This is a genomic window from Agrobacterium sp. Azo12 (assembly GCF_029193765.2).
GTDB lineage: Bacteria > Pseudomonadota > Alphaproteobacteria > Rhizobiales > Rhizobiaceae > Agrobacterium.
Genome location: NZ_JARFYO020000001.1, coordinates 2558867 through 2613365, shown reverse-complemented (window position 1 = coordinate 2613365; position 54499 = coordinate 2558867). Strand labels below are relative to the sequence as shown.

Sequence of the window (54499 nt, the reverse complement as noted above, 5' to 3'; positions counted from 1 at the left end):
GCCCAGATTTTTCGAAGCGGCGCGCCGAGGCGTTCGGCAAGCTGCTGATCCTGCTCGTGCGTTGTGTCATCCATATTGGGATTGAGCGCCTCGAGCGCAAAACGCCCAAAGCCAGCGGGCCAGACATAGTCCAACCCATTCAAATTCACGGTCGTGCTACAGCAGGGAGCTTCGGCGGAAAGATTTTTGAATTCGCTGGCAAAGGCCGTGTCCATGGCTTCGCCCCACCAGCCCTCGACATCCGCCTTGCAGTTGGGGCATTTTACACCCGACCAGTTCTCGCCGGGATCATAAAAGCGCACATCGTCCTCAAAATGGCCCGAGACATTTTCGGCCAGCGGCGCCATGGCTTTCAACAATGACACCGCTTGCCCTGACTGTTCGTCCGATGGCTGCCAGTTGGGATCAAGCGGCGCGTAGCGTAAAATTGTTTCGGACATTTTCCTCCTCCGGTCAGGCGGCGTCGGCCTTCGCGGCAATGGCTAGTCTTCGTGGGAATCGATCCAGGAAAGTCTCATTCGTATTCCTATATTGAATCCGCTGAACCAAATATCACGTTGATAGATAGAGGTAATTTGCCGCGGTAAATCAATGTGACTGGCCTTTCCTCTCGATTGCTGCTCATATTCTGGCATCCAGTTATGAAGGCGGTATGATGAAAACCAGACCTGCAATGTCAGATGATGCCGAGGGCATGGCAGCCGTGCAAAACGAAATTTTCGCAGCCGGTTTGCGCAAGATGCCCACCGACAAGACGACTATTCTGGCCGCCTATATCGATCCGGAAGACCGCATCCAGTGCATAGTGGCGGAAGACGACGATGGGCGTATTCTCGGGTTTCAATCGCTGCGTCTTGCGAAGGTGGGGAACCCTTGGGATGTGGCTGAAGGTTGGGGCATAATCGGCACCCATGTCAGCCCGCTTGCCGCGCGCAGAGGTGTCGGATCTGCCTTGTTCAGGGATACGCTGCGTGCCGCGAGAGAATTTGGCTTGCGCAGCATCGATGCCAGCATTGGCGCGGACAATATGTTGGGGCAGGCCTATTATGAGGCCATGGGTTTTCAGACGTACCGCACGCCGGATGGTCTTGTCTGTAAAGCATTTTATCTCTAGGGGCAGAAGAGGCCGGGATGGCTCCCGGCCGCTGTTTTCGTGTTCTTCTGTTCAGGCAGCTTTGGTTTTGCCGATTTTCTGAACTGCAAAATCCAGCACCAGCATGACCAGCAGGCTTAACCCCACCAGCGGGTAGAAAATTCCGCCAATCGCCAGCATCGCAATCAGGCCACGCATGACTCGCTTTTCCTGCGGCATTGGCGGAATGCCAAGCGAGCCCTTGGGGCGACGTTTCCACCACATGACACCACCGGAGACTGCCAATAGCACGGTGGCGAGGCAGGCCAGGGTCAGCACGATCTGGTTTGCCAGACCAAATTGCTGGCCCATATGGGTGTTGATGCTCCATTCGAGAGCCTTGCCCATCGGACCGTAATCCGCATAGCTCATGTCGATCAGTGCTTCGCCGCTATATTGATCGAGGTGGATGACCCGCTGTTTGGACAGGTCGTCGGGATAGATCGAGCCACTATAGACACCGGATGGATTCGTCGGCAGGGCCACGGCGTAACCCGGTGTCAGGCCAAGCTGCTCGAAACGGGCAATGGCTCCGTTTATGCCAATCGTATCGCTCATTGTTGGCGTCTGTTGCGTGGCAGGCATGGTGGCGTGGCCAGCATGACCTTCATGGCCGCTATCACCCTGTCCATGATCATGGCCCTGTGACAGCGGTATCTGTGCTTGCTCCAGCGACCATGAGGTTTTCGAGATGTCATCAAGCTTCTGTCTCGACATAGGCACATCAACGCGCACACCGGATGGATAACCGAAATTGCTGCCATTGGCCCATTCATTGACCTTACCGCCCCACACACCCGACCATGGCATGCCCGTGGCCGCCAGAAAAACGATGAAGAAGCCGACAAAAATTCCGGTGACAGCATGGGTGTCGCGCCAGAATACCCGTTTTTTCGGTGTGCCGCGGACAGTGAGTACGCCGCCGGTCTGGTTGCGTGGCCACCACAGATATATGCCGGTTGCCACCAGCAGCATGGACCAGCCTGCGGCGATTTCAATGAAATAACGGGCGTAGGTGCCGAAGTATTTCAGGCTGTGCAGATACCGCACGGTCCACATGACGGTGCCGCGATCAGGCAGCGAACCCAACACCTCGCCTGTATAAGTGTTGACGTAAACGGCACGTTTTCCCTGTGACGTGCTGACGGTGATTTCGGTCGATGCAGCGGGGTTGTCAGGTGTGGTGTATTTGACCGCCGTGCCAGGAACCGCAGCCAGAGCGGCCGCGACAATCTCGGATGGATTGGCATTGTGCGCATTCTGCGAGATGTCGATGCGCTTGAGATCGGAATGAATGACATTGTCGATCTCGTCCTTGAACAGATAGAGCGCGCCAGTGATGGCAAGCGTGATCATGAAAGGCAGGATGAACAGACCTGCATAAAAATGCCAGCGCCAGACGGCGCGATAGAGATTGATCGAAGAGGATTGCGCAGGCGCGCGCGGCCCCTCGAAAGAGGTGGTAACGGACATGGATGTCTCCGCAAAATGAAAGGATGACCGGCAGGGCCGGTGTGTTGTTCTTTCAGACTTGCTTGGAAACGGGTGGTCCGCGAGGCTGCGATTCCCGATTGGGTGGCGTGGCCGGCTGGTCAGCCTGCGGCTGCACATAGGTAATATCCACCTTTGGCAGAAGGGCTGTTGCCAGTTCGTTTGGCGTGACCAGAAGCGCGGCAGCGGAAACCGATGCCAGGCGACAGAGCGTGCCACAGCAATTATTGGCAAGTTTGCCAGCCGGGTCCTGTTTTTCTGTCGCGCCAGCAGGGGAATGGCTGGAGCAGATAATCTCATCTGCAGCCAGCGCCATGGTGGCCATGTTGCCATGGGCAACGCCATTGGCCAGCCCCTGCAGCAAAAACAGCAGCAGCGCCAGCATGGCGACAGCGCCAGCCGAACTGCGATCCTGCATGATTTTGCGAATGAGCTTCATCGCACCTGACTGGCACAGTTTTTTTGACTTGTCACTGTGACGCTCTGTCCCGTGATCTGCCTTTTTAATCAGTTCTGCTAGGGTGCGGCGGCGCAACTGATGCGCCGCCGGTTGCTTGGTCATTATCTGTTCATACGGATCGTGGGAAAGGGCAGACCCTCGTCATCGACTGGACTGCAGGAAATTTCCCGAAACCCGTTCCTCAGATAGAACTGCCGTGCATTTCGATTGGCGGCGTAAACATCCAGAGAAAGTCCGCCTTTCAATGTGAGCGCATGTGAGAGCAATGCCTTGCCTATGCCATTGCCCTGGTAGGACGTAGACACGAACAGACCGCCAATAAAGTTATCAATAAGCCCGATGAACCCGATAGGTTCATCCTTCATACAAGCTACCCATGTATCGGCTTGCGGCAGATAAAGTTCCTCGATCAACTGACGCTGCTGTCGCAGCCGTTGTTCTCCCAGAAATGCATGGGCAGTTATCGATGCTTCAAACCAGATGGACGAAAGCAACTGTTGATCCGAAGGCCCGTAAGCTCGGATGGTAATGTCTGTGTTCGACATGATTTTTCCGTAGTGAGTATGCGTAAAAACAGGCCGGCTCAAATTTGAACCAGCTGTGAAACCGCCTGAAGCGGTGCTCATCTAGCTTCTGCGCATAAAACTCCTTCTACAGATTGCCCCCAAAAACTACCTTGTCGGGATTTCGATGGCAAGCCCATGGTGATAAGGACGCTTTGGATTACAAATTATCCATGTCTGAAAAAGGCCGCAGTTTCGCTCGATTGCCGCCCGCTTTGCTTGAGAGCCTGTCACTTCCCGAATGTTGGCAGGAGTGGCAGATATGGTTTCCTACTCTCCGACTATGGCTGCGATCCGCTTTGGTTACGGCCTGTCACCTCACGAAAAACACGGCGAGCGGCTGGATGATCTGCTGGGCCAACTGGCCGATGGCAGTCGGTCAGAACCGATGTTTCCCAGAGGTGGCATAGATGAAGCGCGGCAACGCGCCGATGACCTTGCCGAAGGGTTGAAGGAAATCCGTGCCATTAACAACGGTGGTGAGCGGGATCGTGAAGGGCGAAAGCTTTTGCAACAAAAGGCCAATCAGGCCTTCCAGCGCGATGCCGTGGCACGGGTGACACAGGCGGTGTTTTCGCCCTACGGTTTTTACGAGCGCCTGTCCGGCTTCTGGTTCGACCATTTTTCTGTCAATGCCTATAAAGCCCTGCCAATGCGGTTGCTGACGCCGCTTTATGAAAGCGAAGCTATTCGCCCGCATCTGGCCGGCTCCTTCCGTGATCTGTTGCAGGCGGCAATCCTCCACCCAGCCATGTTGATCTACCTCGATCAAGACCGGTCAGCTGGCCCGGATTCAGCCGCGGCGCAGAACCGCAGACGCGGGCTCAATGAAAATCTCGGTCGAGAATTGCTGGAACTGCACACGATGGGTGCGGGCAGCGGCTACACCCAGACGGATGTTAGATCCGCCGCACTGGTGCTGACCGGTATGACTGTCAATGACCAGTATGAGATGCTGTTTCGCCCGCGTCTGGCAGAGCCGGGGCAGATCGATGTGCTCGGCGTTTCCTATGGGGGCCGCAAACGGTCGGTCGATGATTGCCTGTCGATGCTGGATGATCTCGCCGCGCGACATGAAACTGCTGAACATATCTGTCGCAAGCTGGTAGTGCATTTCATCGCCGATGAGCCTCCAACTGACATGATCAAGGCCATGATCGATGCCTGGCGGGCGAGCGATGGCAATCTGGCCAAGGTTTATGAGGTGATGGTGTCGCAGCCACGGGCGTGGAGCGACCCCGGCCGCAAGATGAAGCTGCCGTTCGATTATGTGGTGTCCGGTTTACGCGCGCTTGGCATAGACCGCAAAAGTTGGCGTGATATAATGTCTCCCGACGGTGACACTGCCGATATGGCTGACAATACCACTGCTCCGGCGATGTCGAATGCTGCGCAAAATCCGGGATCTGCATCTGGGATGGATAGCGGACCGGATATGTCTGGCGACATGGCAAAACCTGCGCCTTTGGCAAAAGGTCAGGCGGTGCCGGGCGCCACCGGCAATGTCCGTAAACCCGGACTTGCCCGTAGCATGACGATTGCTGCCCTGAAGCGTATGGGCCAGCCGGTGTGGCAGCCGCCAAGCCCGGCCGGATTTGAAGAGGGGGTAACGACATGGCTTTCCCCCAGCCAGATCAGCGAACGCATTTTATGGGCGCGAAAAGCCGCCAACAGTCTTGGCCGCAACATCGAGCCGAAAACTCTTTTGCAAACCGCGCTGGCAGATATGGCGCGAGACGACACGATTAAAGTTGTGCAGCAGGCCCCAAACCGGGCCAGCGGCATAACGCTTGTTCTTTCATCACCGGAATTCAACAGGAGATAGATTATGACTTTCTCTGAAGACATGCTTTTGAGCCGCCGCAGTTTTCTGGCAACGGCCTGCTGTGCCGCTGCCGTGCCGGCTTTTTCGCCGGTCAGTTTTGCAGCCATGCCGGGCGACAACCGTTTCGTGACCATTGTATTGCGTGGTGCGATGGACGGGCTGGACATGGTGCAGCCATTTGGTGATCCGCTGTTTGCCGCCATGCGGCCGAGTTTGGCGATGACGCCCGACAACGGACTGCTCGATCTCGATGGATTTTTTGGCCTGAACCCGGCCGCCGAAGCTCTGATGCCGCTGTGGCAGGGCAAGGAACTTGCCTTCGTGCATGCGGTTTCGACGCCATATCGTGATGCTCGCAGCCATTTTGACGGACAGGACATGCTGGAAAGCGGTGGCCAGGCCGTGCATGACGAACGATCCGGCTGGCTGAACCGCGCGCTGTCGACCATTCCGCGCTCTGCCGACCGCAAGGCCATCGACATCAACACTTCAATGGAGCTGATCCTGTCCGGACCCAATGAGGTCGATGTCTGGTCATCGGTGTCCGACATTACCATGCCGGAAGACGAGATCGGTTTTCTGAAGCGGCTTTATGCCAATGATCCCGATTTTTCGCGTGTTCTCGGCGAAGCACTGAAAACCGACATGTCGGCCGACATCCTGTTTGAAGATGAAAAACGCGGGCAGGGTATTCGGGATGTCGCCAATCTGACGGCAGGTCTGCTGCGTGAGGATTATCGCATTGCCAGTTTCTCGATTGATGGCTGGGACACCCATGCGGGACAGAAGGCCCAATTTGCTCGCACGGTGAAAGACCTGATGATTGCCATCAACACGCTGAAAGACCAGTTGGGTGATGATGTCTGGAAAAAGACGGTTGTCCTTGCCGTGACCGAGTTTGGCCGTACAGTGCGTGAAAATGGGACTGGCGGCACCGACCATGGCACTGGCAGTGTGGCGCTGGTGGCTGGCGGCGACATTGCCGGCGGGCAGGTGCTAGGAAAATGGCCGGGTCTTGATGAAAGCAATCTGCTTGATGACCGTGATCTGATGCCAACCGGTGATGTGCGCGAGGTGGCGGCGGCAATGTTGCAGCGACAATTCGGTGTCAACGTGAATGATCTGACCGCGGGCATTTTTCCTGGCCTGAGCTTCGACAGGGCCTCACCGTATCTGCGAATGTGATCGGTCTCCTGTCGACCTATGAAGCAAGGGGCTTTCGCTAGTCGAAGGCCACTTTCGGAACATGCCTTAATCCACTCTGGCGCAAGTTTGGCTGCGTAAAGCACTTGTATTTGCTGGTGTCCAGATGGAGCGTTGATAGGCATGAATATACAGGTGCATGATAGCCTTGCGAATAATCCGGTAGCACCGGCCAAAGGCCGTCTTTTATCTGTTGTGCGCCCTTCGCGGTCGACAAACCTGATCGTCTGTTTCAACGGTTACGGCAACAAGGCCTACTCCAATCCGGGTGTGCCGTTCGACACCAATCTCGATGGGTACACGGTCATTCCGCAGTACCATGCGCATGTCATCTGGTTTGTCGAAGAAAAGACCTCCTGGTATCTCGAGCATGAAGACGAGATCCTTGATCGGCTGATCAAATATGTTGTCGAGAACGGCATTACCCACGTCAAGTTCGTCGGGTGCAGTGCTGGTGCCTATGCTTCGCTTCGATTCGGTATTCTGCTGGACAAGCGACTGGCGATGATCGGCAACAATGCGATGCTGGTCTCTTTCGCGGTAAACCCGCAGACTGGTTTCCGCCCAGAACTTCTGGCCAAGGTCAAGCAGTCCATCGCGACGCATAATTGGAACCCGAATTCCTACGGCACCGATCCGATCCTGTTGCCGCAGGCCTATTACGACGCCTATGCCCATCGCAAGATCGATATTTCGCAGCTGTTGGCATTGCACAGGCCACGCAACCTTGCGGCCGTTGTCATGCATGATGCGCGCAACCCGATCGAAATGGTGTTCAGTGGCGATATCTTCACCGCCAATTACGTTTTGAACTTCCCGCAGAGCTTTGGTCTTGACCATGGCTCCGGTTGCGCCCGCCTGTGGCGCGAGTTCCTCTGGGAACCGTTTGACAAGGTCGCGCCATTTGGCAAGGCGATGTCAGGCGAAGCAATGCGATTGCTCTGAAAAACAAAACCCTTCCGGTCTGGCTTAGACGGAAGGGTTTTCTCATGTCTGCAACATTCCCTTGGGGGGGGAATGCGATTATGCTTCGGCAGGGACCGGTGTCGGCTGGCCGTCATCATCAAGCGCAACCATGATGAAGGTTGCCGCAGTGACCTTTTCCAGCTTGTTATAGCGCGAACGGTGTGCCCAGGCCTCAATGCTGAGCGTAATGGATGTCCGGCCGACGCGAACGATATCGGTATAGATGCTCAGCGTGTCACCGATCTTGACCGGCAGCTCAAAGGCCATTTCCTTCACCGATGCGGTGACGACGCGACAGCGAGCACGTTCTGCAGCGCGAATGCCGCTTGCCAAGTCCATTTGTGACATAACCCAGCCACCGAAAATATCTCCGGCCGGATTGGCATCGGCTGGCATGGCGAGAGTGCGAAGTGTCAACTCTCCGGTTGGCTTGGGGGTGTCGGTCATTGCTGCGCTGTCTCCATTCGGCTGGTTATTTTTGCGATTCCGCAAGTCGGTGAAGTTTATGGGATATGTTGGCGACCTGCAATCAATGCCGCACTGGACAATCCGTATTTGCAACCGTTAAGCCGTGCGTCTGGACAAAGCAATTTACGCGATTGGAATGATCATGGATGTGAGAGATTCGAACGGCGCGATCCTGCAGGATGGCGACAATGTTACGCTGATCAAGGACCTGAAGGTCAAGGGTACCTCGGAAACGCTGAAGCGTGGCACAATGATCAAGGGTATCCAGCTAACCGACAATCCGGACGAGGTAAATTGCCGCCACGCCAAGATCAAGGGGCTGGTGCTGCGCACCGAGTTTCTGAAAAAGGCCTGATACTTTTTTCGGACGAGGGGTTTGAAAACAAAAGTCGCGCATCGGGTTCCGCTGCGCGACTTTTTTATAGGCGATGTTTTGATGGCGTAGACGTCAAATCCAGATGTCGTTGACAGCGGTGCGTTCTCCACCGCTTTCACCGGTGTTGAGAACATCACGCGGCTCGATGAGCAGCAGTTTCACTTCATTTTCCGCGAAAGGTTTATGTTCGACGCCCTTTGGCACGACAAACATCTCGCCAGCCTTCAAAGTGACGGCGCCGTCACGGAAGTCGATGCGCAGCTCTCCATCCATCACGATAAAGGTTTCGTCGGTCTGTGCGTGCTCATGCCAGATGAAGTCACCGAGAATACGCACGATCTTAAACTGGTAATCGTTCATCTCCGCGACAACGCGTGGCTGCCAGTGCTCGGTCAGCAGCGGGAATTTTTCGTCAAAACGCACGGGTGTATAGGTTTTCTGCATGTCAGGCATCCTGTTGGAAAGCCCTGAGCATTAGGCGTGATGACAACCGGCGTCTTGAACGATCGTGCAGCGTTTCAGCTGGTTATCTTGTTGTCACCTGTCGGTGATGTAACAGCCCTAGCCAGCGAGCCGGGCTGATGCCAAAGGCTTTTGAGAACTGCCGTGTCATGTGGCTCTGGTCGGCAAAACCTGAGGAAAAGGCGGTTTCTGCCAATGTTTGCCCGGTGCGTAGTGCAGTTTTGACCGCATCGAGGCGGCGCATCGTCAGGTAACGATAGGGACTTGTGCCAAAGAGGGTGCGGAAATCGCGCGACAGGCTCCAGCGGTCTCGCCCGCACAGTTGCTCCAGATATTCCATCGTCGCTGTTTGCGGTAGCTCATGCAAATATTGCCGTGCCATTTCAGCGGAATGGTAATCGATCAGTTTTTTGCCGCTGGCCGGCGCCGTGCCCGCTGCAGCCTCCAGGGCGTGCGCCAGATCATAAAGGGCATCATCATATTCGAAGGTCTCGATACGGTCCTCTACGCTGCGCAGAATACGGTCGGTGGCCGCAAACAGTCGTGGGTCGTCGGAAATGCCACCATGCACATAGGGCAGGGGGCGGCCGCGCAACACAGCCTGGATCGCGGCCGGTTCGATATAGGCAATACGGTAATGGAAACCATCTTCGGCACCTGCCTGTCCGTCATGTTTTTCGTCCGGATGCAGGACCATGGTACCGCCGGGACGACTGTTACGCAGAGCGCCACGGTAATTGAAGCTTTGGATGCCGGAGAGGGTTCGCCCTATGGCGTAGGTATCGTGGCGGTGCATTTCATAACCGCGCGCCGCAAAGAAGGCTTCGATGCGTTCCATGCCGACGGGATCGTTGGCGTGGCTGATCCAGCCGTTTTTCCTCTTTTCACCCTGCGCAAGCACAGAGCCGTGGCCGACATCCTTCATGGCCAGAGGACCTTTCCCGAATGTGTTTTCGTATATTCGGGAAAGGAAGATGTCATGTCGGCGATCTCGAAAATCGTGGGTTACTTACGAGATGTCGCGCCAGCCAGGAACTGCTGCGTTGCGTAAAGTGCAATGGCGGCTGCGTTGGAAACGTTGAGCGACTTGATTTCGCCCGGCATATCCAGTCGTGCCAGTGCGCTGACGGTTTCGCGGGTCTTCTGGCGAAGGCCTTTGCCTTCCGCGCCCAGAACAAGGGCGACCTTTTCGCCGCTGAATGTCTGTTCGATCGGGGCTGGACCTTCCGAATCAAGACCAACCGAGAAAAAGCCGAGCTTGTGCAGTTCACCCAGCGCATCGGCCAGATTGGTGATCTGGATATAAGGGATCATTTCCAGCGCGCCGGAGGCAGATTTCGCCATGACGCCCGATTCTGTGGGGCTGTGACGCATGGTGGTGATGATGGCGCCAGCCTTGAAGGCCACGGCAGAGCGCATGATGGCACCGACATTGTGCGGGTCTGTGACCTGATCCAGCACCAGAATAAGCGGGCTGTCCTTCAGGGCAGACAATTTACGCACTGGCAGCGGCCGGGTTTCCAGCATCACGCCCTGATGGATGGCTTCTGGTCCCAGAACCTTGTCGATATCCTGCGGCGATACCATTTCCACCGGGAACTTCTGTTCTTCGGCGGTGCCGATTTCCAGACGTGCCAGCGCATTTTGCGTGACCGACAGCTTGATAATCTGCCGCTCCGGGTTGGAAAGTGCCGCGCGGACTGTGTGCAGGCCATACAGATAGACCTGATCGGCATTCAGTTGCGGTGGCTTCCAATCATCAGCGCCCTGGCGCTTGCGTTTCTGGAAGGCGGGGGTGGGAATCTCACCCCGTTCGCGTTTTGCATCGCGTACGGCACGACGCAGGTTAGCGTAGTGCGTGTCACGGGTGGATTTGTCATTTTGATCGTCGTTGCTCATAGCGCCTTATATCTCCGGCGATCTCATCACACCAGCCCCCGCGCTATCCACAGCCTGTGTAAGGCAATTGAATTTTTTTCGAAAAATTCGTGACAGGGCGTGTTGACAGATGAAGATCGGGCAGTCATATACCCGGCCACAGACGACGAACGGCGACGCGCCGGACACGGAAATCTGGACTAAAGCTTGGTAGCTTGATCCTCGCAGAATACTGGAGGAATGCCCGAGTGGTTAAAGGGGACGGACTGTAAATCCGTTGGCTCAGCCTACGTTGGTTCAAATCCAACTTCCTCCACCATTCTGCACGGATCGAAATCACCGCCGCGGGTATAGCTCAATGGTAGAGCAGCAGCCTTCCAAGCTGAATACGCGGGTTCGATTCCCGCTACCCGCTCCAATCAATTCAATCACTTACATCTTTTATTTCTTGGCTCGTGTCACTTCGTGTCAGTCAACGCGCTTCAATTGTGGTTGCGTGTTTTTTTCGATTCGACAGCGGAAAAATGCACCAGGCTTCGCAAGCTCCGTAAAAAAGCAGAGCGATTCAGACCGTTTTTTCAACATGAAAATCGCAGTTTTTTAGCGACTAGCGTGTGCCAAAGAAGGTCGCCAATCAGTCGCCGTCCAGATCGGCAATTTCGCCGTGAGACGCGATCAGGATGGGTGACGCCATGTCGCCGCTTTCATCGTCAACCATCACCTTGTAAGCCGCCACGCCAACGTGACGCGGAGCCATCGCGGCAGCGATTTTTTCCGCTGCTACTGGGTTGGACGCTGTCCGCATTTCACCGGGCACGATGCCGCCGCGGTTCTTCTTGAACGTCATTACAATGATTTTTTCAGCCTGAGCCATGATGTCCCTCAAATCTGTTCTATAAATGTTCTCATTTGGAGCAAGAGTCAATCTGGCGTTTCGATCGACCGAAACAAAAGAGGCTGGAACCACAGGCGCAGTTGTTTTCGCGTTCAAGAGATCAGGACGCTAGCCGCCGTCACCTATTCCTGAGGCGCGAGGGGTCGTGCTCCAGGGTGGGGAGCGGCAGGACAGGAGCTACGGCTGTCGCACCCATGTTTGCAGGCCGTTTGTCTCGATGTGTATGGTCACAGATGATGTGAGGTCGGCTTGCGCTGCATTCAGTTCTGGCTGAGGCGCATTCTGCCTACAAAGACAGAAATGAGTGCCATGACAACCAGTGCCGGCCAGAGGGTGCACAGGCTAATTCCAATCCAGTGAGCGAAGCGCGGCTTTGTATTGTCGCGCAGGATTTCAATGCCGGTATAGGCAATGAAAATGCCTGTAATCAGCACATAGGCGGTGATCAGGACTGGTGTGTGCATGAACTCTTTCATGGTTTTTGCAGCCGCGCCTGCACGATACGGGCGCGGAAGCAGGTAGCTTATGGTGAACGAGATGTTAATTCAACACCAGAATGGGCTGTTGTAATGCCCCATTTGGGTGATGTGCATCGCATTTCTACGGTACGGAACCGTAAGAGCAAAAGCGGATCACAAGCTATGAAAGAGAATTTGAAAGCCGGGAGGGGCGGAGCGGTTTATCGCCGCGTGCTGTCGGTGCTGCTGTCTTTATCGAAAGGAAGCAGATCCGTTTGATGTGGGCTTGTCTTGTCTTTCCGAATCCGCCTGAACCCAGCGGAAGAAAAGATAGAGAGGCGCAATAATCAAAGTAAGGGTAACGATAGCGTCGATAAACATATGGTACATCCCATGCAAGACACCTCATCATGAGGCGTTCCGGGCTCATATTGTCGAAGATCTGTTGAGGCTTGCTGAACAAGTTCAGTTAACGACTTATTCTTTTGTCGTTAAAATGCGGAACAAAAATTGACGAAATGCACGTCGCGTCCCGTTTTGTTTCGAAACCACAGCCATAAATGACTGAGACATGTCTCCGGCAAACCAGTTGTTTACTGTTTGGTTTGCCGGAAACGAGGCATTTATTGCTGATTACTGGCCAAGATATGGCTGGACGTAAGGCCAGACTTCGATGCCGCCATGATAGAGCATGTTGAGGGCAACATAGATGATGACCATCAGGCCGAGATAGGAAATCCAGCGGTAGCGGTGCAAAAGCTTCGCAACGAAGTTTGCGGCCAGACCCATCAGGGCGATGGAAACGACGAGGCCGATCACCAGAACCGTCAGGTGTTCCTGTGCCGCACCAGCCACAGCCAGCACATTGTCCAACGACATGGAAACGTCGGCAATGACGATCTGCATGGCTGCCTGGAAGAACGTCTTGTGTCCCTTGGTCAGGTCGGCTTCATCGTCCGTGACCTCGTCTTCCATTGAACCGTTCTGCTCGCGCAGTTCGACCCACATCTTCCAACATACCCAAGCCAGCAACAGACCGCCGACGAGACGAAGGCCAACAATGTCGAGGAGTTGTACGGTTACGGCGGCAAAACCGATACGCAGCACGGTTGCGGCGATAATGCCGATCAGAATGGCTTTACGGCGCAGATGTGCGGGAAGGCCGGCTGCAGCAAGGCCGATAACGATAGCGTTGTCGCCGGCGAGCACGAGATCGATGGCGATAACCTGAATGAATGCCGTAAATCCGGCGGCGGTGAAAATTTCCATGGATATATCCTGAAGCGGATGATGGGGCGGCGCAGGAGAAAGCGTCTAACAATGTCAGTGAAGGCAGGAAATGTGATTTCGGGCTTGGCCCGTCGCCTTTCTCCCCAAGGCGATTAACAGGCGTCATATGACATCGGAAACTTGCCGTAAACCATATCTTGCATAGCAAATCACAATAAAGTCATTTTGTGGCAGGGAATCATCTGGCCGGTCGGGGGGCACTAAAGTCGCCGCTCCCTTGTGCTTGCACCGCGCACTCTTCTTCTTATATAGGGCCCTTAACGGCACGTAAGCACGCTTATATCGCGCATTGAGGGTCGAACGGTATTTCTGTTTGACAATTAAGTCTTGCGCATTCGCTTACAAAGCCTTAAACGGCGACACCAAACCGGTTCGCCGGGGAAACTACTTCACGTTCACAGGAAGCAATTCACATGGCAAAGAGCAAGTTTGAGCGGAACAAGCCACACGTTAACATTGGCACGATCGGTCACGTTGACCACGGCAAGACATCGTTGACGGCCGCAATCACCAAGTACTTCGGCGAGTTCAAGGCGTATGACCAAATCGACGCTGCTCCTGAAGAAAAGGCTCGTGGTATCACCATTTCGACAGCCCACGTTGAGTATGAGACGCCTAACCGTCACTACGCACACGTTGACTGCCCCGGCCACGCCGACTACGTGAAGAACATGATCACCGGTGCTGCCCAGATGGACGGCGCGATCCTGGTTTGCTCGGCTGCTGACGGCCCAATGCCACAGACCCGCGAGCACATCCTGCTTGCTCGTCAGGTTGGCGTTCCTGCTCTGGTCGTGTTCCTCAACAAGGTTGACCAGGTCGACGACGAAGAACTGCTCGAGCTCGTAGAAATGGAAGTTCGTGAACTTCTTTCTTCCTACGACTTCCCAGGCGACGACGTTCCTGTTGTTAAGGGTTCGGCTCTTGCTGCTCTTAACGATTCTGACAAGAAGATCGGTGAAGACGCTATTCGTGAGCTGATGGCTCAGGTTGACGCCTACATCCCAACACCAGAGCGTCCAATCGACCAGCCGTTCCTGATGCCAATCGAAGACGTGTTCTCGATCTCTGGCCGTGGTACTGTTGTTACCGGTCGCGTTGAGCGCGGTATCGTCAAGGTTGGTGAAGAAGTTGAAATCGTCGGCATCAAGGCGACGTCTAAGACGACTGTTACCGGCGTTGAAATGTTCCGCAAGCTGCTCGATCAGGGCCAGGCTGGCGACAACATCGGTGCACTGGTTCGCGGCGTTACCCGTGACGGCGTTGAGCGTGGTCAGATCCTTTGCAAGCCAGGTTCTGTTAAGCCTCACAAGAAGTTCATGGCAGAAGCCTACATCCTGACGAAGGAAGAAGGCGGCCGTCATACACCGTTCTTCACGAACTACCGTCCTCAGTTCTACTTCCGTACAACTGACGTTACCGGTATCGTTTCGCTGCCAGAAGGCACGGAAATGGTTATGCCAGGCGACAACGTTACCGTTGAAGTCGAACTGATCGTTCCAATCGCGATGGAAGAAAAGCTGCGCTTCGCTATCCGCGAAGGCGGCCGTACCGTCGGCGCTGGCATCGTTGCCTCGATCATCGAATAATTCTTTCCGGTAAGGGATGGATTGAGAGCCCCGCTGGAAACAGCGGGGCTTTTCTGTTTTGGGCATAACAGGGGAGCTGCACGATGCAATTTGTCGAAATCAGCGCATTTGCACCAACGGAGCGTGATGCGGTAACGGCGCTTATCGTCAAGATCCAGCAAGACGAGTTTGGTATTGCGATCACGGCGCAAGACCAGCCTGATCTCAGTGATATCCCTGGCTTCTATCAGTCCGGTGCGGGCGGTTTCTGGGTGGCGAAGCTCGACGGCGACATCGTCGGTACGGTTGCACTCAAGGATATTGGTGAGGGGCAGGGCGCCCTGCGCAAGATGTTCGTGGCGGAGCAGGCGCGCGGCAGGGAATTGGGTGTTGCGGCGAAGCTGCTCGGTCGCCTGCTTGAGGAGGCAAGGCGCAGCGGCATTACACAAATCTACCTCGGCACGACGGACAAGTTTCTGGCCGCGCATCGATTCTATGAAAAGAATGGCTTTGCCGAAGTGGAAAAAGAGACGCTGCCAAAGCGCTTCCCTGTGATGGCTGTTGATACAAAGTTCTATTGCATCTCCTTGAAATGATGTGTCTATCCGTGGTGACACGGGGTTTTGGGGTGCGAATCATTTGCTGGGAATGCTGAAGACTGTGATTCTGGCCGGGTTTCTGGTGGGGCCGGCCTTTGCGTCGCCAGTTGGTGCGCAAAGTTGCCCGGATCGACCAGCCTGCAAGGGCTGTGGTTGTAAAGGTGGTCCGGGTTATCGCGGGGCCGGGCGGCAGATGCGCTTGTTTCAAGGTGCTTCACAAGGTGTGCGGCACTCCACCGAAGACGCGCTGCACATTTGAAAATGCGCCGGGCACTGGAGAGAACCGGGAATGCGCCCCGAAATCGGAACGAAAAAATAAGGGCTAGAGAGTTTTCCCGTTACTCTTTGCAGGAAAAAGAAAAAACACCCTTGCCATTCGTTTCAGGGCGTCTTAAAGAGCCGCATACCGATTACGGAGATGGAAACATCCACGGTTGATCGGACTGAAGGGGTATAGCTCAGTTGGTAGAGCGGCGGTCTCCAAAACCGCAGGTCATCGGTTCAAGCCCGGTTGCCCCTGCCATTTTTCAGCAATGACAAGCGCGTTTAATTTGCGGCATGTTGGCTGGAAGGGCCGGATGGGATTTCCGGTGGAGTTCATTGAATGTCGATTTCCTCTTGTTAAATTGAGAATCGGCGTTTATGTAGGGTAAAACAGACACGCGGTGCGTGGGGCTGATTTATCGGCTTTACGTGCCGTAATTGCGTGGGCAGTCAATGGCATCCAAAACCAATCCATTTGCGTTTCTTCAGCAGGTTCGCTCGGAAGCGTCAAAAATTACCTGGCCATCGCGCCGCGAGACCATGATTTCGACGGCCATGGTGCTCGTCATGGTTATTGTGGCTGCGCTTTTCTTTTTCGCAGCTGACCAACTCATCGGCTGGTTGCTTCGCCTTGTGCTGAGCGTCGGTCAGTAACGGATTTCCGGAGATAAAGATGGCAGCGCGCTGGTATATAGTTCACGCATATTCAAATTTTGAAAAGAAGGTCGCTGAGTCGATCGAGGAGAAGGCTCGCCAGAAGGGGCTTGAGCATCTCTTTGAAAAGATTCTCGTTCCGACTGAAAAGGTTGTTGAGGTTCGTCGCGGTCGCAAGGTCGATAGCGAACGCAAGTTCTTCCCAGGTTACGTGATGGTTCGCGCAAACCTGACGGATGAAGCTTACCACCTCATCAAGAATACCCCGAAGGTTACGGGTTTCCTGGGTTCGGACAACAAGCCTGTTCCTATCCCTGATTCTGAAGCTGATCGTATTCTCGGCCAGGTTCAGGAGGGTGTGGAGCGTCCGAAGTCCTCGATCTCTTACGAGATTGGTGAGCAGGTTCGCGTCTCCGACGGTCCGTTCGCATCGTTTAACGGTGTTGTTCAGGATGTCGACGAAGAGCGTTCGCGCCTCAAGGTGGAAGTTTCGATTTTCGGCCGCGCTACGCCGGTCGAGCTGGAATACAGTCAGGTCGAGAAGGTCTGATTGGAAGAGCGAAAGCTCTAATCGCGTGGAAGACCTGCTGGCTCTAGCCGGGTCAGCATCGTACCACGCAACCGCAGCCGCCGGAGTTTCCGGCATATGAGCCGGGCAACCGGTTCGATTTGAAAGGCAGAGAGATATGGCTAAGAAAGTTGCAGGCCAGCTCAAGCTTCAGGTCAAGGCAGGATCGGCTAACCCGTCCCCGCCAATTGGTCCTGCGCTTGGTCAGCGTGGCATTAACATTATGGAATTCTGCAAGGCGTTCAACGCTGCTACGCAGGAAATGGAAAAGGGTATGCCGATTCCGGTCGTCATCACCTACTACCAGGACAAGTCCTTCACATTCGTGATGAAGCAGCCTCCTGTAACTTACTTCCTCAAGAAGGAAGCTAAGATTCAGTCCGGTTCCAAGACTCCGGGTAAGGGCGCAAAGGCTGGTTCCATCACCAAGGCTCAGGTCAAGACGATCGCAGAAGCCAAGATGAAGGATCTCAATGCTGCCGATATCGAAGGCGCAATGGCAATGGTTGAGGGCTCTGCCCGCGCCATGGGCCTGGAAGTGGTAGGTTGATCATGGCAAAGCTTGCAAAGCGCGTACAGAAGACACGCGAAGGCGTTGATGCTAACAAGCTCTACGTCCTCACCGACGCCATCTCGATGGTTAAGGAACGGGCTGTAGCCAAGTTCGACGAGACCGTTGAAGTTGCGATGAACCTCGGCGTTGACCCACGTCACGCTGACCAGATGGTTCGTGGCGTTGTCAACTTGCCAAACGGCACAGGCCGTGACGTTCGCGTTGCTGTTTTTGCTCGTGGTGCCAAGGCTGATGAAGCCAAGGCTGCTGGCGCTGACATCGTTGGTGCAGAAGACCTGCTCGAAATCGTTCAGGGCGGCAAGATCGACTTCGATCGTTGCATTGCCACTCCGGACATGATGCCGCTGGTCGGTCGCCTCGGTAAGGTTCTCGGCCCACGTGGCATGATGCCTAACCCGAAGGTTGGTACGGTTACGATGGATGTTGCTGGTGCCGTTAAGGCTTCCAAGGGCGGCGCTGTCGAGTTCCGTGTTGAGAAGGCTGGTATCGTCCATGCTGGTATCGGCAAGGCCTCCTTCGACGCCAAGGCTCTTGAAGAAAACATCAAGGCATTTGCTGACGCCGTCATCAAGGCCAAGCCTGCTGGTGCAAAGGGTAACTACGTCAAGCGCGTAGCGATCTCCTCGACCATGGGTCCTGGCGTTCGCATCGACCCGTCGTCGGTTACTGCATAATTTCGACAATCCCCGCATGGGGTTGTTATACAAGAATTTCCGGCCTCACCGGCCGGAAGTTTCCGGAGAAATCCGGAATTCCTGTCCGAGATTGTAGGTGGCCTTTTTCCTTTTCAGGAATTTGGCCTTAATCACGTTAACCTACATGAGACGGGTACGAGCCCGATTTTCGCATCCCTGTGGTGCTTAATAATCTGGTTTGAACCTGGTGTGCCTTGTGCCTTCAGCCTTCGGGTGAGAGAGCAGGGGGACAGGATCCTCGAGCGTCACTCGGGACTTTGATTTATCAAGGTTTCTTGGGGCAAAGGCAAACCCGATGGGGCCTGCATGATTGCGGTCCTGTCAACTGGAGACAGACAGTGGAAAGAGCGGAAAAACGCGAATTCGTCACGGAGCTGAACGAAGTCTTTAAGGCTTCCGGTTCGGTTGTCGTGGCCCACTATGCTGGCGTCACCGTTGCGCAGATGAACGACTTCCGTTCAAAAATGCGTGCTGCGGGCGGCACAGTTAAAGTCGCGAAGAACCGTCTGGCCAAGATCGCTCTTCAGGGTACGGAGTCAGAAGAGATCACTGATCTTTTCAAAGGACAGACGCTGATTGCATACAGCACTGATCCAATGATCGCTCCGAAAGTCGTCATGGACTTCGCAAAGACTAACGACAAGCTCGTTATTCTCGGCGGCGCCATGGGTGCAACCGCGCTCAACGCGGACGCAGTAAAGTCGCTTGCGACCCTGCCTTCGCTGGACGAGCTGCGCGCAAAGCTGCTGGGCCTTCTCAATGCCCCGGCAACTCGCGTCGCTACGGTTGTTGCAGCACCGGCAAGCCAGCTTGCCCGCGTGTTCTCGGCTTACTCAAAGAAGGACGAAGCCGCTTAAGGCGGTTTTTCGCTGTAAATATTCAAACCGGTTCAAACCGAATTAAAGGAACTAAAAAATGGCTGATCTCGCAAAGATCGTTGACGACCTCTCCGCATTGACTGTTCTGGAAGCTGCAGAACTGTCTAAGCTTCTCGAAGAAAAGTGGGGCGTTTCTGCTGCTGCTCCTGTAGCAGTTGCTGCTGCTGGCGGCGGTGCTGCTGCTGCTGCTCCTGAAGAAGAAAAGACAGAATTCGACGTTATCCTGGTTGACGCTGGCGCCAACAAGATCAACGTCATCAAGGAAGTCCGCGCTATCACAGGTCTTGGCCTGAAGGAAGCTAAGGACCTCGTTGAAGGTGCTCCTAAGGCTGTTAAGGAAGCTGTTTCCAAGGCAGAAGCTGCTGACCTCAAGAAGAAACTTGAGGATGCTGGCGCCAAGGTTGACGTTAAGTAATATCGGTACTACTTACGGGAGATGGCAAAAGCCGTCTCCCGTTTGCTGTTCCGCTGAAACCAATTACCCAAAAGCCGCGTGAAAATGGCTTTTGGGTAATGGGTTCTTCAAGAGAATAGTTTCGAACCGCGCTGTACAGGCAATCCGGCCTTACCGTTCGGGACGTGAAACGAGATTGATTATACCCATTAATTGACGGGATCGACTGGCCAGCGAACCCCGTCCGTTGCAGGCCCGGATGCAATTATTAAAGGAGCGACGATGGCTCAGACCCTTTCGTTTAACGGTCGCAGGCGCGTACGCAAGTTTTTCGGCAAAATTCCAGAAGTAGCGGAAATGCCAAACCTCATTGAGGTTCAGAAGGCTTCGTATGACCAATTTCTCATGGTTGACGAGCCTAAGGGCGGTCGTCCCGACGAGGGATTGAATGCTGTTTTCAAGTCTGTATTCCCAATCACAGACTTCTCAGGCGCATCCATGCTTGAATTCGTATCCTACGAATTCGAACAGCCAAAATTCGACACTGAAGAGTGCCGTCAGCGCGACCTGACCTACGCAGCGCCACTGAAGGTGACGCTGCGCCTCATCGTGTTCGATATTGACGAGGATACAGGCGCGAAGTCCATCAAGGACATCAAGGAACAGTCGGTTTACATGGGCGACATGCCGCTCATGACCAACAACGGTACGTTTATCGTCAACGGTACCGAGCGCGTTATCGTGTCTCAGATGCACCGTTCGCCGGGCGTCTTCTTCGATCACGACAAGGGCAAGAGCCACTCTTCCGGCAAGCTGTTGTTCGCTGCTCGCGTTATTCCTTACCGCGGTTCCTGGCTCGACATCGAATTCGATGCCAAGGATGTCGTTTACGCGCGTATCGACCGTCGCCGCAAGCTGCCTGTCACCTCGCTGCTGATGGCGCTCGGTATGGACGGCGAAGAAATTCTGTCGACGTTCTACACAAGCTCTGATTACAAGCGTGCAGGCGATGGCTGGCGTATTCCGTTCCAGCCTGAAGTGCTGAAGAACGCCAAGGTCATCACCGAAATGGTTGATGCCGACACGGGCGAAGTTGTTGTTGAAGCCGGCAAGAAGCTGACCCCGCGTCTGCTGCGTCAGCTGTCCGAGAAGGGCCTCAAGGCTCTCAAGGCAACCGACGAAGACCTGTACGGTAACTTCCTGGCCGAAGACATCGTCAACTACGCAACGGGTGAAATCTACCTCGAAGCTGGTGATGAAATCGACGAGAAGACCCTCGGCGTTATTCTGAACGCTGGCCTGGAAGAAATTGCGGTTCTCAACATCGACCACGTCAATGTTGGCGCCTACATCCGCAACACGCTTTCTGCCGACAAGAACGAGAACCGTCAGGACGCTCTGTTCGATATCTACCGCGTCATGCGTCCGGGCGAGCCGCCGACCATGGATTCGGCTGAAGCGATGTTCAACTCGCTGTTCTTCGATGCTGAGCGTTATGATCTTTCCGCAGTTGGCCGCGTGAAGATGAACATGCGTCTCGACCTCGATGCAGAAGACACCGTGCGTACACTGCGCAAGGAAGACATCCTGGCCGTGGTCAAGATGCTGGTTGAACTGCGCGACGGCAAGGGCGAAATCGACGACATCGACAACCTCGGCAACCGCCGTGTTCGTTCGGTCGGTGAGTTGATGGAGAACCAGTACCGTCTGGGTCTGCTGCGCATGGAACGTGCGATCAAGGAACGTATGTCCTCGATCGAAATCGACACCGTGATGCCGCAGGATCTCATCAACGCAAAGCCAGCCGCTGCTGCCGTTCGCGAGTTCTTCGGTTCTTCGCAGCTGTCGCAGTTCATGGACCAGGTGAACCCGCTTTCGGAAATCACCCACAAGCGCCGCCTTTCGGCTCTTGGACCTGGTGGTCTGACCCGCGAGCGCGCAGGCTTTGAAGTCCGTGACGTTCACCCGACCCACTACGGTCGTATTTGCCCGATTGAAACGCCGGAAGGCCCGAACATCGGTCTGATCAACTCGCTGGCCACCTTTGCCCGCGTCAACAAGTACGGCTTCATCGAAAGCCCGTACCGCAAGATCGTTGACGGCAAGGTGACAACAGACGTGATCTACCTCTCCGCTATGGAAGAGGCCAAGTATTACGTTGCACAGGCTAACTCGTCGCTTGAAACTGATGGTTCGTTCTCGGAAGAGTTCGTTGTTTGCCGTCACTCGGGCGAAGTTATGCTCGCGCCACGCGACAACATCAACCTGATGGACGTTTCGCCGAAGCAGCTCGTTTCGGTCGCTGCGGCTCTTATCCCGTTCCTGGAAAACGACGACGCCAACCGCGCTCTGATGGGCTCGAACATGCAGCGTCAGGCCGTTCCGCTCGTCCGTGCCGAGGCTCCGTTCGTCGGAACCGGTATGGAGCCGATCGTTGCGCGTGACTCCGGCGCTGCTATCGCAGCCCGTCGTGGCGGTGTAGTCGATCAGGTCGACGCGACCCGTATCGTTATCCGTGCAACGGAAGATCTCGATGCTGGCAAGTCCGGCGTTGACATCTATCGTCTGCAGAAGTTCCAGCGTTCGAACCAGAATACCTGCATCAACCAGCGTCCGCTGGTGACTGTCGGTGACGTTCTGAACAAGGGTGACATCATCGCTGACGGTCCATCGACCGATCTCGGTGACCTGGCACTTGGCCGCAACGCGCTCGTCGCGTTCATGCCTTGGAACGGCTACAACTACGAAGACTCCATCCTGATGTCCGAACGCATCGTTTCCGACGACGTGTTCACCTCCATCCACATCGAAGAGTTCGAAGTGATGGCCCGCGACACCAAGCTTGGTCCTGAAGAAATCACGCGCGATATTCCGAACGTTTCGGAAGAAGCCCTGAAGAACCTCGACGAAGCCGGTATCGTATACATCGGTGCGGAAGTTCAGCCTGGCGATATCCTGGTTGGCAAGATCACGCCGAAGGGTGAAAGCCCGATGACGCCGGAAGAAAAGCTTCTGCGCGCCATCTTCGGTGAAAAGGCGTCCGACGTTCGCGACACCTCCATGCGCATGCCTCCTGGCACGTTTGGTACGGTCGTTGAAGTCCGCGTGTTCAACCGTCACGGCGTTGAAAAAGACGAACGTGCAATGGCTATCGAACGCGAAGAAATCGAACGTCTGGCCAAGGACCGTGACGACGAACAGGCTATCCTGGACCGTAACGTCTATGGCCGTCTGATCGACATGTTGCGTGGTCAGGTTTCGATCGCTGGACCGAAGGGCTTCAAGAAGGGCACCGAGCTTTCAAACCTCGTTGTTTCTGAATACCCGCGTTCGCAGTGGTGGATGTTTGCCGTTGAGGACGAGAAGGCCCAGGCCGAACTCGAAGCTCTGCGTGGCCAGTACGACGAATCCAAGTCGCGCCTTGAACAGCGCTTCATGGACAAGGTCGAAAAGGTTCAGCGTGGCGACGAAATGCCTCCAGGCGTCATGAAGATGGTCAAGGTCTTCGTTGCTGTTAAGCGCAAGATCCAGCCAGGCGACAAGATGGCCGGCCGTCACGGTAACAAGGGCGTTGTCTCGCGTATCGTGCCTGTTGAAGATATGCCGTTCCTGGAAGACGGTACGCATGTCGACATCTGCTTGAACCCGCTGGGCGTGCCATCGCGCATGAACGTCGGCCAGATTCTCGAAACGCACCTTGCATGGGCTTGCGCCGGTATGGGCAAGAAAATCGGCGAGATGCTGGATGAGTATCACAAGACGCTTGATATCACTGACCTGAAGCGCGAGCTGACGGAAGTGTATGCTTCTGATGCCAAGGATGAAGTCGCTTACTTCGACGACGAGTCCCTGCTCAGACTTGCCGAGCAGTCCAAGAAGGGCGTTTCGATTGCGACGCCGGTCTTCGACGGTGCGCATGAGCCTGACGTTGCTGAGATGCTGACCAGAGCTGGTCTGCACGACTCTGGCCAGTCGGTTCTCTATGATGGCCGTACAGGTGAGACGTTCGACCGTAAGGTGACCGTCGGCTACATGTACATGATCAAGCTGAACCACCTTGTCGACGACAAGATCCACGCTCGCTCGATCGGTCCATACTCGCTCGTCACCCAGCAGCCGCTCGGTGGTAAGGCGCAGTTCGGCGGACAGCGCTTCGGGGAAATGGAAGTCTGGGCACTGGAAGCTTACGGCGCAGCATACACCTTGCAGGAAATGCTCACCGTCAAGTCGGACGACGTGGCCGGCCGTACCAAGGTTTACGAAGCGATCGTCCGCGGCGACGACACCTTCGAAGCCGGTATTCCTGAGAGCTTCAACGTTCTCGTCAAGGAAATGCGGTCGCTCGGTCTTTCCGTTGAGCTGGAGAACTCCAAGCTCGAGGCCCAGGAAAGCTCCGAACTGCCTGACGCGGCGGAATAAAGATGACCAAGGCAGGCGCCGAAAGCGGCGCCTGCCGGTTTCTTCCAAAAGGGCATTGCCCTTAGGCGGATAGTTTCGCCGCATTTCGCGGTTAATCGTGTTTTAGGCACTGACCAGTTATCCCGGGAACGACTGGTCCAGATGCAAACAGAGGCGACAACAAGCCTCTCAAGGAGACAAGGCATGAACCAAGAGGTCATGAATCTGTTCAATCCTCAGGTGCCAGCGCAGCATTTCGATTCCATCCGGATTTCGATTGCGTCGCCTGAGAAGATCCTCTCCTGGTCCTATGGCGAAATCAAAAAGCCAGAGACCATCAACTATCGTACCTTCAAGCCGGAACGCGACGGTCTTTTCTGCGCGCGTATTTTCGGACCGATCAAGGACTACGAATGCTTGTGCGGCAAGTACAAGCGTATGAAGTACAAGGGCATCATCTGCGAAAAGTGCGGCGTTGAAGTTACGCTGTCGCGCGTTCGCCGTGAGCGCATGGGCCATATCGAACTGGCAGCACCTGTTGCCCACATCTGGTTCCTGAAGTCGCTTCCTTCGCGTATCTCGACATTGCTCGACATGACGCTGAAAGATGTTGAGCGCGTTCTGTACTTCGAAAACTACATCGTGACCGAGCCAGGCCTGACTTCTCTGAAGCAGAACCAGCTTCTGTCCGAAGAAGAGTACATGATTGCCGTCGACGAGTTCGGCGAAGATCAGTTCACCGCCATGATCGGCGCTGAAGCCATCTATGAAATGCTGGCTTCGATGAACCTCGAGAAGATCGCTGGCGATCTGCGCGTTGAGCTTGCCGAAACGACTTCGGACCTCAAGCAGAAGAAGCTGATGAAGCGTCTCAAGATCGTTGAGAACTTCATGGAGTCAGGCAATCGTCCCGAGTGGATGATCATGAAGGTTGTTCCAGTTATTCCTCCGGACCTGCGTCCGCTGGTTCCGCTGGATGGTGGCCGCTTTGCGACCTCCGACCTGAACGACCTGTATCGCCGCGTTATCAACCGTAACAACCGTCTGAAGCGCCTGATCGAGCTTCGTGCGCCGGGTATCATTATCCGTAACGAAAAGCGCATGTTGCAGGAATCCGTCGATGCGTTGTTCGACAACGGTCGTCGCGGTCGCGTCATCACCGGCGCCAACAAGCGTCCGCTGAAGTCGCTGTCCGACATGCTCAAGGGCAAGCAGGGCCGCTTCCGTCAGAACCTTCTCGGTAAGCGCGTCGACTATTCCGGTCGTTCGGTTATCGTGACCGGTCCTGAACTGAAGCTGCACCAGTGCGGCCTGCCGAAGAAGATGGCGCTCGAGCTGTTCAAGCCGTTCATCTACGCCCGTCTCGACGCAAAGGGTTACTCCTCGACCGTCAAGCAGGCCAAGAAGCTGGTTGAAAAGGAAAAGCCAGAAGTTTGGGATATCCTCGACGAGGTTATCCGCGAGCATCCGGTTCTCCTGAACCGCGCACCGACGCTGCACCGTCTGGGTATCCAGGCCTTCGAACCAATGCTGGTTGAAGGCAAGGCCATTCAGCTGCACCCGCTCGTCTGCACGGCCTTCAACGCCGACTTCGACGGTGACCAGATGGCTGTTCACGTTCCGCTTTCTCTGGAAGCGCAGCTTGAAGCCCGCGTTCTGATGATGTCGACCAACAACATTCTGCATCCGGCAAACGGTCACCCGATTATCGTTCCTTCGCAGGACATGGTTCTCGGCCTGTACTACCTGTCGATCATGAACCAGAACGAGCCGGGCGAAGGCATGGCCTTCTCCGACATCGGCGAACTGCATCACGCCCTTGAAAACAAGGTTGTGACGCTGCACTCGAAAATTCGCGGTCGCTTCAAGACCGTTGATGCCGATGGCAAGCCGGTTTCGAAGATCCATGAAACAACGCCTGGCCGTATGTTGATTGGTGAATTGCTGCCGAAGAATGTCAACGTGCCATTCGACACCTGCAACCAGGAAATGACCAAGAAGAACATCTCCAAGATGATCGACACGGTCTACCGTCATTGCGGTCAGAAAGACACAGTCATTTTCTGCGACCGCATCATGCAGCTCGGCTTCTCCCATGCTTGCCGCGCTGGCATTTCGTTCGGCAAGGACGACATGGTCATCCCGGACACCAAGGTGAAAATCGTTGGTGAAACGGAAGCCTTGGTGAAGGAATACGAACAGCAGTACAATGATGGTCTCATCACCCAGGGCGAAAAGTACAACAAGGTTGTTGACGCTTGGGGCAAGGCTACCGAAAAGGTTGCCGAAGAGATGATGGCTCGCATTAAGGCTGTGGAGTTCGATCCGGAAACTGGTCGCCAGAAGCCAATGAACTCCATCTATATGATGTCGCACTCCGGCGCCCGTGGTTCGCCAAGCCAGATGCGTCAGCTCGGTGGTATGCGCGGTCTGATGGCCAAGCCTTCGGGCGAAATCATCGAAACGCCGATCATTTCGAACTTTAAGGAAGGCCTGACCGTGAACGAGTACTTCAACTCGACACACGGTGCCCGTAAGGGTCTTGCAGATACGGCCTTGAAGACGGCTAACTCCGGTTACCTGACACGTCGTCTCGTTGACGTCGCGCAGGACTGCATCGTCAACTCCAACGATTGCGGCACCGACAAGGGCCTGACAATGACTGCCATCGTCGATGCCGGTCAGATTGTTGCCTCGCTCGGTGCACGTATTCTTGGTCGTACGGCTCTCGACGACATCGACAACCCGGTCACTGGCGAGAACATCGTCAAGGCTGGCAAGCTGATCGACGAAGCTGAAGTGGCAATCATCGAAAAGGCTGGCATCCAGTCCGTTCGTATCCGTTCGGCTCTGACCTGCGAAATCCAGGTTGGCGTTTGCGGCGTTTGCTACGGTCGTGACCTTGCACGCGGTACTCCTGTTAACATGGGTGAAGCAGTGGGTGTTATCGCTGCTCAGTCCATCGGTGAGCCGGGCACCCAGCTGACCATGCGTACGTTCCACCTTGGTGGTACTGCGAACGTGGTTGACCAGTCGTTCCTTGAAGCGTCGTACGAAGGTACGATCCAGATCAAGAACCGCAACATGCTGCGCAACTCTGAAGGCGTCCTCATCGCGATGGGCCGTAACATGGCCATCACCATTCTCGATGAGCGTGGCGTTGAGCGTTCTTCGCAGCGCGTTGCATACGGTTCGAAGATCTTCGTGGATGACGGTGACAAGGTTAAGCGCGGTCAGCGTTTCGCCGAGTGGGACCCGTACACACGCCCAATGATGACGGAAGTCGAAGGTACTGTTCAGTTCGAAGACCTGGTCGATGGTCTTTCGGTTCTGGAAGCAACCGACGAATCCACCGGTATCACCAAGCGTCAGGTTATTGACTGGCGTTCGACACCTCGCGGTTCGGACCTCAAGCCTGCCATCGTTATCAAGGATGCTTCCGGCAACATTGCCAAGCTTTCTCGTGGTGGTGAAGCCCGCTTCCTGCTGTCGGTTGACGCAATTCTGTCCGTAGAACCGGGCACGAAGGTTTCCCAGGGTGATGTGCTTGCACGTTCGCCAATGGAAAGCGCCAAGACCAAGGACATCACGGGTGGTCTGCCACGCGTTGCTGAACTGTTCGAAGCCCGTCGTCCAAAGGACCACGCTATCATCGCCGAAATCGATGGTACGATCCGTCTGGGCCGCGACTACAAGAACAAGCGTCGCGTCATCATCGAGCCTGCTGAAGATGGTGTTGAGCCAGTCGAATACCTGATCCCGAAGGGCAAGCCCTTCCACCTTCAGGAAGGCGACTATATCGAAAAGGGTGACTACATCCTCGACGGTAACCCAGCTCCGCACGACATTCTGGCGATCAAGGGTGTAGAGGCTCTGGCTTCCTACCTCGTGAACGAAATCCAGGAAGTCTATCGTCTGCAGGGCGTTGTCATCAACGACAAGCACATCGAAGTGATCGTTCGCCAGATGCTGCAGAAGGTTGAAATCACGGATGCTGGTGACAGCCAGTACATCGTGGGTGACAATGTCGACCGCATCGAAATGGACGACATGAATGATCGTCTGATCGAGGAAGGCAAGAAGCCTGCCTACGGCGAACCAGTTCTTCTGGGTATCACCAAGGCATCGCTGCAGACGCCGTCCTTCATCTCGGCTGCTTCGTTCCAGGAAACCACAAAGGTTCTCACGGAAGCTGCAATCGCAGGCAAGATGGACACGCTGCAGGGTCTGAAGGAAAACGTTATCGTCGGTCGCCTTATCCCGGCCGGTACGGGCGGTACCATGACCCAGATCCGCCGCATCGCGACGACACGCGACGAGCTGATCATCGAAGAGCGCAAGAAGTCCACTGGTTCGGACTCCGCAACGCAGATGTTGCGCGACATGACCAAGGACGAAACGGTTCCTGCCGGCGAGTAATTCGATCCGGTGTCGTGCATCATGTCGGTGCACGATACCTGCTTCGGATAGATGGTCTAATGGGTGCCAATTTGCCGCACCCTCCAGAATTGACAAACCTAAACGCCCGACGCAATTCGGGCGTTTTTGCGTTTGGTGGCCTGTCGCCGTTGATCCATCGCAAAGGACCAGTTTTTATTTATTCTAATTTTAATCCGTTCACAGGACGCAGATCTTCCCAATCAGGAGCCCGCAAGGGCAGGGGATTTGCCTCCCAACTGAAGGGCCGACCCTGTTGCTTAAAACCAGGAAGGCAGGGTCGGCGAACGGAGGCTGTTATGAGAAAATTTCTATACACATTGGCTGCCGGAGTTTTGGCAACCACGGCTGTTTATGCGGCGGACCCGGTTCCGGCCGAGTTGCGGCAAAGCGCACTTGCGATATTTAGGCCGCTGCCCTCAACCATTCCATCGGTCAAGGACAACCCGATCACAGCACAGAAGATAGCGCTCGGCAAGGCACTGTTCTTTGATCCGCGCATGTCGGCCTCGGGGGTGTTTTCATGCAACTCATGCCACAATGTCGGAACCGGTGGTGACGACAACCTCGAGACGTCGATCGGCCACGGATGGCAGAAGGGACCGCGCAATTCACCGACCGTGTTCAATGCGGTGTTCAACGTTGCACAGTTCTGGGATGGTCGTGCGGATGACCTGAAGGCACAGGCGAAAGGCCCGGTACAGGCCGGTGTGGAGATGGCCAATACGCCGGTGCAGGTGGTCGCGACGCTCAATTCGATGCCGCAATATGTCGAGTGGTTCAAGGCGGCTTTCCCCGGTGAAGACGACCCGGTTACCTTCGATAATTTCGCCAAGGCTATTGAAGCCTTTGAAGCCACGCTGATCACGCCGGCACCCTTCGATGCCTATCTGAATGGGGATGAGAACGCACTGGCGCTTGAGGCAAAACAGGGCCTGCAGCTGTTCATGGACAAGGGCTGTGCCTCGTGCCACGGCGGCATTAATGTCGGCGGGGAAGGGTACTATCCATTCGGTCTGGTGGAGAAGCCAGGTGCCGATGTTTTGCCTGAAAATGACAAGGGTCGCTTTGCGGTGACAAACACGGCTGACGACTCATATGTGTTCCGTGCTGCACCACTTCGCAATGTGGCGCTGACCGCGCCTTACTTCCATTCGGGCAAGGTCTGGGACCTGAAACAGGCGGTGGCGGTGATGGGCACTGCGCAGCTGGGCGAGGAGCTGAATGATCAGGATGTCGATCTGATCGTGGCGTTTCTGGGATCGCTGACCGGCAAGGCTCCCGACATCATCTATCCGATCTTGCCGGCTGAAACGGCCACTACACCGAAGCCAACGGCCAATATCAACAACTGATACGATCTGTTTACTGTTTAAAAAAGAAAACCGCCTGGTGACAGGCGGTTTGTCTGTTTTGGCTATAAGGGTTATGCGAAGCGGATAATGGCGACTTCGCCTTCCAGCGCGCCCTGATAGGCCGAGGCATGCGGCTCTTCGTCGGGGATCTCCGTCAGCATGCCGATCTGGTCGAGGTCGGCCTCGAGGAAACCTTCCTCCGAAAGTGCATTCAGCGTGTCGCGGACGGCTGTGTCATCATCGGGTGCACGCAGGATCACGTGGATGTCGATGCCTTCGTCGCCATCCCGTTCATAAGCCTTGCCTATGACGATGAATACCATGGGGTCAACCGATCCGTTGTCGTTATCATTATGGGGGAGGGTCATGGTGTTCTCCTTGCTCCTGAAGGCAGTTTTTTTGCTGTGTGCTGACGAACAGCCACGGTGATGGTGTCACCAAGCGTCGTTTGAAGAATCAATAGACGGCTTTGGTATAAAGCCCAATACGGAATACGTGTTTTGGCCGATATATTGATGAAACAGATTAACAGCAGCGGTAAATATGCTAAACGAAGGCCCGAGAAGGCCGGTGCTGCGGGACAAAATGTGGATTCACCCTTGACGAAGTAGGGGTAAAACAGTAGTACGCCGCCCATCGGAACCTGTATGAGGTTTGGCCGTTCGGAATGACTCGTTCCGGATATCTGCTCAAACTGGGTCCAACGCACGTTGAAGACACGAATGCTGCACGCACGACGTAGTGATACGTCCTCTGCCTTTGTGGTCCATCCGATCATTCGGATTGGGCCACGTTTTGCGCATGAAGTATAGCGTGTGCCACCGCCGGAAACGGCATAACGTCGGCCCGAGAGGGCGATAGATACTAAGGGATGGTTGTATGCCTACCGTAAACCAGCTTATCCGCAAGCCACGCCAGGCACAGGTAAAGCGTAATAAGGTTCCTGCTCTGCAGGAAAACCCACAGAAGCGCGGCGTTTGCACACGCGTTTACACGACGACCCCTAAGAAGCCTAACTCGGCTCTTCGTAAGGTTGCCAAGATCCGTCTGACGAATGGCTTCGAAGTCATCGGCTACATTCCTGGTGAAGGCCACAACCTTCAGGAACACTCTGTAGTCATGATCCGCGGCGGCCGCGTAAAGGACTTGCCAGGTGTTCGTTACCACATCATCCGCGGCGTTCTCGATACGCAGGGTGTAAAGAACCGTAAGCAGCGCCGCTCCAAGTATGGTGCGAAGCGTCCGAAGTAATTCGGCAATTAACAAATTCGGCGCTGCGCGAGGTTCTCCGCGTGGTTGAGCGTCAATAACATTTGAGAGACAAACAGTATGTCCCGTCGCCATAGTGCAGAAAAGCGTGAGATCAACCCGGATCCAAAGTTCGGCGATCTGATCGTCACCAAGTTCATGAATGCTATCATGCTTCATGGCAAGAAGTCCGTTGCTGAAAGCATCGTTTACGGCGCATTCGACGCCGTTCAGGGCAAGACGAAGCAGGAGCCGCTCGGCGTGTTCCATTCGGCCCTCGATAACGTTGCTCCGCACGTTGAAGTTCGTTCTCGCCGCGTTGGTGGTGCGACATACCAGGTTCCTGTTGATGTTCGTCCTGAGCGTCGCCAGGCCCTCGCAATCCGCTGGCTGATCGCTGCTGCTCGTAAGCGCAACGAAACAACCATGGTCGATCGCCTGTCCGGCGAACTCATGGATGCTGCGAACAACCGCGGTTCGGCTGTCAAGAAGCGTGAAGACACGCACAAGATGGCTGACGCTAACCGCGCATTCTCGCATTACCGTTGGTAATCTAACCGATCCGAAAGGCAGTCCGTTATGGCTCGCGAATATAAAATCGAAGACTACCGCAATTTCGGTATCATGGCGCACATCGACGCCGGCAAGACGACCACAACCGAGCGTATTCTTTACTACACCGGTAAGTCGCACAAGATCGGCGAAGTTCATGATGGCGCTGCCACGATGGACTGGATGGAACAGGAGCAGGAGCGTGGTATCACCATCACTTCTGCTGCTACCACGACCTTCTGGAAGGGTCGCGATGGCAAGATGCGTCGTTTCAACATCATCGACACCCCCGGCCACGTTGACTTCACGATTGAAGTTGAGCGTTCGCTGCGTGTACTCGACGGTGCTATTGCTCTGCTCGACGCCAACGCTGGTGTAGAGCCGCAGACTGAAACCGTATGGCGTCAGGCTGAGAAGTACAACGTTCCGCGTATGATCTTCTGCAACAAGATGGACAAGACCGGTGCTGACTTCTACCGCTCGGTAGAAATGATCAAGACCCGTCTCGGCGCGACAGCTGTTGTCATGCAGTTGCCAATCGGTGCAGAAACCGAATTCAAGGGCGTGATCGATCTCATCGAAATGAACGCTCTCGTATGGCGCGACGAATCGCTCGGCGCTCAGTGGGACGTTGTTGAGATCCCAGAAGATATGAAGGCTAAGGCTGAAGAATATCGCGAGAAGCTGATCGAGACTGTTGTCGAGATCGACGAAGAAGCAATGGAAGCTTACCTCGAAGGTAACTACCCAGACAACGACAAGATTCGTGCTCTCGTTCGTCGCGGCACCATCGACGTGAAGTTCCACCCGATGTTCTGCGGTACTGCGTTCAAGAACAAGGGCGTTCAGCCGCTTCTCGACGCTGTTGTTGAATACCTGCCTTCTCCGCTGGACATTCCTGCGATCAAGGGCATCGACTTCAAGACCGAAGCTGAAATCGAGCGTCACGCTGATGATTCCGAGCCGCTTTCCATGCTCGCGTTCAAGATCATGAACGACCCATTCGTTGGTTCGCTCACCTTCGCACGTATCTACTCGGGCAAGCTCGAAAAGGGCACATCTGTAATCAACACGGTCAAGGACAAGCGTGAGCGCGTCGGCCGTATGCTTCAGATGCACTCCAACAGCCGTGAAGACATCGAAGAAGCCTTTGCTGGCGACATCGTTGCTCTGGCTGGCCTCAAGGAAACCACAACGGGCGACACGCTTTGCGATCCGTTGAAGCCGGTTATCCTCGAGCGCATGGAATTCCCTGAGCCGGTTATCCAGATCGCGATCGAACCGAAGACCAAGGGCGACCAGGAAAAGATGGGCCTCGCGCTCAACCGCCTGGCTGCTGAAGATCCTTCGTTCCGCGTCAAGACTGACGAAGAATCCGGTCAGACAATCATCGCTGGCATGGGCGAACTTCACCTCGACATTCTCGTTGACCGTATGCGTCGCGAGTTCAAGGTTGAAGCGACCGTTGGTGCTCCGCAGGTTGCTTACCGTGAAACGATCACGAAGCTGCACGAAGAAGATTACACACACAAGAAGCAGTCCGGTGGTACCGGTCAGTTCGCTCGTGTGAAGATCATCTTCGAACCGAACCCAGAAGGCGAAGACTTCAAGTTCGAGTCCAAGATCGTTGGTGGTGCTGTTCCTAAGGAATACATCCCAGGCGTTCAGAAGGGTATCGAAAGCGTTCTGTCTTCCGGTCCTCTGGCTGGCTTCCCGATGCTGGGTGTCAAGGCAACTCTCATCGATGGTGCATACCACGATGTTGACTCGTCTGTTCTGGCGTTCGAAATCGCATCGCGTGCTTGCTTCCGTGAAGCAGCAAAGAAGGCTGGTGCACAGCTTCTCGAGCCGATGATGAAGGTCGAAGTTGTTACCCCAGAAGATTACGTCGGTGACGTTATCGGCGATCTGAACTCGCGTCGCGGTCAGATCCAGGGTCAGGAATCGCGTGGCATCACGATCGTGATCAGCGCGCATGTTCCTCTTGCGAACATGTTCAAGTACGTCGACAACCTTCGCTCCATGTCGCAGGGTCGCGCACAGTACTCGATGACGTTCGATCACTATTCGCCTGTTCCAAGCAACGTAGCTGCTGAAATCCAGGCAAAGTATTCCGGTCAGAAGTGACCGGAATACCCACACAAAAATTTTAAGGTTTATTCCCTTTCAGGGATAAGAATGGAGAGCCAATAATGGCAAAGAGCAAGTTTGAGCGCAATAAGCCTCACGTTAACATCGGCACGATCGGTCACGTTGACCACGGCAAGACATCGTTGACGGCCGCAATCACCAAGTACTTCGGCGAGTTCAAGGCGTATGACCAAATCGACGCTGCTCCTGAAGAAAAGGCTCGTGGTATCACCATTTCGACAGCCCACGTTGAGTATGAGACGCCTAACCGTCACTACGCACACGTTGACTGCCCCGGCCACGCCGACTACGTGAAGAACATGATCACCGGTGCTGCCCAGATGGACGGCGCGATCCTGGTTTGCTCGGCTGCTGACGGCCCAATGCCACAGACCCGCGAGCACATCCTGCTTGCTCGTCAGGTTGGCGTTCCTGCTCTGGTCGTGTTCCTCAACAAGGTTGACCAGGTCGACGACGAAGAACTGCTCGAGCTCGTAGAAATGGAAGTTCGTGAACTTCTTTCTTCCTACGACTTCCCAGGCGACGACGTTCCTGTTGTTAAGGGTTCGGCTCTTGCTGCTCTTAACGATTCTGACAAGAAGATCGGTGAAGACGCTATTCGTGAGCTGATGGCTCAGGTTGACGCCTACATCCCAACACCAGAGCGTCCAATCGACCAGCCGTTCCTGATGCCAATCGAAGACGTGTTCTCGATCTCTGGCCGTGGTACTGTTGTTACCGGTCGCGTTGAGCGCGGTATCGTCAAGGTTGGTGAAGAAGTTGAAATCGTCGGCATCAAGGCGACGTCTAAGACGACTGTTACCGGCGTTGAAATGTTCCGCAAGCTGCTCGATCAGGGCCAGGCTGGCGACAACATCGGTGCACTGGTTCGCGGCGTTACCCGTGACGGCGTTGAGCGTGGTCAGATCCTTTGCAAGCCAGGTTCTGTTAAGCCTCACAAGAAGTTCATGGCAGAAGCCTACATCCTGACGAAGGAAGAAGGCGGCCGTCATACACCGTTCTTCACGAACTACCGTCCTCAGTTCTACTTCCGTACAACTGACGTTACCGGTATCGTTTCGCTGCCAGAAGGCACGGAAATGGTTATGCCAGGCGACAACGTTACCGTTGAAGTCGAACTGATCGTTCCAATCGCGATGGAAGAAAAGCTGCGCTTCGCTATCCGCGAAGGCGGCCGTACCGTCGGCGCTGGCATCGTTGCCTCGATCATCGAATAATTAATGTGGGCTTCGGCCCTCATTGAAGACATTGAATTGGCGACCTCTCGGGGTCGCCAATTTGTCTATCGGTAAAAACCGTGACGACGAGGCATTTTTAATGCTTGATAATTACAGTGAAAGCGCGTAAACGCGCAGTCAGAGCTGTTATGAGATTCGCAGGTGTTTGCGAACCATGGCGTTCAAGTAATCCAGACTAACGAAATGATTGGGATGCGCCTTGCATTCCTCTCGATTTTTGAAAATCTGCGGCGCCACGATCAACATAGGTTCATGTATTTCCGCGTGCGGAAATTGAATAACTAAGAACAAGGACAAGTCGAATGAACGGCCAGAATATCCGTATCCGCCTCAAGGCGTTCGATCACCGGATCCTCGATGCCTCTACTCGCGAAATCGTGTCGACCGCCAAGCGCACCGGCGCCAGCGTTCGCGGCCCGGTTCCGCTCCCAACACGCATCGAAAAGTTTACCGTTAACCGCTCTCCTCACGTAGATAAGAAGAGCCGTGAGCAGTTCGAAATGCGTACGCACAAGCGTCTTCTCGATATCGTTGATCCTACTCCGCAGACTGTTGATGCTTTGATGAAGCTCGACCTTGCGGCTGGCGTTGACGTCGAAATCAAGCTCTAAGGCCCCGGCGAAAGCCGGATATAACAAGGAAGGTACGTGGAGTAATCCAACGACTTCTAAACCGGAGACCGGACGCGTCGTGAGACGTCTACGGGAACTCCCAAACAAAGGGCGGAGAGGGGTTTCCCTTCAAGGCTCGCAAGAGGATTGAACCAATGCGTTCAGGTGTGATTGCACAGAAAGTGGGAATGACCCGCGTCTATAATGACGCTGGTGAGCACATCCCAGTTACAGTGTTGCGGTTGGACAACGTTCAGGTTGTTTCGCAGCGCACTGAAGAAAAGAATGGCTATATCGCAGTTCAGCTCGGTGCTGGCCAGTCGAAGGTCAAGAATACATCGAAGGCTCTTCGTGGTCACTTTGCAACTGCAAGCGTTGAGCCTAAGGCTAAGCTTGTTGAGTTTCGTGTTTCCGAAGAAAACCTCATCGATGTTGGCGCGACTTTGACGCCAAGCCATTTTGCCGCTGGTCAGCTGGTTGACGTAACCGGCACCACGATCGGTAAGGGTTTTGCCGGTGCTATGAAGCGTCACAACTTCGGTGGTGGTCGCGCTTCGCACGGTAACTCGGTTTCGCACCGTGCGCATGGTTCGACTGGTTCGAACCAGGATCCTGGTAAGGTTTGGAAGGGCAAGCGCATGGCTGGTCATATGGGCCAGACACGCGTAACGACCCAGAATCTGGAAGTGGTTTCGACCGATGAGGATCGCGGTTTGATCCTCGTGAAGGGCGCCGTTCCTGGTTCCAAAGGTTCCTGGATCATCGTCCGTGATGCCGTCAAGTCGGCTGCGAAGTAAGGGAGCCTTATTATGGAATTGAACGTCACGACCCTCGAGGGAAAAGACGCCGGCAAGGTATCCCTGTCGGACGAAATTTTCGGCCTCGACCCACGCCAGGACATTCTGGCGCGTATGGTTCGCTACCAGCTTGCTAAGAAGCAGCAGGGTACGCACAAGACCAAGAACCGTTCGGAAGTTTCCCGCACCGGTGCGAAGATGTACAAGCAGAAGGGTACGGGCCGCGCTCGTCACCATTCGGCTCGCGCTCCGCAGTTCCGTGGTGGTGGTAAGGCTCATGGCCCGGTTGTTCGCAGCCACGCTCATGACCTGCCGAAGAAGGTTCGCGCTCTCGCTCTGCGTCACGCGCTTTCTGCAAAGCTGAAGGCTGAAGACCTGATCATCGTTGATCAGCTCGTTGCATCTGAAGCAAAGACAAAGGCTCTGCTGGGCAATTTCGCCTCGCTCGGCCTGACCAACGCTCTTGTTATCGGCGGCGCCGAGCTTGATGGCAACTTCAAGCTTGCTGCTCAGAACATTCCAAATGTGGACGTTCTGCCGGTTCAGGGCATCAATGTTTACGACATCCTGCGTCGTGGCAAGCTGGTGCTTTCCAAGGCTGCTGTAGAGGCTCTGGAGGAGCGGTTCAAATGACGGATCTTCGCCACTACGATGTGATCGTATCTCCTTCGATCACGGAAAAGTCGACGCTGGTATCCGAACAGAACCAGGTCGTATTCAACGTCGCCAAAGACGCTTCTAAGCCTGAAATCAAGGCTGCTATCGAAGCTCTCTTCGGCGTCAAAGTCACGGCTGTGAACACGCTTATCCGCAAGGGTAAGACCCGTCGTTTCCGTGGGTTCGCTGGTAAGCAGAAGGACGTCAAAAAAGCCGTCGTCACGCTCGCCGAAGGTCAATCCATCGACGTGTCCACCGGACTCTAAAGGTTAGGCCCACGCGGGCAAAGACCCAAAAGGGAACAATAAAATGGCATTGAAAAGTTTCAATCCAACCACTCCGAGCCAGCGCCAGCTGGTCATTGTCGACCGTTCTTCGCTCTACAAGGGCAAGCCGGTTAAGGCGCTGACCCAAGGTCTCAGCTCGAAGGGTGGCCGTAACAACCAGGGCCGGATCACTGTCCGTTTCCAGGGTGGCGGTCACAAGCGCACATACCGTCTCATTGACTTCAAGCGTCGCAAGTTTGACGTTGAGGGTACGGTTGAGCGTCTGGAATACGATCCAAACCGCACTGCATTCATCGCGCTCGTAACTTACGCTGACGGTGAACAGGCTTACATTCTCGCGCCACAGCGTCTTGCTGCTGGTGACAAGGTGATCGCCTCCGACAAGGCTGTTGACGTGAAGCCAGGCAACACAATGCCGCTTCAGTACATCCCAGTTGGTTCGATCATCCATAACGTCGAGATGAAGCCTGGTAAGGGTGGTCAGATCGCTCGCTCGGCAGGTACATATGTGCAGCTCGTCGGTCGTGACCAGGGTATGGCGATCCTTCGTCTGAACTCTGGTGAACAGCGTCTCGTGCACGGCTCTTGCCTTGCATCCATCGGTGCTGTTTCCAACGCCGACCACGGCAACACCAACGACGGTAAAGCCGGTCGTTCGCGTTGGCGCGGTAAGCGTCCACACGTTCGCGGTGTCGTTATGAACCCTGTCGATCACCCGCACGGCGGTGGTGAAGGTCGTACGTCTGGTGGTCGCCATCCGGTGACTCCGTGGGGCAAGCCTACAAAGGGCAAGCGTACACGCTCCAACAAGTCGACCGACAAGTTCATCATGCGTTCGCGCCATCAGCGTAAGAAGTAAGAGAGGTAGTCCAAGTGGCTCGTTCAGTATGGAAAGGTCCGTTTATTGACGGCTATCTTCTCAAAAAGGCTGAGAAGGTACGCGAAAGCGGACGTAATGAAGTAATCAAGATCTGGAGCCGTCGCTCCACGATCCTGCCGCAGTTCGTAGGCTTGACCTTCGGCGTTTACAACGGCAGCAAGCATGTGCCGGTCAATGTCAATGAAGACATGGTCGGTCACAAGTTCGGTGAATTCTCTCCGACCCGGACCTACTACGGTCATGGCGCGGACAAGAAGGCAAAGAGGAAGTAATCATGGCGAAGGCTAAGACCGAACGCCGGCTGAAGGACAACGAGGCTCAGGCTATTGCCCGTACGCTTCGCGTCAGCCCACAGAAACTGAACCTGGTTGCCGCTCTTATCCGTGGCAAGAAGGTTGATCGCGCTCTCGCCGAGCTCGAATTCTCCCGCAAGCGTATCGCTTCCACCGTCAAGAAGACGCTGGAATCGGCTATTGCGAACGCAGAAAACAACCATGACCTCGACGTCGACGCTCTCGTCGTCGCCGAGGCCTACGTTGGCAAGTCCATCACCATGAAGCGTTTCCACGCTCGTGGCCGTGGTCGCGCCTCGCGTATCGAAAAGCCGTTTGCACACTTGACTATCGTTGTTCGCGAAGTCGAGGAAAAAGGGGAGGCCGCATAATGGGTCAGAAGATTAATCCAATCGGCTTCCGCCTCGGTATCAACCGTACTTGGGATAGCCGCTGGTATGCAGACACTGCCGAATACGGCAAGCTGCTCCACGAAGATCTCAAGATCCGTGCTTACCTGATCAAGGAATTGAAGCAGGCAGGCATCGCCAAGGTTGTCATCGAACGTCCGCACAAGAAGTGCCGCGTGACCATCCACTCGGCTCGTCCGGGTCTGATCATCGGCAAGAAGGGTGCAGACATCGAGAAGCTTCGCAAGAAGATCTCGGAGATGACCGACAGCGAAACGCACCTCAACATCGTTGAAGTGCGCAAGCCGGAAGTCGACGCTACACTCGTAGCACAGTCGATTGCCCAGCAGCTCGAACGCCGCGTGGCTTTCCGCCGTGCGATGAAGCGTGCTGTTCAGTCCGCTATGCGTCTTGGCGCCGAAGGCATCAAGATCACCTGCGGCGGCCGCCTTGGCGGCGCGGAAATCGCTCGTACCGAATGGTACCGCGAAGGTCGCGTGCCACTTCACACCCTGCGTGCAGACATCGACTACGGTACAGCTGAAGCTGAAACCGCATTCGGTATTTGCGGCATCAAGGTCTGGATCTTCAAGGGCGAAATCCTTGAGCACGATCCGATGGCTTCCGAGCGTCGTGCGCTCGAAGGCGATGCCCAGGGTCCGGCAAGCCGTGAGCGCGGTGATCGTGGCGATCGTCGTCGCGAAAACGCTTGATTGACGCTGGCGAAAGATAAGCTCGGAGAAGTAAGAAAATGTTGCAGCCAAAGCGTACTAAGTACCGCAAGCAGTTCAAGGGTCGCATCAAAGGTGTGGCCAAGGGCGGCTTTGACCTTGCATTCGGTGAATACGGCTTGAAGTCGCAGGAACCGAACCGCGTTAATGCACGCGAGATCGAAGCGGCCCGCCGCGCGATCACGCGTTACATGAAGCGCGCAGGTCGTGTGTGGATCCGCGTATTCCCAGACACTCCGGTTACGGCCAAGCCGACCGAAGTTCGTATGGGTAAGGGTAAGGGTTCGGTCGAATACTGGGCTTGCAAGGTCAAGCCTGGTCGTATGATGTTCGAGATCGACGGTGTTTCCGAGGAGATCGCCCGTGAGGCGCTTCGTCTCGGCGCTGCCAAGCTCTCGGTTAAGACGCGCTTCGTACAGCGCATCGCAGAGTAAGGAGCAGGCACAATGAAAGCCGAAGATGTTCGCGGCCTCAGCGCCGATCAGCTCAAGGACAAGCTTGCCGACCTGAAGAAAGAGCAGTTCAACCTGCGCTTCCAGAAGGCTACCGGTCAGTTGGAAAAGTCCTCGCGCATCAACGAAGTCCGTAAGGACATCGCCCGCGTGAAAACCATTGCCCGCCAGAAGGCGGCAGAAGCCAAGGCCTAAAGGAAGAATAATATGCCGAAACGCATTCTGCAGGGCGTCGTAGTTTCCGACAAGAACGAGAAGACCGTTGTAGTCAAGGTCGAGCGTCGATTCGCTCACCCACTGCTTCAGAAGACCGTTCGTCGTTCGAAGAAGTACAAGGCCCACGACGAAAACAACCAGTACAAGGTTGGTGATGTGGTTTCCATTGAGGAATGCGCACCAATCTCCAAGGATAAGCGCTGGACGGTTGTTTCCGCACAGGCTTAATTCAAACAGTTTCGCGCCGGGCTCTTGCTATCGGCGCGAAAACCTGTATGAAGCAGCGCAAGGACGCTCGTCACCGGGCGTCTTTTGCTTTGATGCGCACGGAAGGTCCGTTATGGAAACCACCCTGGCAAGATTTCTTCCGCGCGAAAACAGAGACTTTTCATAAGCTGGAGCAGGGGGCTTTCTCTTTGAGGCTGCCCAACCGGTCCAGTAACAACAAGAAGGCGACCTGACATGATTCAGATGCAAACAAACCTCGACGTGGCGGATAATTCCGGCGCACGTCGTGTCATGTGCATCAAGGTGCTGGGCGGCTCGAAGCGTAAGTATGCTTCCGTTGGCGACATTATTGTCGTTTCGATCAAGGAAGCTATTCCGCGCGGCCGCGTCAAGAAGGGCGACGTGATGAAGGCGGTTGTAGTGCGTACCGCCAAGGACATTCGTCGCGCTGACGGCAGCGTCATCCGTTTCGATAACAACGCAGCTGTTCTTATCGATAACAAGAAAGAGCCTATCGGCACCCGTATCTTCGGACCGGTTCCACGCGAACTTCGCGCAAAGAACCATATGAAGATCATCTCGCTGGCTCCAGAAGTACTGTAAGGAGCGATAGCGATGCAGAAAATTCGCAAAGGCGACAAAGTTGTCGTATTGACCGGTAAGGACAAGGGCCGTACCGGCGAAGTAACTCAGGTCTTGCCAAAAGAAGATCGGGCTTTCGTGAGTGGCGTAAACATGGTGAAGCGTCACCAGCGCCAGACCCAGGGCCAAGAAGCTGGCATCATCAACAAGGAAGCATCCTTGCACATCTCTAACCTTGCTATCGTCGACAAGGACGGTAAGGCGACCCGCGTTGGGTTCAAGGTTGTAGACGGCAAGAAGGTCCGCGTGGCCAAGCGTTCGGGAGAAGTGATCGATGGCTGAGTCCAAGTACGAGCCGCGTCTCAAGGCTGAATACGTTTCCCGTATTCGCGGCGCTATGCAGGAGAAGTTCTCCTACTCTAACGTGATGATGATCCCGAAGCTCGACAAGATCGTTATCAACATGGGTGTTGGTGAAGCAACGGCTGATTCGAAGAAGCCAACAGTTGCTGCAGCCGATCTGGCCGCTATTGCTGGTCAGAAGCCGGTTGTTACCAAGGCTCGCAATTCCATTGCTGGCTTCAAGGTTCGTGAAGGCATGCCAATCGGTGCGAAGGTTACTCTTCGTGGCGCTCGCATGTATGAGTTCCTTGACCGTCTGATCAACATCGCGCTTCCGCGCGTTCGCGACTTCCGGGGCCTGAACCCGAAAAGCTTTGACGGCCGTGGCAACTTCGCCATGGGCATCAAGGAGCACATTGTGTTCCCAGAAATCAACTACGATAAGGTTGATCAGATGTGGGGCATGGACATCATCGTTTGCACGACGGCGACTTCGGACGACGAAGCTCGGGCTCTTTTGACAGAGTTCAACTTCCCTTTCCGTCAGTAACCGTAACGACGAGCGTAGAAAAGGAACTCTGATATGGCGAAAACAAGCGCAGTTGAAAAGAACAAGCGCCGCCGCAAGACAGTTGCACAGCATGCTTCCAAGCGTGCCGCGCTCAAAGCTGTCGTCATGAACCAGTCCCTTCCGATCGAAGAGCGGTTCCAGGCAACACTGAAGCTCGCTTCGCTGCCGCGTGACGGCTCGAAGACACGTATCCGCAACCGCTGCGAAGTAACGGGCCGTCCGCGCGCGTTCTATCGTAAACTCAAGATGTCGCGTATTGCGCTTCGCGAGTTGGGCAATTCCGGCAAGGTGCCGGGTATTGTCAAGTCGAGCTGGTAAGGAGACGGGCACATGACAATGACTGATCCGTTGGGTGATATGCTCACCCGCATCCGCAATGGTGCTGCTCGTCGCAAGTCGTCGGTTAGCACTCCTGCTTCCAGCCTCCGTGCGCGCGTTCTCGACGTGCTGCAGGCTGAAGGCTACATTCGCGGTTATTCCAAGTCCGATTTTGAAAACGGCAAGGCCGAGTTCACGATCGAACTGAAGTACTACGAAGGCGCGTCCGTGATCCGTGAGATCGGCCGCGTATCCAAGCCGGGCCGCCGGGTTTATGTCTCGGTAAAGTCCATTCCGCAGGTCGCGAACGGTCTCGGCATCACTATCCTTTCGACTCCGAAGGGTGTGATGGCTGATCACCAGGCTCGTGAACAGAACGTTGGTGGCGAGGTTCTTTGCTCGGTCTTCTAAGATCGGGCAGGGGTCTCCTGGCGAAACAGGCAGGATAAAAATATGTCTCGTATCGGTAAAAAGCCCGTTCAGGTACCAGCAGGGATCACGGCCACGGTTGATGGCCAGAAGATCACTGCAAAGGGTCCGAAGGGTGAACTGTTTTTCGTCGCTAATGACGACATTCAGTTGAAGCTGGAAGAAAACTCGGTTTCGGTTCAGCCGGCCAACAACACCAAGGAAGCTCGTTCGAAGTGGGGCATGTCCCGCACAATGATCGAGAACATCTTCAAGGGTGTTAAGGACGGTTACGAACGTAAGCTCGAAATCAACGGCGTTGGTTATCGTGCAGCCATGCAGGGCCAGAACCTGCAGCTGGCGCTCGGTTTCTCTCACGACGTTGTTTATGAGCCTCCGGTCGGTATCACCATTGCCGTTCCTAAGCCGACGGAAATCATCGTTTCCGGCATTAACAAGCAGCAGGTCGGTCAGGTTGCCGCGGAAATCCGCGAATACCGTGGTCCCGAGCCCTACAAGGGCAAAGGCGTCAAGTACGCTGAAGAACGGATCATCCGCAAAGAAGGCAAGAAGAAGTAAGGAACTCGCGAAATGGCTAGCAGGAAAGAAGCACTTTCACGCCGTGCGAACCGTGTACGCCGCCAGATCAAGGCGGTTGCTAACGGTCGCCCGCGCCTGTCGGTTCATCGCTCGTCGAAGAACATCTATGCACAGGTCATCGATGATGTTGCCGGCACGACGCTTGCGTCTGCCTCGACACTCGAAGCAGATCTGCGCAAGTCGCTGAAGACTGGTGCGGACGTTGCAGCAGCTGCCGTTGTTGGCAAGCTGGTTGCAGAGCGCGCCGGCAAGGCTGGCGTCAAGGATGTTGTATTCGATCGTGGCGCATTCATCTATCACGGCCGCGTTAAGGCCCTGGCAGATGCAGCACGCGAAAGCGGTCTGAACTTCTAAAAAGCTTCCGCCCGGATCCGTCCGGGCGGTTTTCACCGGACCATGCGGGTTCCAGAAATGGAACCGGTGGTCCTTCTCTCGTTTGCCGTTCTACCCGCAAAAGAAAAAGGAAAAGGACAATGGCACAGGATAAAAGAGGTTCTCGCGACGATCGCCAGAACCGCGAAGAGCGCGATAGCGAATTCGTTGACAAGCTGGTTGCAATCAACCGCGTTGCAAAGGTTGTTAAGGGTGGCCGTCGTTTCGGCTTCGCTGCTCTCGTTGTTGTTGGCGACCAGAAGGGTCGCGTTGGTTTCGGTCACGGCAAGGCTCGTGAAGTTCCAGAAGCTATCCGCAAGGCAACTGAAAGCGCAAAGCGCGATCTGATCTTCGTTCCGCTTCGCGATGGCCGCACGCTGCACCACGATGTTAACGGCCGTCACGGCGCTGGCAAGGTTCTGCTGCGCTCTGCAAAGGCTGGTACTGGTATCATCGCCGGTGGTCCAATGCGCGCTGTTTTCGAAACGCTCGGCGTTCACGACGTCGTCGCCAAGTCGACAGGTTCTTCGAACCCGTACAACATGGTTCGCGCAACTTTCGACGCTCTGAAGCACCAGGTTCATCCGAAGGACGTCGCTGCACAGCGTGGTCTCAAGTATGCAACTCTTCAGGCACGCCGCGCCGCTTCCGGCAACGCTGCTGAAGAATAAGGAGCTGGATCATGGCCAAGAATGCTACTGAATCCAAGAAGACTGTTACGGTCGAACAGATCGCCAGTGCCAATCGCCGCCCGGCAGTACAGCGTCAGACGCTGATCGGCCTGGGTCTCAACAAGATGCACCGTCAGCGTACCCTGGAAGATACTCCATCGGTTCGTGGCATGATCCGTGCTGTCCAGCATCTCGTTCGCGTCGTAGACGAGAAGTAAGACCGGGGAAGTCATCATGAAACTCAATGAAATTAAAGACAACGAAGGTTCTTCCAAGGATCGTATCCGCGTAGGTCGCGGTATCGGTTCCGGCAAGGGCAAGACCGGTGGTCGTGGTGTTAAGGGTCAGAAGGCTCGTTCGGGCGTTGCTATCAACGGCTTCGAAGGCGGTCAGATGCCTATCTACCGTCGCCTCCCAAAGCGCGGCTTCACCAACATCTTCGCTTCTGAATACGCAACCGTTTCGCTCGGCCGTATCCAGACTGCAATCGATGCTAAGAAGCTCGACCCTAAGGCAACGATCGATTCGGCTGCTCTGAAGGCTGCTGGCGTCATTCGTCGCGAAAAGGACGGCGTTCGCGTTCTGTCCGGTGGCGAACTGACCACCAAGGTAACGATTGAAGTAGCCGGCGCCTCCAAGGCTGCTGTTGAAAAGATCGAAAAAGCTGGCAGCTCTATCAAGCTTCTGGTTGTTGCAGCTGAAGCTGCTGAGTAATATATAGACTACGAACGCCCGGAGTGGTTCACTCCGGGCGTTCGCGCTCCCTTATGAGAGCCTCACAGTCCCGACGACGAACGTAATGTTTGTGACCGGGACACATGGAAACAGGGGTGAGGCAAGATTGCGGTTCGTCCGCGTCCGTCCGAAGCCCGGTTTTTGAACCAGTATCTTTTTGACCTTTTCCGGAACTGCCGGTTTCGGGCTGCTGGCAAGGGTCGCGCGGAGAATTTTATGGCTTCAGCAGCGGAACAACTGGCCTCAAACCTGAATTTTTCAACTTTCGCGAAAGCGGAAGATCTGAAAAAGAGATTGTGGTTCACCCTCGCAGCACTTCTCGTATACCGTCTTGGTACGCATATTCCGCTTCCGGGTCTTAACCCAGAGGCCTATGCACAGGCATTCCGCGGTCAAGCGGGCGGTATCCTGGGTCTTTTCAACATGTTTGCGGGCGGCGCTGTAGAGCGCATGGCGATTTTCGCGCTCGGCATCATGCCTTACATCTCTGCTTCGATCATCGTGCAGCTTATGACGTCCGTTGTGCCGTCGCTTGAAGCGCTGAAGAAAGAAGGGGAGGCTGGTCGCAAGATCATCAACCAGTACACCCGTTACGGCACTGTGCTGCTCGGCACCCTGCAGGCCTACGGCATTGCCGTTGGTCTGGAAAGCGGGAGCGGCCTTGTGATCGATCCGGGCTGGTTCTTCCGCATTTCTACCGTCATTACGCTGCTCGGCGGTACAATGTTCCTGATGTGGCTGGGTGAACAGATCACCTCGCGTGGTATTGGTAACGGTATTTCCCTGATCATTTTTGCCGGTATTGCTGCCGGTCTGCCGACAGCTCTTGCCGGTACGCTGGAACTGGGCCGTACAGGCGCTCTGTCCACACCGCTTATTCTGGCTGTGGTCGTGGTGGCTATTGGCGTTATTGCGCTGATCGTGTTCGTGGAACGTGCACAGCGTCGTCTTCTGATCCAGTATCCGAAGCGTCAGGTTGGCAACCGCATGTTCCAGGGTGATACATCGCACCTGCCACTGAAGCTGAACACTGCCGGTGTTATCCCTGCGATCTTCGCTTCTTCGCTGCTGCTTTTGCCAGCGACGGCTGCCGGTTTTGCCGGTAACGGCAATCTGCCGAACTGGGCGACAACGATCATTGCGTCGCTGCAGCACGGTCAGCCATTGTTCATGCTGTTTTATGGTCTGCTGATTGCCTTCTTCGCATTCTTCTACACCGCGATTGTTTTCAATCCGAAGGATACGGCTGACAATCTGAAAAAGCACGGCGGCTTCATTCCGGGCATTCGCCCAGGTGAACGCACAGCCGAGTATATTGACCATGTTCTGACACGCATCACCGTCATCGGCGCTGTTTATCTTGTGTTCGTGTGTATCCTTCCTGAGACACTTATTGCTCGGACAGGTATCCCATTAGCCCTTGGTGGTACTTCGCTTTTGATCGTTGTCAGTGTAACCCTAGATACTGTTGCCCAGATCCAGGGACACCTGATTGCCCAGCAGTATGAAGGGCTGATCAAGAAATCTAAATTGCGTGGAGGAAAGAGGGGACGATGAGACTGATATTTCTGGGACCACCAGGTGCTGGTAAAGGAACCCAAGCCAAGCGTTTGACGGACAAATACGGTATTCCGCAGCTTTCAACGGGGGACATGTTGAGAGCGGCTGTGAGCGCCGGTACTGAAGTCGGCATACGTGCAAAGGCTGTTATGGATGCCGGTGGTCTGGTGTCTGACGATATCGTCAACCAGATCGTGTCGGACCGTATCGTGGAGCCTGACTGTGCGAAGGGCTTCATCCTCGACGGATATCCGCGCACTGTTCCTCAAGCCAAGGCTTTGGCAGAGAACATGCAGGCGAAGAGCCTGAGACTTGATGCTGTCATCGAGTTGAAGGTGGATGAGGAAGCCCTGATTCGCCGAATCGAAAACCGCGTGGCTGAAACCATTGCTGCCGGTGGTAAGGTTCGTCCTGATGATAATCCGGAAACTTTCCGCAAGCGCATGGTTGAATACCATGAAAAGACGGCTCCCCTGTCGCAATATTACAGCGAACAGGGACAGTTGGTGACGCTTGACGGGATGGCAGGCGTCGATTCTGTGACTGCAGAGATCGAACACGTGCTTGAGAAAGCAACTGCTTGAGTTTTGCGTTCTTCTGGATCGCTAAAGAATCTTGGCGGAGCCGGTTGCTTTTTCGCGCTGATTCCGCTAAACACCGCGCCAACTCGCGACAATCCAGCGACTGGCGCGGATTTCCCAAGGGAGATCCGGGTGCAGTCGTTTCGGCTTGCGGCGGATATTAATTTGAACTGGCGGTCTTGTTACCGCTCTAATGGAAGCACCACTTGCCGGATGGCAACTGGAACGCAAGGAGAATAGACGTGGCACGTATCGCTGGCGTCAACATCCCGACTGCGAAGCGCGTTGTTATCGCGCTGACCTACATTCACGGGATTGGTCCAAAATTCGCGCAGGAAATCATGGACAAGGTCGGCTTGCCGGCTGAAAAGCGCGTTCATCAGCTGACGGATGCTGAAGTTCTTCAGATCCGCGAAACCATCGACCGTGATTATCAGGTAGAAGGCGATCTTCGCCGCGATACCTCGATGAACATCAAGCGTCTGATGGACCTCGGCTGCTACCGTGGTCTGCGTCACCGTCGTGGCCTTCCGGTCCGCGGTCAGCGCACCCACACCAACGCTCGTACCCGTAAGGGTCCAGCGAAGGCGATCGCAGGTAAGAAGAAGTAATTTCCGGGAAGCCGGGGTGGGGAGGCTGGTGCACGCGCCGGCCTCTTTGAATTTGGCGAAGGGCCTTGAACGGCTCGGTGCCGGTGTAGCCGCTGGTGTTACGGCGGTGAAGAGATCAATGAAAGGGATACTATGGCAAAGGAAGCCACACGCGTTCGGCGTCGCGAACGTAAAAACATCACCTCTGGTGTTGCTCACGTAAATTCCACGTTCAACAACACCATGATCACCATCACTGACGCACAGGGCAACGCAATTGCCTGGTCGTCTGCTGGTGCAAAGGGTTTCAAGGGTTCGCGTAAGTCTACGCCGTTTGCCGCCCAGATCGCTGCTGAAGACTGCGCCAAGAAGGCTCAGGAACACGGCATGAAGTCGCTTGAAGTCGAAGTTTGCGGTCCAGGTTCTGGTCGTGAATCCGCTCTTCGCGCTCTGCAGGCTGCTGGTTTCATGATTACCTCTATCCGCGATGTGACGCCGATCCCGCACAACGGTTGCCGTCCGCGCAAGAAGCGCCGCGTCTAACGCAGGCTGCTTCGTGGTTCCGCCTTTCCTCTGGTCAGGCGGAATTTTCGCGTTTTACCGCATAACTTCCGGTCTTCCGGCTTTTATGCGACAAACCCGCTGATGAACCCCGGTTCCTCTCAGTGTTCATGCTCGGACCGCCACGATTGGATGGTGGCGGCGAACGGAAGGTTTAAACATGATTCAGAAGAATTGGCAGGAACTCATCAAGCCGAACAAGGTCGAGTTCACGTCTTCGAGCCGCACGAAGGCAACGCTTGTTGCCGAGCCTCTGGAGCGTGGTTTCGGTCTTACGCTTGGTAACGCGCTTCGCCGCGTTTTGCTGTCTTCTCTGCGTGGTGCTGCTGTAACGGCCGTGCAGATTGACGGCGTTCTGCACGAGTTCTCCTCCATTCCCGGCGTTCGGGAAGACGTGACGGATATCGTGCTGAACATCAAGGAAATCGCCATCAAGATGGATGGTGACGACTCCAAGCGCATGGTTGTGCGTAAGCAGGGCCCAGGTGCCGTTACTGCTGGTGATATCCAGACAGTTGGCGACATCGAAATCCTGAACCCGGAACACGTTATCTGCACCCTCGACGAAGGCGCTGAAATCCGCATGGAATTCACCGTCAACAACGGCAAGGGTTATGTACCGGCAGAGCGTAACCGCGCGGAAGATGCCCCGATTGGCCTCATTCCCGTGGACAGCCTCTACTCCCCGGTGAAGAAAGTGTCCTACAAGGTGGAAAACACCCGTGAAGGTCAGGTTCTCGACTATGACAAGCTGATTATGTCCATCGAGACTAACGGCTCTGTTTCCGGTGAAGATGCAGTTGCTTTTGCTGCTCGTATTCTCCAGGACCAGCTCGGCGTATTCGTCAACTTCGACGAACCGCAGAAGGAAGCCGAAGAAGAATCCGTTGCAGAACTGGCGTTCAACCCGGCTCTTCTCAAGAAGGTCGACGAACTGGAGCTTTCCGTTCGTTCGGCAAACTGCCTGAAGAACGACAACATCGTCTACATTGGCGACCTGATCCAGAAGACCGAAGCCGAAATGCTTCGTACTCCGAACTTTGGTCGCAAGTCGCTGAACGAAATCAAGGAAGTTCTCGCTTCCATGGGTCTGCACCTCGGTATGGAAGTACCGGCATGGCCACCAGAGAACATCGAAGATCTCGCAAAGCGTTACGAAGACCAATACTAATACAGACAGAGGCAGGCCCTTTAAAGACTGCCTTTCCCCGTCAAACAGCAGACAGGTCGTCTGCATGTGCCAGGAAACGGCAGGCCTGAAGATCAGGAACCTGCATTAAAGGAGAATAGCAATGCGCCACGGAAATTCAGGCCGCAAGCTCAATAGAACTGCCAGCCACCGCAAGGCAATGTTTGCCAACATGGCTGCTTCGCTCATCACGCATGAGCAGATCGTAACCACTCTGCCAAAGGCGAAAGAAATTCGCCCGATCGTTGAGAAGCTGGTAACCCTCGGCAAGCGCGGCGACCTGCACGCTCGTCGTCAGGCTCTCTCGCAGATCAAGGATCAGGACGCTGTTCGCAAGCTGTTCGACGCAATCGCAGCTCGTTACGCAAACCGTAACGGCGGCTACCTGCGCATCATGAAGGCTGGCTTCCGTCAGGGCGACAATGCTGCTCTCGCAGTTATTGAATTCGTTGAACGCGATGTTAACGCCAAGGGCGCAGCCGACAAGGCTCGCGTAGCTGCTGAAGCAGAAGCTGCAGAAGCTGCATAAGTTCTGACGCGTTAAAACGTCAAACTGATAAAAGTCCGGGTGAGCAATCACCCGGACTTTTTCGTATTCGGTTGGTGTTTTTTCTGTCCGGGCGTTGTCTCTCTGGAAGAGTTTCCCGCGGGCGGAGCGGTATCCTGCAGGCCAGCGAATTCCCAGCGTCTCAAGACTCGATCCGTTTGTCCCGGTAGATATCGCCCTGTCGGGCCAGACGCCGCCAAGGTCTTGCCTTCTGCAAGGCTCCATCAAAGATCGGATCATTACGGTCCAGCGTTGCGAAGGCCAGCTGATTGCTGGTCTCTACACTGCAATGGGAGATGATCTTGCTATCAGGGCCGATAATGCCGGCTGGGCCTTCATGGGCGGTTTGCGCCGGCGTGGCGCCACTGATCCACAGGCAGTTGAAACCGGCATGGGCGCGCAGCGCAATCTGGAAGAAGCTTCTGATGCCGTAGGAAGAAAACAGGATCGCGTCGACGCCGAGGCGCTCGTACTCCATATATAATTCCGGGAACTGGACCTCGATGCAGGTCAAACAGCCGAAGCGGTAACCATCGACCTCGAGTGTCACAGGATGGATGCCCGGGGTGTACCAACCCTGCAATTCAGTATTGGAGAGAAAACGTTTGTCGTAGCGACCGATCAGGTCTCCAGTGTCGCTGAGAATATACTGGCTGTTATGTGGCGGCTGTGGTGCAGGCAGGGCATGGGTTGAGCCGATCACGGCAAAGATGTTGTGGCGTTTGCAGGTCTCGGCAATCGCCGCAAGCTCTGCGTCATGCGTGGTCCAATCAAGATCTAGCCAGCTCTCGGGTGAGCTGATTTGCGCCTTGGCGTAACCTGACAATGCTCCTTCACAGAAGTTGATGAGGCGGGCGCCTTGCGTCGCCGCCTGTACGATCAGCGCCCGGATGGTGCGGCCATTTTCGCGGATGTCAGAGGTTATGATGCTCTGAGCTGCGGCAATCTTCATGTGCGACATCCGTCTCGTTTTTGCTTTGGTCGTTCAAAACAAGAAGTCTCCTTGTGGAGGCATAAACTATTCCGGCACCGAAATGCGGCTCTTGATGTGCTTGAGATGCGAAACGATGGTGAAGGTCATGATGACAAGCAATGACCACGAACTCCATTTGCCAAGATGCACCATGGACCAAGCGCCAAGCTGGTTGGGGTAGGCCCAGATGCCGAAGAAGGTCGAGATGTTTTCCGCCAGCCAGACAAAAAAGCCGATCAGCACAAAGGCCAGAAGCAGTGGCATGCGCCGGTCGCGGTCATAGGGGCGGTAGACGACGGTGGCACGGGCATAAAGGCCGAGCGCACAGGCCGCGATATACCACCTGTAATCACCGATATAATGGTGGGTGAAGAAGTTGGCGTAGATCGCCAAACCGATGAGCGTTGCCATCCAGTAGCTGGGGTGGTGGCGGATGCGGATATCAAACAGGCGCCAGGCCTGAATAATATAGCTGCCGACAGCGGCATACATGAAGCCGGAAAACAGCGGTACGCCAAACAGCTTGCTATAGGCAAAATCCGGATAGGACCAAGACTGGATGCTGCCCGATGTCTTGAAAACTTCCAGAGCAAAACCGACAATGTGGAACAGGAAGATGGCCTTTGCTTCATCCAGCGTTTCCAACTTGCTCCAGATCATGAAAAACTGGATGGCAAGCGCGATGACCAGCAGCACGTCATAACGTGGCAGGCCAAACAGGCCGTCTCTCGGCACCAGAAAAATCGACAGGAAAAACAGGCCAGCAAACAGGCAGGCGCGTGCCTCCTTGATGCCGAAATACAAAAACTCGACGATAAAACGTTTTATGCCTTTAAGTTCGCCCCAAGGATGGGTATCGCAGAGATAACCATCAAAGGCGGAAAGCCGGCCACCGGTCCATGTTGTGTCTGTGCTCATAGGCTGTTTCCGTTTGCGGCCAATCTTTTCGTTCAGAAGCTATAGCAACCCTTGAGGGAATCGACATGGCCTTGCCGCCGTTTTCACGGTTTTATTCAGTGCGTGTGGGGCATTTTTCGGGCGCTTGTCTGGTGATCATTCTCGGACTGGCGTTGCGCAAATTCGGCTACACCGTCGGTCTGCCCTTTGTGGTGCTGAAATATGGCGGCTCGATCCTGTGGGGCTCCATGGTCTATCTGCTGATCGCCACATTGCTTGCCCATCATCCGCTGCGTCAGAGGGCGATGATCGCCATTGGTGTGGCCATCGCTGTGGAGTTGGTCCGCCTTGTTCACTTTCAGGCGCTTGATGCCTTCCGCGATACTGCGGTCGGCACATTGTTACTGGGGCGGGTATTCTCGCTGTGGAATATTGCCTGTTATATCACCGGCATAGTGGCTGCCGCAGTCATTGCCGCACGGCTTTCTGGCTTGTGGCAACGGTGCTGCGTTTCTTCCATGCCATGATCCTTGGTCGCATCAGCCGGTAGGCAACCAGCAGAACCGGCAGCGCCATGTGGATGAAAGGCCCAAGCGTGATGGACTTGACGGCCATCGAATAGTGCAGGGCGCCACCCAGAATGATCAGATAGACAAGCTTGTGCAGCCTGATCCAGTTTTTGCCGAGCTTTCGGATCGACAGGTTGTTGGATGTCACGGCCAGGGGAATTAGCAGCACAAGACAGGCCATGCCGATGGTGATGTAGGGCCTGCGCGCGATGTCGGCAAAAATCGACAGCATATCCAGCCGCTTGTCGAGCAGCATGTAAGTGGCAAAATGCATGACGACATAATAGAACGCCAGAAGGCCGAGGGCGCGTCGGTAACGTATCCAGTTGATGCCTGTAAAGTCACGCAACGGGGTGATGGCCAGCGTGGCAATCAGAAAGCGCAGCGCCCAGATGCCAAGCAGGTGTTCGAAATCCTTGACGGGGTTGGGGCCAAGTTGGCCGCTCGCACCAAGGTAGAAATACCAGGCGGCCGGACAGAGGCCGATGATGTAGAGCAACCAGATGCTGGCCGCATGGAAACGGCGTGGAAGTGCTGGAATGGGCAGCTTGGCAGCCATGTCAATAATTCGCCTTGAGGTCCATGCCGCTATAGAGGCTTGCGACCTCGTCATATCCGTTGAACATCAGTGTTGGGCGGTTCTGCGTGCCAAAGAAACCACCTTCACCAATGCGCTGTTCGCTCGCCTGGCTCCAGCGGGGGTGGTCAACGTTTGGATTGACGTTGGAATAGAAACCATATTCGCGGGCATTGGAATTTTTCCACGTGGTTTCCGGCTGAGTTTCAGTAAGTGATATGCGCACGATGGATTTGATGCCCTTGAAGCCGTATTTCCATGGCACGACCAGGCGAATGGGCGCACCATTCTGGTTTTGCAAGGTTTCACCGTAGAGGCCAACGGCAAGGATTGTCAGCGGATGGCGGGCCTCATCAAGGCGCAAGCCTTCGACATAGGGCCATTTCAGCGGTTGGAAAAGTCCGGTCTGGCCCGGCATTTCTTCTGGCCGCACGACCGTTTCGAAGGAGACATATTTGGCGCTGCCCAGCGGCTCGACCTGATCCAGCAAGGCGGAGAGTTGAAAACCGATCCACGGAATCACCATCGACCAGCCCTCGACACAGCGCATGCGGTAGGTGCGCTCTTCCAGCTGAAGTTTCATCAGTTCTTCAAGGCCGAATTCCTTGGGCTTGCCAACCAGACCATCGACTTTCACTGTCCAAGGTGTTGGTTTGAAATGCTGGGAATAGTCCTTCGGGTCGGATTTGCCGACGCCGAATTCGTAGAAATTGTTGTAGCTGGTGATGGCATCCAGCGGTGTTACTTGTTCATCGATCTTGTAGGGGCCGGGTTTTGCGGTGAGGGGAGCGGCAAAGGCACTGCCTGCGGCCCCTCCGGCGAAAGCAAGACCTGCGGCACCGCCCATAAACTTGCGGCGGTTCATGTAGGCGTCACGCGGAGTCACATCACGTGCAGCAATATGGGGTGGACGGTAAACAGCCATTTTAATCTCCTCCGCGCCGAGCCTGCCGGCACCATTTCATGTTATGATGCCTACTACGTTGCATAAACAAGATATGTTTCACGGCCGATGCAAAAAATAGGTCGAATGGGCGTACATCGCGTATTCGTGATTGAGGCGGAACGACCTGATCCAAAGAAATATGCGTACCGTACCGAACCGTACTGTATTTGACAAAGGTGACAGTGACACATCGGTGGAGATGCGCTAGAGAACTATCAAAAAGTCGGGCAGTTTTGCGCTTCCTTATGCGTTTTGCTTCCCGCAAGGCTTGAAGATCGAGGAAAACACCATGCCTGCTTACCGTTCCAGAACGACAACCCATGGCCGTA

Annotated in this window: 66 protein-coding genes and 3 tRNA genes (2 of these 69 cut by a window edge); 52 read left to right on the top strand and 17 right to left on the bottom strand. The window is 55.1% G+C overall.

Translation table 11 applies throughout. From position 1 onward, the window contains the following. A protein-coding gene (locus tag PYL13_RS12545) for a hypothetical protein (RefSeq protein ID WP_275641563.1) crosses the window boundary here: on the bottom strand, positions 1–440 show its 5' portion. It extends 10 nt beyond the left edge of the window; only the first 440 of its 450 coding nucleotides appear in the window; the start codon lies at positions 438–440; its stop codon lies off the left edge, out of view. Between the two features lie 215 nt (positions 441–655). Here PYL13_RS12545 and PYL13_RS12540 point away from each other — a divergent pair, with 215 nt between their 5' ends. Then, positions 656–1114, top strand: coding sequence for a GNAT family N-acetyltransferase (locus PYL13_RS12540; RefSeq protein WP_275642028.1), 459 nt, complete (start codon positions 656–658; stop codon positions 1112–1114). 51 nt (positions 1115–1165) lie between these two features. On the opposite strand, the gene PYL13_RS12535 is transcribed toward PYL13_RS12540, so the two are convergent. The 3 genes from PYL13_RS12535 to PYL13_RS12525 are packed head-to-tail and all read right to left on the bottom strand — an operon-like array spanning position 1166 to position 3628. Further along, positions 1166–2605, bottom strand: coding sequence for a PepSY-associated TM helix domain-containing protein (locus PYL13_RS12535; protein ID WP_275641562.1), 1440 nt, complete (start codon positions 2603–2605; stop codon positions 1166–1168). 52 nt (positions 2606–2657) lie between these two features. After that, complete coding sequence (locus tag PYL13_RS12530; protein ID WP_275641561.1) at positions 2658–3185, bottom strand: DUF2946 family protein; 528 nt, start codon at positions 3183–3185, stop codon at positions 2658–2660. After that, positions 3185–3628, bottom strand: a complete 444-nt coding sequence (locus PYL13_RS12525; RefSeq protein WP_275641560.1) for a GNAT family N-acetyltransferase — start codon at positions 3626–3628, stop codon at positions 3185–3187. Before PYL13_RS12525 ends, PYL13_RS12530 begins: the two co-directional genes overlap by 1 nt. Before the next feature lie 280 nt (positions 3629–3908). Here PYL13_RS12525 and PYL13_RS12520 point away from each other — a divergent pair, with 280 nt between their 5' ends. The 3 genes from PYL13_RS12520 to PYL13_RS12510 all read left to right on the top strand — a co-directional run bounded on the left by PYL13_RS12520 (position 3909) and on the right by PYL13_RS12510 (position 7619). Then, the gene (locus tag PYL13_RS12520; protein WP_275641559.1) at positions 3909–5471 is read left to right on the top strand and encodes a DUF1800 domain-containing protein; all 1563 of its coding nucleotides are present in this window, start codon (positions 3909–3911) and stop codon (positions 5469–5471) included. Positions 5472–5474: 3 nt separating this feature from the next. Then, complete coding sequence (locus PYL13_RS12515) at positions 5475–6656, top strand: DUF1501 domain-containing protein (RefSeq protein ID WP_275641558.1); 1182 nt, start codon at positions 5475–5477, stop codon at positions 6654–6656. 141 nt (positions 6657–6797) lie between these two features. After that, entirely contained in the window at positions 6798–7619 is an 822-nt protein-coding gene (locus tag PYL13_RS12510; RefSeq protein WP_250981790.1) for a hypothetical protein, read from the top strand. A gap of 78 nt (positions 7620–7697) precedes the next feature. Here the strand turns inward: PYL13_RS12510 and PYL13_RS12505 are convergent, their stop codons facing one another. Then, complete coding sequence (locus PYL13_RS12505) at positions 7698–8087, bottom strand: acyl-CoA thioesterase (RefSeq protein WP_250981789.1); 390 nt, start codon at positions 8085–8087, stop codon at positions 7698–7700. 163 nt (positions 8088–8250) lie between these two features. Here PYL13_RS12505 and PYL13_RS12500 point away from each other — a divergent pair, with 163 nt between their 5' ends. Next, on the top strand, positions 8251–8463 hold the full coding sequence (locus PYL13_RS12500; protein WP_192488613.1) for an alkylphosphonate utilization protein: 213 nt from the start codon (positions 8251–8253) through the stop codon (positions 8461–8463). A 93-nt stretch (positions 8464–8556) separates the two neighbouring features. On the opposite strand, the gene PYL13_RS12495 is transcribed toward PYL13_RS12500, so the two are convergent. The 3 genes from PYL13_RS12495 to rlmB all read right to left on the bottom strand — a co-directional run bounded on the left by PYL13_RS12495 (position 8557) and on the right by rlmB (position 10845). Then, a complete protein-coding gene (locus PYL13_RS12495; RefSeq protein WP_275641557.1) occupies positions 8557–8928 on the bottom strand; it encodes a cupin domain-containing protein in 372 nt (123 codons plus the stop codon). Between the two features lie 82 nt (positions 8929–9010). Further along, positions 9011–9871, bottom strand: a complete 861-nt coding sequence (locus PYL13_RS12490) for a helix-turn-helix domain-containing protein (protein ID WP_275641556.1) — start codon at positions 9869–9871, stop codon at positions 9011–9013. Between the two features lie 80 nt (positions 9872–9951). Further along, positions 9952–10845, bottom strand: a complete 894-nt coding sequence (rlmB, locus tag PYL13_RS12485) for a 23S rRNA (guanosine(2251)-2'-O)-methyltransferase RlmB (RefSeq protein WP_250981786.1) — start codon at positions 10843–10845, stop codon at positions 9952–9954. A 213-nt stretch (positions 10846–11058) separates the two neighbouring features. Between rlmB and PYL13_RS12480 the strand changes: the two genes are divergently transcribed. Continuing rightward, positions 11059–11143, top strand: a tRNA-Tyr gene (locus PYL13_RS12480). A 25-nt stretch (positions 11144–11168) separates the two neighbouring features. Then, a tRNA-Gly gene (locus PYL13_RS12475) sits at positions 11169–11242 on the top strand. A gap of 216 nt (positions 11243–11458) precedes the next feature. Here the strand turns inward: PYL13_RS12475 and PYL13_RS12470 are convergent. The 3 genes from PYL13_RS12470 to PYL13_RS12460 all read right to left on the bottom strand — a co-directional run bounded on the left by PYL13_RS12470 (position 11459) and on the right by PYL13_RS12460 (position 13446). Next, on the bottom strand, positions 11459–11698 hold the full coding sequence (locus tag PYL13_RS12470) for a hypothetical protein (protein WP_250981785.1): 240 nt from the start codon (positions 11696–11698) through the stop codon (positions 11459–11461). A gap of 281 nt (positions 11699–11979) precedes the next feature. After that, on the bottom strand, positions 11980–12183 hold the full coding sequence (locus tag PYL13_RS12465) for a hypothetical protein (protein ID WP_275641555.1): 204 nt from the start codon (positions 12181–12183) through the stop codon (positions 11980–11982). A 627-nt stretch (positions 12184–12810) separates the two neighbouring features. Next, positions 12811–13446: a TerC family protein gene (locus PYL13_RS12460; RefSeq protein ID WP_192488618.1), complete on the bottom strand. Its 636-nt coding sequence runs from the start codon at positions 13444–13446 to the stop codon at positions 12811–12813. A gap of 434 nt (positions 13447–13880) precedes the next feature. Here PYL13_RS12460 and tuf (PYL13_RS12455) point away from each other — a divergent pair, with 434 nt between their 5' ends. The 12 genes from tuf (PYL13_RS12455) (at position 13881) to PYL13_RS12400 (ending at position 29851) form a co-directional block, all read left to right on the top strand. After that, positions 13881–15056, top strand: coding sequence for an elongation factor Tu (gene tuf, locus PYL13_RS12455; protein WP_192488619.1), 1176 nt, complete (start codon positions 13881–13883; stop codon positions 15054–15056). Positions 15057–15139: 83 nt separating this feature from the next. Continuing rightward, positions 15140–15631: a GNAT family N-acetyltransferase gene (locus PYL13_RS12450; RefSeq protein ID WP_275641554.1), complete on the top strand. Its 492-nt coding sequence runs from the start codon at positions 15140–15142 to the stop codon at positions 15629–15631. A 450-nt stretch (positions 15632–16081) separates the two neighbouring features. Further along, a tRNA-Trp gene (locus PYL13_RS12445) sits at positions 16082–16157 on the top strand. A 194-nt stretch (positions 16158–16351) separates the two neighbouring features. Next, positions 16352–16552 (top strand): preprotein translocase subunit SecE, encoded by a 201-nt coding sequence (gene secE / locus PYL13_RS12440; RefSeq protein WP_192488620.1) that lies wholly within the window; start codon positions 16352–16354, stop codon positions 16550–16552. Between the two features lie 19 nt (positions 16553–16571). Further along, positions 16572–17102: a transcription termination/antitermination protein NusG gene (nusG, locus tag PYL13_RS12435; protein ID WP_192488621.1), complete on the top strand. Its 531-nt coding sequence runs from the start codon at positions 16572–16574 to the stop codon at positions 17100–17102. 136 nt (positions 17103–17238) lie between these two features. Beyond that, positions 17239–17670: a 50S ribosomal protein L11 gene (gene rplK / locus PYL13_RS12430; protein WP_138790887.1), complete on the top strand. Its 432-nt coding sequence runs from the start codon at positions 17239–17241 to the stop codon at positions 17668–17670. Positions 17671–17672: 2 nt separating this feature from the next. Beyond that, on the top strand, positions 17673–18368 hold the full coding sequence (gene rplA / locus PYL13_RS12425) for a 50S ribosomal protein L1 (RefSeq protein ID WP_192488622.1): 696 nt from the start codon (positions 17673–17675) through the stop codon (positions 18366–18368). A gap of 359 nt (positions 18369–18727) precedes the next feature. Next, positions 18728–19246, top strand: a complete 519-nt coding sequence (gene rplJ / locus PYL13_RS12420) for a 50S ribosomal protein L10 (protein ID WP_192488623.1) — start codon at positions 18728–18730, stop codon at positions 19244–19246. Positions 19247–19304: 58 nt separating this feature from the next. Then, on the top strand, positions 19305–19682 hold the full coding sequence (rplL, locus tag PYL13_RS12415; protein WP_192488624.1) for a 50S ribosomal protein L7/L12: 378 nt from the start codon (positions 19305–19307) through the stop codon (positions 19680–19682). 261 nt (positions 19683–19943) lie between these two features. Further along, positions 19944–24080, top strand: coding sequence for a DNA-directed RNA polymerase subunit beta (gene rpoB, locus PYL13_RS12410; RefSeq protein ID WP_275641553.1), 4137 nt, complete (start codon positions 19944–19946; stop codon positions 24078–24080). Between the two features lie 183 nt (positions 24081–24263). After that, complete coding sequence (rpoC, locus tag PYL13_RS12405; RefSeq protein ID WP_192488626.1) at positions 24264–28478, top strand: DNA-directed RNA polymerase subunit beta'; 4215 nt, start codon at positions 24264–24266, stop codon at positions 28476–28478. Positions 28479–28795: 317 nt separating this feature from the next. Beyond that, entirely contained in the window at positions 28796–29851 is a 1056-nt protein-coding gene (locus PYL13_RS12400; protein WP_275641552.1) for a cytochrome-c peroxidase, read from the top strand. 71 nt (positions 29852–29922) lie between these two features. Here PYL13_RS12400 and PYL13_RS12395 read toward each other — a convergent pair whose 3' ends face one another. Continuing rightward, positions 29923–30219, bottom strand: coding sequence for a transcriptional regulator (locus PYL13_RS12395; protein WP_192488628.1), 297 nt, complete (start codon positions 30217–30219; stop codon positions 29923–29925). After that, positions 30216–30629 carry a hypothetical protein gene (locus PYL13_RS12390; RefSeq protein ID WP_275641551.1) on the bottom strand — a complete coding sequence of 138 codons (414 nt, stop codon included), beginning with the start codon at positions 30627–30629 and terminating at the stop codon, positions 30216–30218. Before PYL13_RS12390 ends, PYL13_RS12395 begins: the two co-directional genes overlap by 4 nt. 101 nt (positions 30630–30730) lie before the next feature. On the opposite strand from PYL13_RS12390, the gene rpsL reads away from it, so the two are divergent. The 31 genes from rpsL to rplQ all read left to right on the top strand — a co-directional run bounded on the left by rpsL (position 30731) and on the right by rplQ (position 50190). Beyond that, positions 30731–31102, top strand: a complete 372-nt coding sequence (gene rpsL, locus PYL13_RS12385; protein ID WP_003507760.1) for a 30S ribosomal protein S12 — start codon at positions 30731–30733, stop codon at positions 31100–31102. Positions 31103–31180: 78 nt separating this feature from the next. Continuing rightward, positions 31181–31651 (top strand): 30S ribosomal protein S7, encoded by a 471-nt coding sequence (gene rpsG / locus PYL13_RS12380; RefSeq protein WP_192488629.1) that lies wholly within the window; start codon positions 31181–31183, stop codon positions 31649–31651. 27 nt (positions 31652–31678) lie between these two features. Further along, positions 31679–33778, top strand: coding sequence for an elongation factor G (gene fusA / locus PYL13_RS12375; RefSeq protein WP_192488630.1), 2100 nt, complete (start codon positions 31679–31681; stop codon positions 33776–33778). Between the two features lie 65 nt (positions 33779–33843). Then, on the top strand, positions 33844–35019 hold the full coding sequence (gene tuf / locus PYL13_RS12370; RefSeq protein WP_192488619.1) for an elongation factor Tu: 1176 nt from the start codon (positions 33844–33846) through the stop codon (positions 35017–35019). Between the two features lie 323 nt (positions 35020–35342). Then, positions 35343–35651, top strand: coding sequence for a 30S ribosomal protein S10 (gene rpsJ, locus PYL13_RS12365; RefSeq protein WP_003507767.1), 309 nt, complete (start codon positions 35343–35345; stop codon positions 35649–35651). 155 nt (positions 35652–35806) lie between these two features. Further along, a complete protein-coding gene (gene rplC, locus PYL13_RS12360) occupies positions 35807–36448 on the top strand; it encodes a 50S ribosomal protein L3 (protein ID WP_192488631.1) in 642 nt (213 codons plus the stop codon). Positions 36449–36460: 12 nt separating this feature from the next. Further along, complete coding sequence (gene rplD, locus PYL13_RS12355) at positions 36461–37081, top strand: 50S ribosomal protein L4 (RefSeq protein ID WP_192488632.1); 621 nt, start codon at positions 36461–36463, stop codon at positions 37079–37081. Then, positions 37078–37371 (top strand): 50S ribosomal protein L23, encoded by a 294-nt coding sequence (locus PYL13_RS12350; RefSeq protein WP_192488633.1) that lies wholly within the window; start codon positions 37078–37080, stop codon positions 37369–37371. The genes rplD and PYL13_RS12350 overlap by 4 nt, the downstream gene beginning before the upstream one ends. Positions 37372–37414: 43 nt before the next feature. Beyond that, positions 37415–38251, top strand: coding sequence for a 50S ribosomal protein L2 (gene rplB, locus PYL13_RS12345; RefSeq protein WP_192488634.1), 837 nt, complete (start codon positions 37415–37417; stop codon positions 38249–38251). A 14-nt stretch (positions 38252–38265) separates the two neighbouring features. Next, the gene (gene rpsS / locus PYL13_RS12340; RefSeq protein ID WP_192488635.1) at positions 38266–38544 is read left to right on the top strand and encodes a 30S ribosomal protein S19; all 279 of its coding nucleotides are present in this window, start codon (positions 38266–38268) and stop codon (positions 38542–38544) included. A 2-nt stretch (positions 38545–38546) separates the two neighbouring features. Next, a complete protein-coding gene (gene rplV, locus PYL13_RS12335; RefSeq protein WP_045230773.1) occupies positions 38547–38936 on the top strand; it encodes a 50S ribosomal protein L22 in 390 nt (129 codons plus the stop codon). Further along, complete coding sequence (gene rpsC / locus PYL13_RS12330) at positions 38936–39667, top strand: 30S ribosomal protein S3 (protein WP_192488636.1); 732 nt, start codon at positions 38936–38938, stop codon at positions 39665–39667. The genes rplV and rpsC overlap by 1 nt, the downstream gene beginning before the upstream one ends. 38 nt (positions 39668–39705) lie before the next feature. Continuing rightward, on the top strand, positions 39706–40119 hold the full coding sequence (rplP, locus tag PYL13_RS12325) for a 50S ribosomal protein L16 (protein ID WP_192488637.1): 414 nt from the start codon (positions 39706–39708) through the stop codon (positions 40117–40119). Positions 40120–40131: 12 nt separating this feature from the next. Then, entirely contained in the window at positions 40132–40332 is a 201-nt protein-coding gene (rpmC, locus tag PYL13_RS12320; protein ID WP_138790874.1) for a 50S ribosomal protein L29, read from the top strand. Between the two features lie 12 nt (positions 40333–40344). Further along, the gene (gene rpsQ / locus PYL13_RS12315; RefSeq protein WP_192488638.1) at positions 40345–40581 is read left to right on the top strand and encodes a 30S ribosomal protein S17; all 237 of its coding nucleotides are present in this window, start codon (positions 40345–40347) and stop codon (positions 40579–40581) included. A 234-nt stretch (positions 40582–40815) separates the two neighbouring features. Beyond that, the gene (gene rplN / locus PYL13_RS12310) at positions 40816–41184 is read left to right on the top strand and encodes a 50S ribosomal protein L14 (RefSeq protein ID WP_003495199.1); all 369 of its coding nucleotides are present in this window, start codon (positions 40816–40818) and stop codon (positions 41182–41184) included. A 12-nt stretch (positions 41185–41196) separates the two neighbouring features. Beyond that, entirely contained in the window at positions 41197–41505 is a 309-nt protein-coding gene (gene rplX, locus PYL13_RS12305; protein ID WP_192488639.1) for a 50S ribosomal protein L24, read from the top strand. Then, positions 41498–42055 (top strand): 50S ribosomal protein L5, encoded by a 558-nt coding sequence (gene rplE, locus PYL13_RS12300; RefSeq protein ID WP_192488640.1) that lies wholly within the window; start codon positions 41498–41500, stop codon positions 42053–42055. Before rplX ends, rplE begins: the two co-directional genes overlap by 8 nt. Positions 42056–42088: 33 nt before the next feature. After that, positions 42089–42394 (top strand): 30S ribosomal protein S14, encoded by a 306-nt coding sequence (gene rpsN / locus PYL13_RS12295; protein ID WP_192488641.1) that lies wholly within the window; start codon positions 42089–42091, stop codon positions 42392–42394. 12 nt (positions 42395–42406) lie between these two features. Continuing rightward, positions 42407–42805 carry a 30S ribosomal protein S8 gene (rpsH, locus tag PYL13_RS12290; protein ID WP_045024690.1) on the top strand — a complete coding sequence of 133 codons (399 nt, stop codon included), beginning with the start codon at positions 42407–42409 and terminating at the stop codon, positions 42803–42805. A gap of 42 nt (positions 42806–42847) precedes the next feature. Next, positions 42848–43381, top strand: a complete 534-nt coding sequence (rplF, locus tag PYL13_RS12285) for a 50S ribosomal protein L6 (RefSeq protein ID WP_192488642.1) — start codon at positions 42848–42850, stop codon at positions 43379–43381. Between the two features lie 12 nt (positions 43382–43393). Then, positions 43394–43756, top strand: a complete 363-nt coding sequence (gene rplR, locus PYL13_RS12280) for a 50S ribosomal protein L18 (RefSeq protein ID WP_192488643.1) — start codon at positions 43394–43396, stop codon at positions 43754–43756. 119 nt (positions 43757–43875) lie between these two features. After that, positions 43876–44445 carry a 30S ribosomal protein S5 gene (gene rpsE, locus PYL13_RS12275; RefSeq protein ID WP_192488644.1) on the top strand — a complete coding sequence of 190 codons (570 nt, stop codon included), beginning with the start codon at positions 43876–43878 and terminating at the stop codon, positions 44443–44445. Between the two features lie 11 nt (positions 44446–44456). After that, the gene (gene rpmD / locus PYL13_RS12270; RefSeq protein ID WP_192488645.1) at positions 44457–44663 is read left to right on the top strand and encodes a 50S ribosomal protein L30; all 207 of its coding nucleotides are present in this window, start codon (positions 44457–44459) and stop codon (positions 44661–44663) included. Between the two features lie 16 nt (positions 44664–44679). Then, the gene (gene rplO / locus PYL13_RS12265) at positions 44680–45159 is read left to right on the top strand and encodes a 50S ribosomal protein L15 (RefSeq protein WP_192488646.1); all 480 of its coding nucleotides are present in this window, start codon (positions 44680–44682) and stop codon (positions 45157–45159) included. Positions 45160–45396: 237 nt separating this feature from the next. Beyond that, entirely contained in the window at positions 45397–46737 is a 1341-nt protein-coding gene (gene secY / locus PYL13_RS12260) for a preprotein translocase subunit SecY (protein WP_192488647.1), read from the top strand. Beyond that, entirely contained in the window at positions 46734–47324 is a 591-nt protein-coding gene (locus tag PYL13_RS12255) for an adenylate kinase (RefSeq protein ID WP_275641550.1), read from the top strand. The genes secY and PYL13_RS12255 overlap by 4 nt, the downstream gene beginning before the upstream one ends. A gap of 239 nt (positions 47325–47563) precedes the next feature. Continuing rightward, positions 47564–47932, top strand: a complete 369-nt coding sequence (gene rpsM / locus PYL13_RS12250; RefSeq protein WP_192488649.1) for a 30S ribosomal protein S13 — start codon at positions 47564–47566, stop codon at positions 47930–47932. Positions 47933–48064: 132 nt separating this feature from the next. After that, entirely contained in the window at positions 48065–48454 is a 390-nt protein-coding gene (gene rpsK / locus PYL13_RS12245) for a 30S ribosomal protein S11 (RefSeq protein WP_007766864.1), read from the top strand. Positions 48455–48632: 178 nt separating this feature from the next. Further along, entirely contained in the window at positions 48633–49643 is a 1011-nt protein-coding gene (locus tag PYL13_RS12240) for a DNA-directed RNA polymerase subunit alpha (protein WP_192488650.1), read from the top strand. Positions 49644–49764: 121 nt separating this feature from the next. Next, positions 49765–50190: a 50S ribosomal protein L17 gene (gene rplQ, locus PYL13_RS12235; RefSeq protein ID WP_192488651.1), complete on the top strand. Its 426-nt coding sequence runs from the start codon at positions 49765–49767 to the stop codon at positions 50188–50190. Positions 50191–50350: 160 nt separating this feature from the next. Here the strand turns inward: rplQ and PYL13_RS12230 are convergent, their stop codons facing one another. After that, positions 50351–51160 (bottom strand): carbon-nitrogen hydrolase family protein, encoded by an 810-nt coding sequence (locus tag PYL13_RS12230; RefSeq protein WP_275641549.1) that lies wholly within the window; start codon positions 51158–51160, stop codon positions 50351–50353. A 66-nt stretch (positions 51161–51226) separates the two neighbouring features. Beyond that, positions 51227–52099, bottom strand: a complete 873-nt coding sequence (locus PYL13_RS12225; protein WP_275641548.1) for a DUF817 domain-containing protein — start codon at positions 52097–52099, stop codon at positions 51227–51229. Between the two features lie 65 nt (positions 52100–52164). On the opposite strand from PYL13_RS12225, the gene PYL13_RS12220 reads away from it, so the two are divergent. Beyond that, positions 52165–52605 (top strand): ribosomal maturation YjgA family protein, encoded by a 441-nt coding sequence (locus PYL13_RS12220; protein ID WP_275641547.1) that lies wholly within the window; start codon positions 52165–52167, stop codon positions 52603–52605. Here the strand turns inward: PYL13_RS12220 and msrQ are convergent. Both msrQ and msrP read right to left on the bottom strand, forming a co-directional pair. Next, positions 52547–53206 carry a protein-methionine-sulfoxide reductase heme-binding subunit MsrQ gene (msrQ, locus tag PYL13_RS12215; RefSeq protein WP_192488655.1) on the bottom strand — a complete coding sequence of 220 codons (660 nt, stop codon included), beginning with the start codon at positions 53204–53206 and terminating at the stop codon, positions 52547–52549. The genes PYL13_RS12220 and msrQ overlap by 59 nt on opposite strands. Before the next feature lies 1 nt (position 53207). After that, the gene (gene msrP, locus PYL13_RS12210; protein WP_275641546.1) at positions 53208–54149 is read right to left on the bottom strand and encodes a protein-methionine-sulfoxide reductase catalytic subunit MsrP; all 942 of its coding nucleotides are present in this window, start codon (positions 54147–54149) and stop codon (positions 53208–53210) included. A gap of 310 nt (positions 54150–54459) precedes the next feature. Here msrP and ilvD point away from each other — a divergent pair, with 310 nt between their 5' ends. Then, on the top strand, positions 54460–54499 hold the start of the coding sequence (gene ilvD, locus PYL13_RS12205) for a dihydroxy-acid dehydratase (protein ID WP_192488657.1). The gene runs 1796 nt beyond the window's last position; the window shows 40 of its 1836 coding nt (coding positions 1–40); the start codon lies at positions 54460–54462; its stop codon lies beyond the right edge, outside the window.

Excerpts from the sequence above, each read along its gene's own strand:
- PYL13_RS12505 (WP_250981789.1), bottom strand. The coding sequence starts at position 8,087 with ATGACCGACACCCCCAAGCCAACCGGAGAGTTGACACTTCGCACTCTC.
- PYL13_RS12465 (WP_275641555.1), bottom strand. The coding sequence starts at position 12,183 with ATGCACACACCAGTCCTGATCACCGCCTATGTGCTGATTACAGGCATT.
- rplO (WP_192488646.1), top strand. The coding sequence starts at position 44,680 with ATGAAACTCAATGAAATTAAAGACAACGAAGGTTCTTCCAAGGATCGT.
- rplE (WP_192488640.1), top strand. The coding sequence starts at position 41,498 with ATGGCTGAGTCCAAGTACGAGCCGCGTCTCAAGGCTGAATACGTTTCC.
- PYL13_RS12495 (WP_275641557.1), bottom strand. The coding sequence starts at position 8,928 with ATGCAGAAAACCTATACACCCGTGCGTTTTGACGAAAAATTCCCGCTG.
- rpmD (WP_192488645.1), top strand. The coding sequence starts at position 44,457 with ATGGCCAAGAATGCTACTGAATCCAAGAAGACTGTTACGGTCGAACAG.
- PYL13_RS12530 (WP_275641561.1), bottom strand. The coding sequence starts at position 3,185 with ATGACCAAGCAACCGGCGGCGCATCAGTTGCGCCGCCGCACCCTAGCA.
- nusG (WP_192488621.1), top strand. The coding sequence starts at position 16,572 with ATGGCAGCGCGCTGGTATATAGTTCACGCATATTCAAATTTTGAAAAG.
- rpsE (WP_192488644.1), top strand. The coding sequence starts at position 43,876 with ATGGCACAGGATAAAAGAGGTTCTCGCGACGATCGCCAGAACCGCGAA.
- PYL13_RS12520 (WP_275641559.1), top strand. The coding sequence starts at position 3,909 with ATGGTTTCCTACTCTCCGACTATGGCTGCGATCCGCTTTGGTTACGGC.
- rplF (WP_192488642.1), top strand. The coding sequence starts at position 42,848 with ATGTCTCGTATCGGTAAAAAGCCCGTTCAGGTACCAGCAGGGATCACG.
- rplD (WP_192488632.1), top strand. The coding sequence starts at position 36,461 with ATGGAATTGAACGTCACGACCCTCGAGGGAAAAGACGCCGGCAAGGTA.
- rplB (WP_192488634.1), top strand. The coding sequence starts at position 37,415 with ATGGCATTGAAAAGTTTCAATCCAACCACTCCGAGCCAGCGCCAGCTG.
- rpmC (WP_138790874.1), top strand. The coding sequence starts at position 40,132 with ATGAAAGCCGAAGATGTTCGCGGCCTCAGCGCCGATCAGCTCAAGGAC.
- rpsG (WP_192488629.1), top strand. The coding sequence starts at position 31,181 with ATGTCCCGTCGCCATAGTGCAGAAAAGCGTGAGATCAACCCGGATCCA.
- rplC (WP_192488631.1), top strand. The coding sequence starts at position 35,807 with ATGCGTTCAGGTGTGATTGCACAGAAAGTGGGAATGACCCGCGTCTAT.
- PYL13_RS12220 (WP_275641547.1), top strand. The coding sequence starts at position 52,165 with ATGGCCTTGCCGCCGTTTTCACGGTTTTATTCAGTGCGTGTGGGGCAT.
- PYL13_RS12540 (WP_275642028.1), top strand. The coding sequence starts at position 656 with ATGAAAACCAGACCTGCAATGTCAGATGATGCCGAGGGCATGGCAGCC.
- PYL13_RS12450 (WP_275641554.1), top strand. The coding sequence starts at position 15,140 with ATGCAATTTGTCGAAATCAGCGCATTTGCACCAACGGAGCGTGATGCG.
- rplA (WP_192488622.1), top strand. The coding sequence starts at position 17,673 with ATGGCAAAGCTTGCAAAGCGCGTACAGAAGACACGCGAAGGCGTTGAT.
- tuf (WP_192488619.1), top strand. The coding sequence starts at position 33,844 with ATGGCAAAGAGCAAGTTTGAGCGCAATAAGCCTCACGTTAACATCGGC.
- rpsH (WP_045024690.1), top strand. The coding sequence starts at position 42,407 with ATGACAATGACTGATCCGTTGGGTGATATGCTCACCCGCATCCGCAAT.
- rlmB (WP_250981786.1), bottom strand. The coding sequence starts at position 10,845 with ATGAGCAACGACGATCAAAATGACAAATCCACCCGTGACACGCACTAC.
- PYL13_RS12490 (WP_275641556.1), bottom strand. The coding sequence starts at position 9,871 with ATGAAGGATGTCGGCCACGGCTCTGTGCTTGCGCAGGGTGAAAAGAGG.
- fusA (WP_192488630.1), top strand. The coding sequence starts at position 31,679 with ATGGCTCGCGAATATAAAATCGAAGACTACCGCAATTTCGGTATCATG.
- rpsJ (WP_003507767.1), top strand. The coding sequence starts at position 35,343 with ATGAACGGCCAGAATATCCGTATCCGCCTCAAGGCGTTCGATCACCGG.
- PYL13_RS12510 (WP_250981790.1), top strand. The coding sequence starts at position 6,798 with ATGAATATACAGGTGCATGATAGCCTTGCGAATAATCCGGTAGCACCG.
- rpsK (WP_007766864.1), top strand. The coding sequence starts at position 48,065 with ATGGCAAAGGAAGCCACACGCGTTCGGCGTCGCGAACGTAAAAACATC.
- msrQ (WP_192488655.1), bottom strand. The coding sequence starts at position 53,206 with ATGGCTGCCAAGCTGCCCATTCCAGCACTTCCACGCCGTTTCCATGCG.
- rplX (WP_192488639.1), top strand. The coding sequence starts at position 41,197 with ATGCAGAAAATTCGCAAAGGCGACAAAGTTGTCGTATTGACCGGTAAG.
- rplP (WP_192488637.1), top strand. The coding sequence starts at position 39,706 with ATGTTGCAGCCAAAGCGTACTAAGTACCGCAAGCAGTTCAAGGGTCGC.
- PYL13_RS12535 (WP_275641562.1), bottom strand. The coding sequence starts at position 2,605 with ATGTCCGTTACCACCTCTTTCGAGGGGCCGCGCGCGCCTGCGCAATCC.
- PYL13_RS12255 (WP_275641550.1), top strand. The coding sequence starts at position 46,734 with ATGAGACTGATATTTCTGGGACCACCAGGTGCTGGTAAAGGAACCCAA.
- PYL13_RS12515 (WP_275641558.1), top strand. The coding sequence starts at position 5,475 with ATGACTTTCTCTGAAGACATGCTTTTGAGCCGCCGCAGTTTTCTGGCA.
- rpoC (WP_192488626.1), top strand. The coding sequence starts at position 24,264 with ATGAACCAAGAGGTCATGAATCTGTTCAATCCTCAGGTGCCAGCGCAG.
- PYL13_RS12460 (WP_192488618.1), bottom strand. The coding sequence starts at position 13,446 with ATGGAAATTTTCACCGCCGCCGGATTTACGGCATTCATTCAGGTTATC.
- rpsN (WP_192488641.1), top strand. The coding sequence starts at position 42,089 with ATGGCGAAAACAAGCGCAGTTGAAAAGAACAAGCGCCGCCGCAAGACA.
- secY (WP_192488647.1), top strand. The coding sequence starts at position 45,397 with ATGGCTTCAGCAGCGGAACAACTGGCCTCAAACCTGAATTTTTCAACT.
- PYL13_RS12400 (WP_275641552.1), top strand. The coding sequence starts at position 28,796 with ATGAGAAAATTTCTATACACATTGGCTGCCGGAGTTTTGGCAACCACG.
- PYL13_RS12525 (WP_275641560.1), bottom strand. The coding sequence starts at position 3,628 with ATGTCGAACACAGACATTACCATCCGAGCTTACGGGCCTTCGGATCAA.
- rplV (WP_045230773.1), top strand. The coding sequence starts at position 38,547 with ATGGCGAAGGCTAAGACCGAACGCCGGCTGAAGGACAACGAGGCTCAG.
- PYL13_RS12350 (WP_192488633.1), top strand. The coding sequence starts at position 37,078 with ATGACGGATCTTCGCCACTACGATGTGATCGTATCTCCTTCGATCACG.
- PYL13_RS12225 (WP_275641548.1), bottom strand. The coding sequence starts at position 52,099 with ATGAGCACAGACACAACATGGACCGGTGGCCGGCTTTCCGCCTTTGAT.
- rplK (WP_138790887.1), top strand. The coding sequence starts at position 17,239 with ATGGCTAAGAAAGTTGCAGGCCAGCTCAAGCTTCAGGTCAAGGCAGGA.
- PYL13_RS12390 (WP_275641551.1), bottom strand. The coding sequence starts at position 30,629 with ATGATCGGATGGACCACAAAGGCAGAGGACGTATCACTACGTCGTGCG.
- rplR (WP_192488643.1), top strand. The coding sequence starts at position 43,394 with ATGGCTAGCAGGAAAGAAGCACTTTCACGCCGTGCGAACCGTGTACGC.
- rplL (WP_192488624.1), top strand. The coding sequence starts at position 19,305 with ATGGCTGATCTCGCAAAGATCGTTGACGACCTCTCCGCATTGACTGTT.
- rpsL (WP_003507760.1), top strand. The coding sequence starts at position 30,731 with ATGCCTACCGTAAACCAGCTTATCCGCAAGCCACGCCAGGCACAGGTA.
- tuf (WP_192488619.1), top strand. The coding sequence starts at position 13,881 with ATGGCAAAGAGCAAGTTTGAGCGGAACAAGCCACACGTTAACATTGGC.
- rplN (WP_003495199.1), top strand. The coding sequence starts at position 40,816 with ATGATTCAGATGCAAACAAACCTCGACGTGGCGGATAATTCCGGCGCA.
- PYL13_RS12230 (WP_275641549.1), bottom strand. The coding sequence starts at position 51,160 with ATGAAGATTGCCGCAGCTCAGAGCATCATAACCTCTGACATCCGCGAA.
- PYL13_RS12500 (WP_192488613.1), top strand. The coding sequence starts at position 8,251 with ATGGATGTGAGAGATTCGAACGGCGCGATCCTGCAGGATGGCGACAAT.
- PYL13_RS12240 (WP_192488650.1), top strand. The coding sequence starts at position 48,633 with ATGATTCAGAAGAATTGGCAGGAACTCATCAAGCCGAACAAGGTCGAG.
- PYL13_RS12395 (WP_192488628.1), bottom strand. The coding sequence starts at position 30,219 with ATGACCCTCCCCCATAATGATAACGACAACGGATCGGTTGACCCCATG.
- rpsC (WP_192488636.1), top strand. The coding sequence starts at position 38,936 with ATGGGTCAGAAGATTAATCCAATCGGCTTCCGCCTCGGTATCAACCGT.
- msrP (WP_275641546.1), bottom strand. The coding sequence starts at position 54,149 with ATGGCTGTTTACCGTCCACCCCATATTGCTGCACGTGATGTGACTCCG.
- secE (WP_192488620.1), top strand. The coding sequence starts at position 16,352 with ATGGCATCCAAAACCAATCCATTTGCGTTTCTTCAGCAGGTTCGCTCG.
- PYL13_RS12470 (WP_250981785.1), bottom strand. The coding sequence starts at position 11,698 with ATGGCTCAGGCTGAAAAAATCATTGTAATGACGTTCAAGAAGAACCGC.
- rplQ (WP_192488651.1), top strand. The coding sequence starts at position 49,765 with ATGCGCCACGGAAATTCAGGCCGCAAGCTCAATAGAACTGCCAGCCAC.
- rpoB (WP_275641553.1), top strand. The coding sequence starts at position 19,944 with ATGGCTCAGACCCTTTCGTTTAACGGTCGCAGGCGCGTACGCAAGTTT.
- rpsQ (WP_192488638.1), top strand. The coding sequence starts at position 40,345 with ATGCCGAAACGCATTCTGCAGGGCGTCGTAGTTTCCGACAAGAACGAG.